The 55,642-nt window shown below is 68.2% G+C and carries 60 protein-coding genes and 1 tRNA gene (2 of these 61 only partly in view); 25 read left to right on the forward strand and 36 right to left on the reverse strand.

Annotated elements, in window-relative coordinates:
• Positions 1-56 carry the 5' end (the start) of an LLM class F420-dependent oxidoreductase gene (locus tag BN976_RS30055; RefSeq protein ID WP_036377023.1) on the reverse strand. 769 nt of this gene lie to the left of the window's left edge, so only the first 56 of its 825 coding nucleotides appear in the window; the start codon lies at positions 54-56; its stop codon lies beyond the left edge, outside the window.
• A 190-nt stretch (positions 57-246) separates the two neighbouring features.
• Between BN976_RS30055 and BN976_RS30060 the strand changes: the two genes are divergently transcribed.
• The gene (locus tag BN976_RS30060; protein ID WP_036377026.1) at positions 247-717 is read left to right on the forward strand and encodes a hypothetical protein; all 471 of its coding nucleotides are present in this window, start codon (positions 247-249) and stop codon (positions 715-717) included.
• Between the two features lie 78 nt (positions 718-795).
• On the opposite strand, the gene BN976_RS30065 is transcribed toward BN976_RS30060, so the two are convergent.
• Positions 796-2,157, reverse strand: a complete 1,362-nt coding sequence (locus BN976_RS30065) for a hypothetical protein (protein ID WP_011782937.1) — start codon at positions 2,155-2,157, stop codon at positions 796-798.
• A gap of 246 nt (positions 2,158-2,403) precedes the next feature.
• Between BN976_RS30065 and BN976_RS30070 the strand changes: the two genes are divergently transcribed.
• Positions 2,404-3,873: an amidase gene (locus BN976_RS30070; protein WP_036377029.1), complete on the forward strand. Its 1,470-nt coding sequence runs from the start codon at positions 2,404-2,406 to the stop codon at positions 3,871-3,873.
• A gap of 1 nt (position 3,874) precedes the next feature.
• Here the strand turns inward: BN976_RS30070 and BN976_RS30075 are convergent, their stop codons facing one another.
• From BN976_RS30075 to BN976_RS30095, 5 genes are read right to left on the reverse strand one after another with little or no spacing between them, the layout of a single operon-like run.
• Positions 3,875-4,552 carry an energy-coupling factor ABC transporter permease gene (locus BN976_RS30075; protein ID WP_036377032.1) on the reverse strand — a complete coding sequence of 226 codons (678 nt, stop codon included), beginning with the start codon at positions 4,550-4,552 and terminating at the stop codon, positions 3,875-3,877.
• Positions 4,553-4,575: 23 nt separating this feature from the next.
• Positions 4,576-4,884, reverse strand: a complete 309-nt coding sequence (locus BN976_RS30080; protein ID WP_011782940.1) for a nitrile hydratase accessory protein — start codon at positions 4,882-4,884, stop codon at positions 4,576-4,578.
• Entirely contained in the window at positions 4,881-5,501 is a 621-nt protein-coding gene (nthA, locus tag BN976_RS30085) for a nitrile hydratase subunit alpha (protein ID WP_011782941.1), read from the reverse strand. Before nthA ends, BN976_RS30080 begins: the two co-directional genes overlap by 4 nt.
• On the reverse strand, positions 5,498-6,232 hold the full coding sequence (gene nthB, locus BN976_RS30090) for a nitrile hydratase subunit beta (RefSeq protein ID WP_011782942.1): 735 nt from the start codon (positions 6,230-6,232) through the stop codon (positions 5,498-5,500). The genes nthA and nthB overlap by 4 nt, the downstream gene beginning before the upstream one ends.
• Complete coding sequence (locus BN976_RS30095) at positions 6,229-6,753, reverse strand: DUF1097 domain-containing protein (protein WP_011782943.1); 525 nt, start codon at positions 6,751-6,753, stop codon at positions 6,229-6,231. The genes nthB and BN976_RS30095 overlap by 4 nt, the downstream gene beginning before the upstream one ends.
• A gap of 200 nt (positions 6,754-6,953) precedes the next feature.
• Here BN976_RS30095 and BN976_RS30100 point away from each other — a divergent pair, with 200 nt between their 5' ends.
• On the forward strand, positions 6,954-7,892 hold the full coding sequence (locus BN976_RS30100) for a GlxA family transcriptional regulator (RefSeq protein WP_011782944.1): 939 nt from the start codon (positions 6,954-6,956) through the stop codon (positions 7,890-7,892).
• A gap of 2 nt (positions 7,893-7,894) precedes the next feature.
• On the opposite strand, the gene BN976_RS30105 is transcribed toward BN976_RS30100, so the two are convergent.
• Positions 7,895-8,911 carry a GlxA family transcriptional regulator gene (locus BN976_RS30105; protein ID WP_036377035.1) on the reverse strand — a complete coding sequence of 339 codons (1,017 nt, stop codon included), beginning with the start codon at positions 8,909-8,911 and terminating at the stop codon, positions 7,895-7,897.
• A 102-nt stretch (positions 8,912-9,013) separates the two neighbouring features.
• On the opposite strand from BN976_RS30105, the gene BN976_RS30110 reads away from it, so the two are divergent.
• From BN976_RS30110 to BN976_RS30130, 6 genes are all read left to right on the forward strand, one after another.
• Positions 9,014-9,811: a TspO-related membrane protein gene (locus tag BN976_RS30110; RefSeq protein WP_036377038.1), complete on the forward strand. Its 798-nt coding sequence runs from the start codon at positions 9,014-9,016 to the stop codon at positions 9,809-9,811.
• A gap of 94 nt (positions 9,812-9,905) precedes the next feature.
• Complete coding sequence (locus BN976_RS30115) at positions 9,906-10,508, forward strand: TetR/AcrR family transcriptional regulator (RefSeq protein WP_036377041.1); 603 nt, start codon at positions 9,906-9,908, stop codon at positions 10,506-10,508.
• Between the two features lie 12 nt (positions 10,509-10,520).
• A complete protein-coding gene (locus tag BN976_RS30120) occupies positions 10,521-11,003 on the forward strand; it encodes a hotdog fold domain-containing protein (RefSeq protein ID WP_036377044.1) in 483 nt (160 codons plus the stop codon).
• A 173-nt stretch (positions 11,004-11,176) separates the two neighbouring features.
• Positions 11,177-11,341 carry a DUF8730 family Cys-rich protein gene (locus BN976_RS34145; protein ID WP_011782949.1) on the forward strand — a complete coding sequence of 55 codons (165 nt, stop codon included), beginning with the start codon at positions 11,177-11,179 and terminating at the stop codon, positions 11,339-11,341.
• Positions 11,342-11,360: 19 nt separating this feature from the next.
• Positions 11,361-12,134 carry a sulfite exporter TauE/SafE family protein gene (locus BN976_RS30125; RefSeq protein WP_011782950.1) on the forward strand — a complete coding sequence of 258 codons (774 nt, stop codon included), beginning with the start codon at positions 11,361-11,363 and terminating at the stop codon, positions 12,132-12,134.
• Between the two features lie 16 nt (positions 12,135-12,150).
• Positions 12,151-13,503: an MBL fold metallo-hydrolase gene (locus tag BN976_RS30130; protein WP_036377048.1), complete on the forward strand. Its 1,353-nt coding sequence runs from the start codon at positions 12,151-12,153 to the stop codon at positions 13,501-13,503.
• Here BN976_RS30130 and BN976_RS30135 read toward each other — a convergent pair.
• The gene (locus tag BN976_RS30135) at positions 13,493-14,341 is read right to left on the reverse strand and encodes a class I SAM-dependent methyltransferase (RefSeq protein ID WP_036377051.1); all 849 of its coding nucleotides are present in this window, start codon (positions 14,339-14,341) and stop codon (positions 13,493-13,495) included. The genes BN976_RS30130 and BN976_RS30135 overlap by 11 nt on opposite strands.
• A gap of 12 nt (positions 14,342-14,353) precedes the next feature.
• On the reverse strand, positions 14,354-15,349 hold the full coding sequence (locus BN976_RS30140; RefSeq protein WP_084182471.1) for a glycoside hydrolase family 6 protein: 996 nt from the start codon (positions 15,347-15,349) through the stop codon (positions 14,354-14,356).
• A gap of 172 nt (positions 15,350-15,521) precedes the next feature.
• On the opposite strand from BN976_RS30140, the gene BN976_RS30145 reads away from it, so the two are divergent.
• Genes BN976_RS30145 through BN976_RS30155 form a run of 3 tightly spaced genes read left to right on the forward strand, consistent with a single transcriptional unit; the run spans position 15,522 to position 18,984 of the window.
• A complete protein-coding gene (locus BN976_RS30145; protein WP_036377053.1) occupies positions 15,522-17,111 on the forward strand; it encodes a threonine/serine exporter family protein in 1,590 nt (529 codons plus the stop codon).
• A 46-nt stretch (positions 17,112-17,157) separates the two neighbouring features.
• Positions 17,158-18,513 carry an MFS transporter gene (locus tag BN976_RS30150; RefSeq protein ID WP_049778170.1) on the forward strand — a complete coding sequence of 452 codons (1,356 nt, stop codon included), beginning with the start codon at positions 17,158-17,160 and terminating at the stop codon, positions 18,511-18,513.
• A gap of 39 nt (positions 18,514-18,552) precedes the next feature.
• A complete protein-coding gene (locus BN976_RS30155; protein WP_036377058.1) occupies positions 18,553-18,984 on the forward strand; it encodes a nitroreductase family deazaflavin-dependent oxidoreductase in 432 nt (143 codons plus the stop codon).
• Between the two features lie 95 nt (positions 18,985-19,079).
• Here the strand turns inward: BN976_RS30155 and BN976_RS30160 are convergent, their stop codons facing one another.
• Both BN976_RS30160 and BN976_RS30165 read right to left on the reverse strand, forming a co-directional pair.
• Positions 19,080-20,726 (reverse strand): ABC-F family ATP-binding cassette domain-containing protein, encoded by a 1,647-nt coding sequence (locus BN976_RS30160; protein ID WP_036377060.1) that lies wholly within the window; start codon positions 20,724-20,726, stop codon positions 19,080-19,082.
• A gap of 9 nt (positions 20,727-20,735) precedes the next feature.
• Complete coding sequence (locus tag BN976_RS30165; protein ID WP_036377063.1) at positions 20,736-21,302, reverse strand: TetR/AcrR family transcriptional regulator; 567 nt, start codon at positions 21,300-21,302, stop codon at positions 20,736-20,738.
• A 116-nt stretch (positions 21,303-21,418) separates the two neighbouring features.
• On the opposite strand from BN976_RS30165, the gene BN976_RS30170 reads away from it, so the two are divergent.
• Complete coding sequence (locus tag BN976_RS30170) at positions 21,419-22,165, forward strand: 3-oxoacyl-ACP reductase family protein (RefSeq protein ID WP_011782959.1); 747 nt, start codon at positions 21,419-21,421, stop codon at positions 22,163-22,165.
• Between the two features lie 105 nt (positions 22,166-22,270).
• Positions 22,271-23,302 carry a fused (3R)-hydroxyacyl-ACP dehydratase subunits HadA/HadB gene (locus tag BN976_RS30175; protein WP_036377065.1) on the forward strand — a complete coding sequence of 344 codons (1,032 nt, stop codon included), beginning with the start codon at positions 22,271-22,273 and terminating at the stop codon, positions 23,300-23,302.
• Between the two features lie 20 nt (positions 23,303-23,322).
• Here the strand turns inward: BN976_RS30175 and BN976_RS30180 are convergent, their stop codons facing one another.
• The 4 genes from BN976_RS30180 to BN976_RS30195 form a co-directional block, all read right to left on the reverse strand.
• Positions 23,323-23,661, reverse strand: a complete 339-nt coding sequence (locus BN976_RS30180) for a DUF202 domain-containing protein (protein WP_011782961.1) — start codon at positions 23,659-23,661, stop codon at positions 23,323-23,325.
• 1 nt (position 23,662) lies between these two features.
• Positions 23,663-24,016 carry a YidH family protein gene (locus BN976_RS30185; protein WP_011782962.1) on the reverse strand — a complete coding sequence of 118 codons (354 nt, stop codon included), beginning with the start codon at positions 24,014-24,016 and terminating at the stop codon, positions 23,663-23,665.
• Positions 24,017-24,029: 13 nt separating this feature from the next.
• Positions 24,030-25,634: an FMN-binding glutamate synthase family protein gene (locus BN976_RS30190; protein WP_036377068.1), complete on the reverse strand. Its 1,605-nt coding sequence runs from the start codon at positions 25,632-25,634 to the stop codon at positions 24,030-24,032.
• A 90-nt stretch (positions 25,635-25,724) separates the two neighbouring features.
• Positions 25,725-26,399 (reverse strand): helix-turn-helix transcriptional regulator, encoded by a 675-nt coding sequence (locus BN976_RS30195; RefSeq protein ID WP_036377071.1) that lies wholly within the window; start codon positions 26,397-26,399, stop codon positions 25,725-25,727.
• A gap of 201 nt (positions 26,400-26,600) precedes the next feature.
• Between BN976_RS30195 and BN976_RS30200 the strand changes: the two genes are divergently transcribed.
• Entirely contained in the window at positions 26,601-26,783 is a 183-nt protein-coding gene (locus BN976_RS30200; RefSeq protein WP_036377073.1) for a ferredoxin, read from the forward strand.
• Positions 26,784-26,796: 13 nt separating this feature from the next.
• Here the strand turns inward: BN976_RS30200 and BN976_RS30205 are convergent, their stop codons facing one another.
• Entirely contained in the window at positions 26,797-27,288 is a 492-nt protein-coding gene (locus tag BN976_RS30205; protein ID WP_011782966.1) for a DUF309 domain-containing protein, read from the reverse strand.
• A gap of 106 nt (positions 27,289-27,394) precedes the next feature.
• Here BN976_RS30205 and BN976_RS30210 point away from each other — a divergent pair, with 106 nt between their 5' ends.
• Positions 27,395-28,165, forward strand: coding sequence for a hypothetical protein (locus BN976_RS30210; RefSeq protein WP_235622181.1), 771 nt, complete (start codon positions 27,395-27,397; stop codon positions 28,163-28,165).
• A gap of 29 nt (positions 28,166-28,194) precedes the next feature.
• Here BN976_RS30210 and BN976_RS30215 read toward each other — a convergent pair whose 3' ends face one another.
• Together BN976_RS30215 and BN976_RS30220 are read right to left on the reverse strand one after the other, a co-directional pair.
• Positions 28,195-28,437 carry an SHOCT domain-containing protein gene (locus tag BN976_RS30215; protein ID WP_036377078.1) on the reverse strand — a complete coding sequence of 81 codons (243 nt, stop codon included), beginning with the start codon at positions 28,435-28,437 and terminating at the stop codon, positions 28,195-28,197.
• A gap of 88 nt (positions 28,438-28,525) precedes the next feature.
• Complete coding sequence (locus BN976_RS30220; protein WP_036377081.1) at positions 28,526-30,829, reverse strand: heavy metal translocating P-type ATPase; 2,304 nt, start codon at positions 30,827-30,829, stop codon at positions 28,526-28,528.
• Between the two features lie 253 nt (positions 30,830-31,082).
• Here BN976_RS30220 and BN976_RS30225 point away from each other — a divergent pair, with 253 nt between their 5' ends.
• Both BN976_RS30225 and BN976_RS30230 read left to right on the forward strand, forming a co-directional pair.
• Positions 31,083-32,306, forward strand: coding sequence for a L,D-transpeptidase (locus BN976_RS30225; protein ID WP_036377084.1), 1,224 nt, complete (start codon positions 31,083-31,085; stop codon positions 32,304-32,306).
• 134 nt (positions 32,307-32,440) lie between these two features.
• Complete coding sequence (locus BN976_RS30230) at positions 32,441-33,115, forward strand: DUF305 domain-containing protein (RefSeq protein ID WP_036377087.1); 675 nt, start codon at positions 32,441-32,443, stop codon at positions 33,113-33,115.
• Between the two features lie 87 nt (positions 33,116-33,202).
• Here BN976_RS30230 and BN976_RS30235 read toward each other — a convergent pair whose 3' ends face one another.
• On the reverse strand, positions 33,203-34,027 hold the full coding sequence (locus BN976_RS30235) for an alpha/beta fold hydrolase (RefSeq protein ID WP_036377090.1): 825 nt from the start codon (positions 34,025-34,027) through the stop codon (positions 33,203-33,205).
• A gap of 75 nt (positions 34,028-34,102) precedes the next feature.
• Between BN976_RS30235 and BN976_RS30240 the strand changes: the two genes are divergently transcribed.
• Positions 34,103-34,687, forward strand: a complete 585-nt coding sequence (locus BN976_RS30240) for a TetR/AcrR family transcriptional regulator (RefSeq protein WP_011782976.1) — start codon at positions 34,103-34,105, stop codon at positions 34,685-34,687.
• Between the two features lies 1 nt (position 34,688).
• Here the strand turns inward: BN976_RS30240 and BN976_RS30245 are convergent, their stop codons facing one another.
• A complete protein-coding gene (locus tag BN976_RS30245; RefSeq protein WP_036377093.1) occupies positions 34,689-35,447 on the reverse strand; it encodes an SCO6745 family protein in 759 nt (252 codons plus the stop codon).
• 193 nt (positions 35,448-35,640) lie between these two features.
• Between BN976_RS30245 and BN976_RS30250 the strand changes: the two genes are divergently transcribed.
• From BN976_RS30250 to BN976_RS30270, 5 genes are all read left to right on the forward strand, one after another.
• On the forward strand, positions 35,641-36,918 hold the full coding sequence (locus BN976_RS30250; RefSeq protein ID WP_036377096.1) for an MFS transporter: 1,278 nt from the start codon (positions 35,641-35,643) through the stop codon (positions 36,916-36,918).
• A gap of 48 nt (positions 36,919-36,966) precedes the next feature.
• Positions 36,967-39,792, forward strand: a complete 2,826-nt coding sequence (locus BN976_RS30255) for a cation-translocating P-type ATPase (protein WP_036377099.1) — start codon at positions 36,967-36,969, stop codon at positions 39,790-39,792.
• Positions 39,789-40,691, forward strand: coding sequence for a cation diffusion facilitator family transporter (locus tag BN976_RS30260; protein WP_036377102.1), 903 nt, complete (start codon positions 39,789-39,791; stop codon positions 40,689-40,691). Before BN976_RS30255 ends, BN976_RS30260 begins: the two co-directional genes overlap by 4 nt.
• Positions 40,687-40,766 (forward strand) — tRNA-Ile (locus tag BN976_RS30265). Before BN976_RS30260 ends, BN976_RS30265 begins: the two co-directional genes overlap by 5 nt.
• Before the next feature lie 148 nt (positions 40,767-40,914).
• A complete protein-coding gene (locus tag BN976_RS30270; RefSeq protein WP_036377106.1) occupies positions 40,915-42,468 on the forward strand; it encodes an HNH endonuclease signature motif containing protein in 1,554 nt (517 codons plus the stop codon).
• Positions 42,469-42,758: 290 nt separating this feature from the next.
• Here BN976_RS30270 and BN976_RS30275 read toward each other — a convergent pair whose 3' ends face one another.
• From BN976_RS30275 to BN976_RS30340, 15 genes are all read right to left on the reverse strand, one after another.
• Positions 42,759-43,946 carry an alpha-D-ribose 1-methylphosphonate 5-triphosphate diphosphatase gene (locus BN976_RS30275; RefSeq protein WP_036377109.1) on the reverse strand — a complete coding sequence of 396 codons (1,188 nt, stop codon included), beginning with the start codon at positions 43,944-43,946 and terminating at the stop codon, positions 42,759-42,761.
• Positions 43,931-44,590: an ATP-binding cassette domain-containing protein gene (locus tag BN976_RS30280; RefSeq protein WP_011782984.1), complete on the reverse strand. Its 660-nt coding sequence runs from the start codon at positions 44,588-44,590 to the stop codon at positions 43,931-43,933. The genes BN976_RS30275 and BN976_RS30280 overlap by 16 nt, the downstream gene beginning before the upstream one ends.
• Positions 44,587-45,462, reverse strand: a complete 876-nt coding sequence (locus BN976_RS30285) for an ATP-binding cassette domain-containing protein (RefSeq protein ID WP_011782985.1) — start codon at positions 45,460-45,462, stop codon at positions 44,587-44,589. Before BN976_RS30285 ends, BN976_RS30280 begins: the two co-directional genes overlap by 4 nt.
• Positions 45,459-46,340 carry an alpha-D-ribose 1-methylphosphonate 5-phosphate C-P-lyase PhnJ gene (locus BN976_RS30290; protein ID WP_051558660.1) on the reverse strand — a complete coding sequence of 294 codons (882 nt, stop codon included), beginning with the start codon at positions 46,338-46,340 and terminating at the stop codon, positions 45,459-45,461. The genes BN976_RS30285 and BN976_RS30290 overlap by 4 nt, the downstream gene beginning before the upstream one ends.
• Positions 46,337-47,365 (reverse strand): carbon-phosphorus lyase complex subunit PhnI, encoded by a 1,029-nt coding sequence (locus tag BN976_RS30295; RefSeq protein WP_036377114.1) that lies wholly within the window; start codon positions 47,363-47,365, stop codon positions 46,337-46,339. The genes BN976_RS30290 and BN976_RS30295 overlap by 4 nt, the downstream gene beginning before the upstream one ends.
• Complete coding sequence (locus BN976_RS30300; protein ID WP_036377117.1) at positions 47,365-47,928, reverse strand: phosphonate C-P lyase system protein PhnH; 564 nt, start codon at positions 47,926-47,928, stop codon at positions 47,365-47,367. Before BN976_RS30300 ends, BN976_RS30295 begins: the two co-directional genes overlap by 1 nt.
• Entirely contained in the window at positions 47,925-48,341 is a 417-nt protein-coding gene (locus BN976_RS30305) for a phosphonate C-P lyase system protein PhnG (RefSeq protein ID WP_011782989.1), read from the reverse strand. The genes BN976_RS30300 and BN976_RS30305 overlap by 4 nt, the downstream gene beginning before the upstream one ends.
• Positions 48,338-49,054, reverse strand: a complete 717-nt coding sequence (locus BN976_RS30310) for a GntR family transcriptional regulator (RefSeq protein WP_235622184.1) — start codon at positions 49,052-49,054, stop codon at positions 48,338-48,340. The genes BN976_RS30305 and BN976_RS30310 overlap by 4 nt, the downstream gene beginning before the upstream one ends.
• A 17-nt stretch (positions 49,055-49,071) precedes the next feature.
• Entirely contained in the window at positions 49,072-49,905 is an 834-nt protein-coding gene (phnE, locus tag BN976_RS30315; protein ID WP_011782991.1) for a phosphonate ABC transporter, permease protein PhnE, read from the reverse strand.
• Positions 49,902-50,705, reverse strand: coding sequence for a phosphonate ABC transporter ATP-binding protein (gene phnC, locus BN976_RS30320; RefSeq protein ID WP_036377123.1), 804 nt, complete (start codon positions 50,703-50,705; stop codon positions 49,902-49,904). The genes phnE and phnC overlap by 4 nt, the downstream gene beginning before the upstream one ends.
• Position 50,706: 1 nt before the next feature.
• Complete coding sequence (locus tag BN976_RS30325; protein WP_308212979.1) at positions 50,707-51,609, reverse strand: phosphate/phosphite/phosphonate ABC transporter substrate-binding protein; 903 nt, start codon at positions 51,607-51,609, stop codon at positions 50,707-50,709.
• A 111-nt stretch (positions 51,610-51,720) separates the two neighbouring features.
• Positions 51,721-53,520: a metallophosphoesterase family protein gene (locus BN976_RS30330; RefSeq protein ID WP_051558665.1), complete on the reverse strand. Its 1,800-nt coding sequence runs from the start codon at positions 53,518-53,520 to the stop codon at positions 51,721-51,723.
• A gap of 31 nt (positions 53,521-53,551) precedes the next feature.
• Positions 53,552-53,806, reverse strand: coding sequence for a hemerythrin domain-containing protein (locus tag BN976_RS33055; RefSeq protein ID WP_375167668.1), 255 nt, complete (start codon positions 53,804-53,806; stop codon positions 53,552-53,554).
• A gap of 126 nt (positions 53,807-53,932) precedes the next feature.
• Positions 53,933-54,895 (reverse strand): esterase family protein, encoded by a 963-nt coding sequence (locus BN976_RS30335; RefSeq protein ID WP_036377126.1) that lies wholly within the window; start codon positions 54,893-54,895, stop codon positions 53,933-53,935.
• Positions 54,896-54,930: 35 nt separating this feature from the next.
• Entirely contained in the window at positions 54,931-55,524 is a 594-nt protein-coding gene (locus tag BN976_RS30340; protein ID WP_011782997.1) for a TetR/AcrR family transcriptional regulator, read from the reverse strand.
• Between the two features lie 73 nt (positions 55,525-55,597).
• Between BN976_RS30340 and BN976_RS30345 the strand changes: the two genes are divergently transcribed.
• Positions 55,598-55,642, forward strand: the beginning of a protein-coding gene (locus BN976_RS30345; protein ID WP_036377128.1) for an alpha/beta fold hydrolase. The gene runs 777 nt beyond the window's last position; only the first 45 of its 822 coding nucleotides appear in the window; its start codon is at positions 55,598-55,600; its stop codon lies beyond the right edge, outside the window.

The raw sequence follows: 55,642 nt of genomic DNA on the forward strand, positions 1-55,642 counted from the left end.
AGCGAAACCGGGTCGATGGTGGTGTCGTTGACGAACGTGGCGATACCGAATTTCATCTGCGCTCCTCCGGTGGTTCAGGCGCGGGCGACGTCCCGCCGAAAGAAGGCTATTCCCCGGCGGTCAAACCACCTGTATCCGGATCGATATCCAAGTTTGCCTCCTCAGTCACATGGGTAACTTCAGTCACAGCGCTCAGACGTCGGCGCTCTCCACAACATCAGAGAAAGAAACGAATGGACCATCGCCATGAACACCGTCCTGTATTTCAGCGCCAACGGCGCCGTGTATGAGACCCGCGCGTACACCAAGGCCGACATCGACCACCTCATCCAGGACCAGGGCCTGCACTGCCTGACCAGTGCCGACAACCAGTTCGACTTCTGGTTCAGCCCGTCCGCCCGCGGATGTCAACGCCGCACCAACCAGTTCGCCACCGAATTGCTCTTGGCGACAACCGACTTCACCGCAAAGACCGTTCCGCTGCTGCGCGGGGGCGTCGTCGTCGCCACCCATGACGGCGACGGAGATCTCGACGGTCTCAGCTGGCAGCAACTCGACATGCTGGCCCGGCACGCCCGCTCGGTGTCCAGGCGCGATGAGCGGGTGCTGCGCCGGCGAGTGGTCCGCGAGGACCACCGGCTGCGGCACGAAGCCGCCACCCCTGCGCCCACTTTCGTCAGCTGCGCGCGTCCGCGCACGCCGGTCCGGCTGGGTTGACGTCCGCCGCGACGGGGTACCTGCCCGGCCGACGAGAATCGGCCCCCCGCTGACGCAGGGGGCCGATAACTCACCTCGTCACTCGGAGTCGGTGTCAGAACCCGCATCCGAGTCGGCGGACGTGTCCGCGGCGCTCGACTCGCCGTCAGCGCCCGCATCGTCCGCGTCGTCGGCGGCGTCCTCATCCGCTGCGCCCGCGTCCACTCCCTCGGTCTCGGTGGTGTCCTCGATCTCGTCGGCGATCTCGTCATCGACAACGTCGTCAGTGGTCTCGTCCACCACCGGATCGGTGGGGTCCTCGACCTCCGGCGTTGCCTCGGACTCGGCGGGAACCTCGGTCTCCTCGTCGGCCACCGCACCGGCCGCGGGGTCGGTCTCCGGCGTCTGCTCGGTGGTGGACGACACCGGAGTCACCTCTACGGGCGTTGCGCCCGGCACATCCAGGGTCACCAGCGCGGAGGTTGCCGGCGTGGACGTGGACGTGACGGCGGGAACGACCGGCTTCTTCAGCGCGGCGGCGATGGTCTGCGGGAGCTTGACGAACAGCGCGTCGAGCGTGCCACCGGCGGAGAACAGACCGGGGAAGTTCTCCGGGCTGTAGATCGGGTTGCCTTCCTCGTCGTGGCCGAAGTACGGCTTGTACCCGTTGAGGAAGGCGCCGGTGATCAAACCCGGAGCGTTGACCAGCGCGGTGAACGCATCCTTGAGGTTGCCCTCCTTCACCGACGCGAACACGGTGTCGGCCACGTTCATCGCCGCGAAGAACGCGGTGATCGGCGGCGACATCAGGCCCTTGGAGATCGTGATGATGTTGCCGCGGGTGATCAGCGAGTCGTAGACCCGACCGACGGCGTCGAACATCGCCTTGGGGATGGTCAGGAGCGACGTCAGCGGGAAGGCCAGATTCTCCATGGCGACCAGCGCCCAGGTGTTGAGCTCGACCAGCGCCTCGGTGAACTGCCCGGCGGCGAGGAACTCGCCGGCTGCCTGCAGTCGCACCGGAAGGTTGGTCAGCGAGCGCTGCACGCCCTCTGCGGCGCCCACGAGGCCGGTGCCGCGACGGGTGCCCGCCTCCGCCGCCGTCATACCCCAGATCGTCTTGAGATGGCCGACCTGGTTCTCGCCGATCTGGTTCAGGATCGGGAACGGGTTGTTCCACAGCGCGGTGCCGATGGCGCCGGCCTGCGTGAACGAGTTGGTGAAGACGTTCTGCCACACCAGCAGCGGGTTCTCCAACACCGGGTTCGTCGAGGCGGTGAGCTGCACCGCGGCCTGCCGGATGTCCGGCATGGAGTTCGTCGGCGCGACGGGGTTCACCGCGATGGCGCCGGCGCACACCATGGCGGCGCCTGCCACCAGGTACTTGTTCACTCGCGAAGCCGACTTCACGTCAAGCGACCGAGTGGCTGCACCGAACGCGACCGGAAGTGCTTGTTGCACGAATACTCCTTAGGACTGGTCATGGGCCCCCTTGGGCTGCTCGAAACTTAGCTGAGGGTTTCCTAAGTATCAATAGGGTTGCCTACCCTCAGTTAGGTTCGCTTGTTAGCTGACTTTTGCTGTAGCGGGCCTTGTGTCGGCATACGCAATGTTCAGCACCGGTGACATGCGAGGGGTGATTTTGCGCGATGGTCAAAAAAGCGCCGTAGAGGTCTGCGCGACCCCGAACGGCGCTACGGTCGGGGCGTGGATTTCCAGGAGTACCGCTCTCACGACGCAACCGGACTGGCCCGGCTGGTGGCCGAGAAACAGGTGACCGCCGACGAACTGCTGGCCCTGGCGCAGGCGCGGGCCGCGCAGGTGAACCCGCGGATCAACGCCATCGTGCGCGACGTCCCCGCCGCACCCGCCGGTACCGCCGACGGCCCGTTCGCCGGGGTGCCGTTCCTGATCAAGGACCTGGCACAGGATTACGCGGGACTACCGAGTTCGCGAGGGTCGCGCGCGCTGATGTCGCTGCCTGCGGCCGAGCACTCGACGATCGTGCAGCGCTGGATCGACGCGGGAGTGGTCATCTTCGGCAAGACCAACACCCCCGAGTTCGGCGCCAAGGGAATCACCGAACCGGTCGCCTGGGGGCCGACGCGCAACCCCTGGGATGTGACCCGGACTCCTGGCGGCTCCTCCGGCGGGTCCGCGGCCGCCGTCGCAGCCGGCATCGTGCCCTGTGCCGGAGCGAATGACGGTGGCGGGTCGATCCGTATCCCGGCGGCGTGTTGCGGGTTGGTCGGGTTGAAGCCCGGCCGCGGACTCACTCCGATGGGACCGGAACTCGGTGAGTCGATGCACGGCTCGGCGGTGCAGGGCGTCGTGTCGCGCACCGTCCGTGACACCGCCGCGATGCTCGACGTCATCAGCGGCGGGGAACCCTGGGGGCCCTTCACCCCCGGAATGCCCAACGCGCCGTTCGCTTCCTGCGTCGGACAGGACCCCGGCCGGTTGCGCATCGGGGTCCGGGTTCCGACCGCGATCACCCCGGTGCCGCACCGCGAGGCGTTCGCCGCCGTCGAGGCGACCGTGCACACACTCACCGATCTCGGACACCACGTCGATGAGCTGCCGAAGGCCCCGTTCGACGACGCCGCACTGGCCCGTGAGTTCCTGCTCACCTGGTTCGTCTACACGGCGTGGGAGCTCGCCGACGCCAAGCGGCTGACGGGTGCGGGCGACGACGCCTTCGAACGCGACACGCTGATCCTGGCCGCCATCGGCCGGGCGACGAGCAGCGTGGACTATCTCGATGCCGTGCAGCGCCGTCATGACCACACCCGTCGGCTGACGAGGTTCTTCGACTCGTACGACCTGTTGCTGACGCCCTCGCTCGCCACTCCCCCGCCGGCCATCGGCGAGTTCGACCTTCCGGTCGCGCTGCAGAAGGCCTCGGACGTACTGCTCAAGACCCGCACCGCGCATCTGTTGCGGTTCACCAAGATCGTCGACGACATCGTGGACAAGAACCTCGGTTGGGTGCCCTACACGCAACTGGCGAACATCACTGGGCGCCCAGCGATTTCACTTCCTCTGCACTGGACCGAGGAAGGTCTGCCGCTGGGCGTCCAGTTCGTCGCGCCGTTGGGTGGCGAATCGCTGCTCGTCCGGTTGGCCGCCCAACTCGAGCAGGCGATGCCGTGGCGGGACCGCGTCGCGCCGGTCTGAGTCAGGCCGGATTGAACAGCCGCGGCTCCCACCAGGCGCCGCTCTTGAACCGCTCCAAGCTCTTCGCCGCGGCCAGCACGCCGAGGTCGGCGAGGGGTTCGACGACGATCACCAGCAGGTAGGCCGCCCCGAAGAGCGCGACGCTGCTGACGGCTTCGGCGGTGAACCCTTCGCCGTAGAGCGCCCAGAACGTCACCCAGGACACGATGCCGGCCTGGTAGGTGGCCGAGAGTGTCAGCGCCTGACGGTATTTCAGGTCGACGTAGCGGGTTTTCGGCGCGATGGTCCTGTTCGCCACGTACTGCAGCGCGAACAGCGGCACCAACAGGGTGGTGATGTTCATGCCGTACTGCGGCAGGTCGAAGGGGGCGAAGGCCATGCCCTGGACGAGGAGACCCAGCGCGAGTCCGACGGCCGCGGGTGCCGCCCCGAACAGAAGGAACAGCGTGGAGCCCAGGATCAGGTGGACCTCGGACACTCCGACCGGGTAGTGCGGGAACACCTGGAAGAACACCAGCACCAGGGCGGTGGTCGCCGCGGATCCCAGCATCAGCGATCCCGCGCCGCGCTCCTTGATGTGCTTCCACGCCGCGTTCAGTGCGTAGGCACCGGTGCCGGCGGCTGTGGCATAACTGAGGACGATCTTCGCGCCGTCGACGACTCCTGGCTCGATGTGCATCGTCGTACCTTTCTGTTCGGGGGTCAGTGGTGGTCGTCGGCGACGGCGTGGTCGCCGTCGTCGGTGGCAAGGGGCTTGGTCAACAGTTCCCGCTGTTTCACAACGTGTTCCAGTGCCGAGACCCAGTGGTCGTAATACTGCCATTCGCCGCGGCCGGGGTCGGTCGAGGTCTCCCAGGCGCCGATCGTGTCGATCAGGCTCTGCTGGAATTCACTCCACGGGTAGTGCCCGAACTCCGACAGTGCCAGCGCGAGGCCGAACGCCCTGCGTTGCCACTCGTGGTCGAAGGACGGGGCAGCCTGGTCGGTGGTGCAGGTGCTGTGGAGTGTCATGCCGGCTGCCCTGCCAGCGCCACACCGATCATCGATTCGGTGGTGACCAGGTCCATCAGTTCGGCGTCGGTGAGATCTTCGGTACCCGAGGGTCTTTCCGGGATGACGAACCACCGTGAGTGTCCGCTGGAGTCCCACACCTTGATCTCGGTGTCTTCCGGCAGGGCGACACCGACCTCGGCGAGCACCGTCCGGGGTTCGCGGGCGGCCCGCGCGCGGAACACCGGATCCTTGTACCAGTAGGGCGGAAGCCCGAGCACCGGCCACGGGAAGCACGAGCACAACGTGCAGATGACGACGTTGTGCACGCCGGGAACGTTGGCGACGGCCTGCAGGTGTTCCCCCTCGGCCCCGGCCATGCCCTCCGGCAGGTCCAGTTCGGCCAGCGCGGCCGGGGTGTCGTCGACCACCCGCGCCGCGAAGTCCGGATCGGTCCACGCCTTCACCACGATCTTCTTGCCGTTCAACGGTGTCATCTCGGATTCGAAGTAGGACAACACCTTTTCGACGGTCGCAGCGGTGATGACGCCCTTTTCGATCAGCAGATGCTCGAGCGCGGCGACGCGGTCGGCGCTGGACTTCTCCCGATCGGCCGGGTACGCGAACTGGTCTGTCACTGGTTCTCCTCGACGGGTTGCAGGTATGCCTCGAAAAGCTCGGCGTAGAGGGTGTTGGCGCCCGGTTCGGCGCGCACACCCCAGAGTTCGTGCGGCGTGAACTCCACGATGTAGATCGGCATCGGGTCTCCGATGCCGTCTCCGGTTTCGACGAAGTAGCCGTAGTCTCCTTCGAAGATGCGTTGCACCGTCCCGGTCCTGGCGCGCAGATAGCCGGGCAGCCGGGTGTGCGCACCGGCGGGCACATCGGTGATGCGCACCTTCTGCCCGACGGCGAACCGCGGATGCGCGACGTCTCGGCGTGGGCTGTCGCCGCGACGTAGGTAGTCGATCACCTGGTCGTCGATGGCGTCGCCCGCGCCGTCCGGCGAAGGGGCGGCGGCGCCGACCGCGGCGGCGAGCTCGTCCTCGGACACATAGCCCTTGTCGATGAAGAACTGCGTGATGCCGCCGAGCCACTTCTCGTAATAGCGGAACTTGAAGTAGTCGAACGGGTTCATGGCTTCCGCGCCGGTCCGCAGATCCGCCCAGGTCCATTCGTCGCGGAACGCGGTCGGCACCTCGGCGATCGGGTACTCCGGCAGCGCGGACCCCAGATGGTTGCTCAGCCCCATCATCGCGACATGGATGCCGAAAATCCGCTTCTCCCACTCCTCGACGAAGACCCTCTTCTCCAGGGTGAGCGGCTGCGGCAGCCCTTCGAGGCCACCGAGATTGTGCTGCAGTTTCATGCGGTCGCACCTTCCGTGTCGGGACGCTCCGCCGGCGCCGTTCTCGTCATCACGTTCGCGAGGTACTCGGAGACGATGCCGAACGTCGCGCCCAGCACGCAGGCGCACGCCGCCACCAGGCCGGGGTGGGAGATGCTGGTCGCGGTGACCAGCTGCCCCGTCCCGGCGACCGTAGACACCGTCGACGCGAACCCGACCACCACCGCGGGCGTGGTGGACAGCAGCCCCACCCAGGAGGCCTGAACCATCAGCGCGCTGCCGACACCGACGGCGATGGCGGTGAACGTGAGTCCGCCACCCAACAGATGAGCCACATACAGGCTCGCACAGGCGATCACGACGCCCGTGAGGTTGGAGCACACCGAACGCACCCAGCCGGCGGGGCCGCCTCCGACGAAGAAGAACGACGCCCATGCCAGGAACACCACCCAGATGGGGACGGTGACGACGGTGGCGGTGAACGCCACCGCCACCCCGCCGAGCACACCGATGCTCAGCGTCAGCGCAGACCGCGAATCCATAGATTTCCACCTTGTTTGATCGACCTGTTCGCGAATAACCCTGATCTGACGGTGTTTCCAGCACGTAACGCGGGTTTTTCGGCCGGCGACCGACATGGACATCCTTGCTCCGGAACAGGACATCCGACCGACCCGGACATGTAGTGGACAAATTCGGACATCGCCACGCACGCCGCCCCCGCACCGGCCACGCTGACGCGATGAGCATCCCCACCGACGGCCGGTCACGGCACATCGCGATGGTGGTGTTCGACGGTGTCCGGACGCTCGACCTGACCGGACCTCTGGAGGTTTTCGACGTGGCGCAGGCACTCGGCTGCCGCTACTCGATCGGCCTTTACTCGAGTTCGGGCGCCACGTCCGTGCGGTGTTCCTCGGGGCTGTCCATCGATGCGGCACCGGCCTCGGTGGCAGCCTCGGAGGTGGACACCCTGCTGGTGCCGGGCGGCGAATGTCTGGTCGCCGGCGGGGTTCCCGCGCATCTGCGCCGCGCGATCCGCGCGCTGGCCCCGGGCGCGCGCCGGATCGCCTCGATCTGCGCAGGTTCGTTCGCACTGGCCGCGGCCGGTGTGCTCGACGGACGGCGCGCCACCACCCACTGGCGGCACCTGGACACGTTCGCCCGCCGGTATCCGTCGACACGCGTCGAACGCGAGTCGGTCTACACCCGTGACGGTGAGACCTGGACATCGTCCGGCGGTACAGCGGGCATCGACCTCGCCCTGGCACTGGTCGGTGACGACTTCGGAGCCGCTGTGGCGCAGGAGATCTCGAAGGAAATGGTGGTGCTCGGCAGACGAATGGAAGGCCACCCGCAGATCTCAGCCGCGGCACGCACACCGCGCCCGAAGCATCCCGAACTCGAACGGCTGATGGCCACGGTCGTCGTCAACCCGGCCGGACACTACGAACTCGAGACGGTCGCCGCGCAGCTCGGGCTCAGCCCGCGCCACCTTGCCCGGCTGTTCAAGGCCCAGGTCGGTGTGACGTTGCGGGAATACGTCAACGAGGTCCGCCTGGAGAACGCTGTCGCTCTGGTGCTTGCGGGCGAGTCCTTCCACGCCGCGGCGCAGCGCAGCGGCTTACGGTCCGGCGCGCGGGTCCGCGACCACCTCATCGCGCGGCGGACACCCGCGTAGCTCTACCGGTCGATGCCGGTGGTGCGGAACCGGCTCCGGTACGTGCTCGGCGAGATCCCGAGATTGCGGCGGAAGGTGCGCCGCATCGTGTCCGGTGTCCCGAACCCCGCCCGCCGCGCCACCGCGTCCTGACCCTTGTCCCCCGTGGCCAGAAGGACTTTGGCGGCTTCCAGCCGGGCCTGCTCGACGAACCGGGCCGGCGTCATCCCGACCTGTTCCCGGAACATGCGCACCAGGTGCCGTTCACTGACGGCGGCGCGCGCAGCCATGGCCGCGATGGAATGGTCGGCGCCGGGGTCGGCGACCACCGAGTCCACCACCGCGCGCAGACCTCCCGTCGCCGGCAGTGTCGCTTCGGCCCAGACGCTGAACTGGGCCTGTCCGCCCGGCCGCTGGAGAAACACAACCATCCAGCGCGCGACCCGTCGCGCCACAGCAGGGCCGTAGTCGCTCTCGACGAGCGCAAGCGCCAGGTCGATACCGGCAGTGATACCCGCACCGGTGATGAACGGACCGTCCTGCACGAACAGCGAGTCCGGATCGACCATCACCTTCGGATAGGTGCGGGCCAGCGTCTGGCAGTGCGCCCAGTGCGTGGTCGCCCGGCGGTTGTCGAGCAGCCCGAGCGCGGCGAGCACGAACGCGCCGGTACACACCGACGCCACCCTGCGGGCCCGCGGCGCGAGCTCACGCACCATGGCCATTGCATCGGGTACCGAATCCGGCGTCGGCTCTTCGGGGATGTCATGGATGCCGGGCGTGAAGTTGAAGTCGGCGGGCACTCCGCCGGGGACGAGAAGCGTGTCGATCGACTCGGGAACCTCGGACAGCGGCAGGTCCGCGTTCAGCTGCGCGTACGCGGTGGTGCCCACGGTCCCGCCCGTGGGTGAGGCCAGGAGCACGGTGTAGCGGGCGCCGAAATCGTTGGCCCGGGCGAAGATCTCCAGCGGCGCGGCGACGTCCTGCAGCGTCACCTTGTTGTAGAGAGCGAACACCACCGTCCGGGAGTTCTCGGCCACGTCCTGCTGCCCTTTCCCTGACCCCCTGAGCGCGGGTTCAATGTAGTGGGTTTCTGTTACCGCAGGATTGCAAGTTGGCGCCCCGAGCAGGAGGAGCACCTGATGGCCGGCCCCGCGGTCGACCGCCGATCGATCCCGACGTTGCTGCTTCCGCTCGCCGTCAGCCTGGGAACCGCGGCCACCCTGATGGTCAACTATCTGGCCAACGGGTTACCGATCAACGGGCAGACCACCGGCGATGTCACCCGCCGCTTCGAGGTCTACTTCGTCCCGGCCGGCTACGTCTTCGCGATCTGGAGCGTCATCTACGCCGGGTTGATCGCCTACAGCGTCTATCTGAGCCTGGCGCTGGCCCGGGGACGCCGGGACAGCGGCGCGGCCCGAGCGATCGCTCCCCTCTATCTGCTGACCGCGCTGGCGAACTGCTCCTGGCTGTTCGCCTGGCACTACAACCTCTTCCCGCTGAGCATGCTGCTGATGGTCGTGCTGCTGGGCACACTGATCGTGATCTACCGCGTGCAGGCGGCGCGGCCGGCGCTGTCGACCGTGGAGCGCTGGACCGTGCATATCCCGTTCCGGGTCTACCTGGGCTGGATCTCGGTGGCGACCATCGCCAACGCGACGATCACCCTCGACGACGCCGGTTGGTCCGGATTCGGTCTGTCCGAGCCGACCTGGGGCGTGATCATGGTGGTGGTGGCTACAGCCCTCGGATTGACGATGGGTCTCGGTCACCGAGACATCGCGTATGCGGTGGTGCTCATCTGGGCGTTGGTCGGCATCGCGGTACGCCTGCACGACACCGCGCCGATCCTGATCGCAGCGCTGGCGGGGGCGGCGGCACTGGGGTTGTCGCTGATTTTCGTCGCACGACGACCACGGCTGCGCGACGTCGTCTGAGTCCCCCGGCCGGGTGGGCCCAGCAATTACAGAGCGAGCGCTCTGTTACCGTTGCCCGGTGCCCCGACCTCGAGTCATCGACCTCGATCACCTGATGGACGCGGTTGAACAGCTGGCCGCGGACGCCGGGCCCCGCGCCGTCACGACCCGCGCGCTCTCGCAGCGCACGGCGATCTCCAACGGGGCGATCTATCACGCGTTCGGATCACGCGGTGGCCTGCTCGGCCAGGTGTGGCTGCGTGCGGCCCGACGCTTCCTCAGCGAGCAGCGGTCCGCCGTGGCGCGGGCGCTCGCCGACGGCGTCACACCGGAGACTGCGGTCGAGGCGGTGGTCGCCGCAGCCCAATGCCCGGCGACGTTCCTGGACGGCCATCCCGCCACCGCGATGTATCTGCTCGCGCTACCCCGCAACGAGCTTCTCGGCGCGCGCGACGTTTCCGATGAACTCGCCGACGACCTGCGCGGCCTCGACGGTGAACTCGCCGGCCTCTTCATCGAACTCGCCGAGCACATGTGGCGCCGTCGCGACCGGCACGCGGTCGCCGCGATCCGCGCCTGCGTGGTCGATCTGCCCACCGCACTGCTGCTTCGTGGGCAGCATCCACCGGACCCGGCGGCCCGAGACCGACTGACCGCCGCCGTGCGTGCGGTCCTGGCACTCACGCCGCCGACCTCGAGAAACACACCCGCTCACTGAAGGAACATCATCATGCAAACGGAGACCACCCCCAGCGCCAACCTCAAGATCTGGAACCGACTGCAGCACCTGCCGCTCGGCACATGGATGTTCAGCCGGGCCGTGTGCCTCAAGGCTCCGTACTTCCGCACCATCCACCCCGCCATCGAGGAGCTGCGTCCGGGCTACTGCCGCGTCACGGCCCCCAACCGGCGCGGCGTACACAACCACCTCGGTACCTTCCACGCCATCGCATCGTGCAACATGGCCGAGCTGGCCGGCGGGATGATGACCGACGCCACCATCCCCTCCACCCATCGCTGGATCCCCGTCGGGATGACCGTCGAGTACAAGGCCCAGGCCAGGACCGCCGTCACTGCGATCGCGCACCTCGACTCGATCCCCGAATTCGGTTCTGAGCCAATCGATCTGACCGTGCCCGTCGATGTCAGCGACGAGAGCGGCAACATCTTCGTCACCGCGCGCATCACGATGCGGATCACACCGCGCCGCTAGGCCACCGCCGCCCCACAGATACTGCAGTTCTCGAACTGCCGCCGCCTCCACCGCGCGACCCACCAGGCTTACCCCAGAGCAGAGTCGGCGAACCGCGACGGAATAAATACCCCCTGGGGTACTGTAGAAAGATACCGAGTGGGGTATCCGAATCGGTATGGAGGGAGATTCACATGTGTTACGCCGTCCAATGCCCGTCCTGCGGCAAGACCACCTGGGACGGGTGCGGCCAGCACGTCGACGACGTGATGCGGTCGGTGCCTGCCGCGCAGCGGTGCAGCTGCGCGCGCGAGACCGAGGCGCCCCGCAAGACCGCAGGTCGGTTCTGGCGCCGCTAGAAGCGGGTAGAGGAGGCCGATGGCGGTGCCGCTAGGGCTGGCTCTCGGTGCGCTGATCGGCGTGCTGCTGGGGCTGCTCGGCGGCGGAGGGTCGATCCTCGCGGTCCCGGCGCTGGTGTACGGGACTGGACTGAGCATCGGTCAGGCGATTCCGATCTCGCTGATCGTCGTCGCCGCCGCCTCGGCCGTCGGGGCGCTGCCCAGGATCCGCGCCGGTCAGGTGCGGTGGCGGATGGCGGGCATCTTCGCCGCCGCCGGCATCCCGGCGACCGTCGCAGGCAGCGCCGTCAGCAGGCACCTGCCCGAACCGGTGCTGATGATCGGGTTCGCGGTGGTGATGGTGGTCGCCGGCATCCGCATGCTGGCAGACCAGGGTCACACCGGCACCGCGTGCGAGATCCGCGGCGGGCAGGTCGACTGGCGGCGCTGCGCACCCCGGTCGATCGGCGCGGGCCTGCTGGTCGGCGTGCTGACCGGGCTGTTCGGTGTGGGCGGCGGATTCCTCATCATCCCGGCGCTCGTCGTGGTACTCGGGATCGAAATGTCCACGGCGATAGGCACTTCGCTGCTGATCATCGTCGCCAACTCACTCGCCGGCCTCGTCTCGCATCTCGACGCGGTCGGCGGCAACTGGAGCATCACCGCGGCATTCGTGGGCGCCGCGATGGCCACCTCACTGGTGGCCGGGCACTTCGGCACCAAGGTCGACACCGACCGCCTGCAGCGCTGGTTCGCCTACCTCGTCTTCGCCGTCGCCGCGTACGTGCTCGTCGACACCATCATCTTCCGCTGACAGCAAAGGAGCAGACATGGACATCTCGATCATCGAAACCTCAGGACTCGGAGACCGCAGCTATCTGATCAGCCACGGTGGCAGCGCCGTGGTGATCGACCCGCAGCGCGACATCGACCGCGTGCTCGCACTGGCCGACGAGCGCGCCACCCGGATCACCCATGTGTTGGAGACCCACCTGCACAACGACTACGTCACCGGCGGACTGGAGTTGTCCCGCACCGTCGGTGCCGAATACGTGGTACCCGCCGTCGACGGCATCGGCTACCCCCACCGGGCGGTGACCGACGGTGATGTCATCGACGCCGGGCCGATGCGGTTCGAGGTGCTGCACACCCCCGGCCACACCCACCACCACGTCAGCTACGTGCTGCGCGACGACACCGGCGCCGTGCACGGCGTGTTCACCGGCGGCTCGATGCTGTTCGGCACCACCGGCCGCACCGACCTCGTCGCGGCCGAGGACACCGAGGAACTCACCCACGCGCAATTCCACTCGGTACGCCGACTCGCCGATACGCTGCCCACCGACACGCCGGTCTATCCGACACACGGTTTCGGCAGCTTCTGTTCGGCCACACCGGCTTCCGGTGACGAATCGACCATCGGCGAACAGCGGCAATCCAATCCGGCGCTCACCCAGGACGAGCAGAGCTACGTCGACGAACTTCTGGCGGGCCTGTCGGCGTATCCGACCTACTACGCGCACATGGGCGTCATCAACCGCGAAGGACCGGCCCCGGTGGACCTGACGCCGCCCGCGCCGATCGACCCCGCCGAGCTGCGCCGCCGGATCGAGGCCGGTGAGTGGGTCGTCGACCTGCGCAACCGCACCGCGTTCGCCGCGGGGCATCTGCAGGGCACCCTGGGGTTCGAACTGTCCGGATCCTTCGTCAGCTATTTCGGTTGGCTCTACGAGTGGGGTGCACCGGTGACACTGATCGGCGAGTCGCCCGACCAGATCGCGGAGGCCAAGCGGGAACTGGTGCGGATCGGGGTGGACCGACTCACCGGTTCGGCGACCGGAGACGTCGACACGCTGCGCGCCGAAGCACCCCTGGGAAGTTACGAGGTCGGCGACTTCGCCCGGTTGGCCCGAGAGCGCAAGACCACGGCGGTGGCCGTCCTCGACGTGCGGCAGACCAACGAGTTTGACCAGGAGCACATTCCGGGCGCGGTCAGCATCCCGTTGCACGAGCTACCGCAGCGCCTTGACGATGTGCCGGCCAGTCCGGTGTGGGTGCACTGTGCATCCGGTTACCGCTCGTCGATCGCGGCGTCCTACCTCGACCGCGCCGGAATCTCCGTCGTTCTGATCGATGACGACTTCGACAACGCCGTGAAGCTGGGACTCACCGTCAGCGGGTGAGACGTACGACCGCACTCCACGGCCTGTCCGCGGGTGGCCGATGCGGGTCGGGCTGCGGCAGCCACGCGACCAATCGGAGCAGCCACGGCAACCGACGCAGTCGGCGGGCGACGACGAAGACGGATTCGATCTCGCATGTGCGCCAACCGAGATGCTCGAAATAGCCGACGCCGTCGGCCGGTGCGAACTTGAACGGTGCGTTGCGCAGCAGGCCGCCGGTGTTGTCGTTCATCCACTTCTTCAGCCCCGGCCCGGCCAGGTCCAGCATCCACCACGCGACCTCGGGACGGACCAGTGCCCGCGACAGGTCGTCCACGTCGGAGGGGTCGAGGTACATCAGCAGACCCTCGGTCAGCACGAGGGCTTTGACAGCCCCCGACAGTGCTTCGTCCAGGAACCGGTCCCGGGCGACCGGGTCGGAGAGGTCGACGGGGTGTCTCGTCAACTGGCACCGCGGTGACTCGCCGGCGAGTAGTTGCTCCTTCTCGGCGATCAATGCCGGCAGATCCGCTTCCACCCAACTGAACTCGGCGGGCAGTGGCAGCCTGTACGGCCGGGTGTCGAGCCCAGCCGCCAGGTTGAGGACCCGGTCGCAGCCGGCACCGATGGCGTCCATCAGGATGTCGTCGATGGTTCTGGTGCGTGCGACCATCCACCAGCCCGAACGCATCATCCGGGGGACGGTCGCCACGATCTCACGTCCGCGCTCACCGGCGAGCCGATCGGCGAACGGGTCGTCGAAAACTGCGTCAGCCCTTGCTGATTCGATGGCCCGGTACACCGCCACCCAGCGCGCGGTGTCCGAGACGTTCGACACCGGGGTGGCGGGTTCTTCCATCGGTTCGCGCGCCTACCAGCCGGCGTTGCGGGCCAGGTCGATGGCGTTCTGGCTCATGAAGGTGCCCGCACTCGGGAAACCGCGGCAGGCGCCGTCGGACTCACCGGGACGCTTCACCCACAGGAACGCGTCGACCTGCGGGTTGCCGGTGTCGGTGGTGGGCCGTGCACCCAGCGCCCGCCCGCTCGGGTTGCACCAGTAGAGGTCGTCACCCTCGACCGGTCCGGCGCCGTTGCGCGACGTGTCGATTACGAAGGGCTTGCCGCCGGTCATCCCGGAGATCGCGGCGCCGTAGCCCGTCGACTCCTCGGTGGTGAAGAAGTTCGCGGTGTTGAGGCTGAACCCGCGGGCCTTGGCGACACCGACCTGGTTGAGCCGGTTGGCCATCACGTCGGCGGCCACCCAACGTGGGTGTCCGGCGTCGACGTAGACCGCCGTGCCCGGGTTGCGGCTCAGCGTGTCGACGGCGTAGCCGATCAGCTCGAGGCGTTCCTGCTGCTGGCCGGGCGACAGGCAGTCGATCATGGCCAGCGCGTCGGGTTCGAGGATGACCGCGGCGCGGCCGGGGCCGATCGCGGCGGCGACGCCGTCGATCCAGGCCCGGTAAGCGCCTGCCGACCCGAATCCGCCCGCGGCGTAGCTGCCGCAGTCGCGGTTGGGGATGCCGTAGAGCGCCAGCACCGGGATGGTGCCCGCGGCCTGCGCGGTCTGGATGTACTTCGTGTCCACGGCCGGGGTGGAGATGTGGTCCATCCAGTACGCGGTCGGCGTGTTCACCACGGCGGACAGCAGCGGATCCGGGTTGCCCTGCGCGGCCCGCATGCCCTTCGACTGCGGGTTCACGTAGAACGGCAGCCCGACCAGCGGGTTCGCCTCGCCGGCCAGCCGCACGACGGGAGCGGTCGGGACGGGCCCGGGTTCGGCGACCACCCCGGTGGCGGCCACCGCCGCCACGGCCAGACACGGGGTGATCCAGCGCGCGATTACACCTGCAGCTGAGAACGTCACCTGAGGAAACTTAGCGGTGCTGCCGAACAAGTGCCAGTCACCGATTCCGGACCACCGCCGCGGCCCAAGCTGTACACCGAATCATGCTGCCCTGCATGCGATCTCCTGCTGCGGGTGACCGACGGCCGAGGAGCGGCCGATTGCGCGGGGTGACTCAGTATCGTGTGCAGTGATGGGTTCGGATCGGTCAGACGGCATGGCTCGACGCCGGCGCGCGTTGCACTTCGCGCTGAAGGGGCGCCGCGATCCCGCGTCGGGCGCCGGGCAGCGCCGGCGCACTTCCGGCGGGCTGAGCGAACGGCACACCCGCAAGGTTCTCGATCTGACCATCCGGCTCGCCGAGGTGATGCTGTCATCCGGCTCGGGCACCGCGGACGTCGTCGCGACCGCTCAGGACGTGGCGCAGGCCTACCAGCTCACCGACTGCGTGGTCGACGTCTTCGTCACCACCATCTTCGTGTCGGCGCTGCCCACGGCGGACAGCCCTCCGGTCACCATCGTGCGGGCAGTGCAGGCGCGCTCGACCGACTACACGCGGCTCGCCGACCTTGACCGGTTGGTCCGGCGGATCACCTCCGGCGGGGTGTCGGTGGACGAGGCGCACGAGGCGATGGACGAGTTGAGCGAACAACCGCACCCCTACCCGCGCTGGATCGCGACCGCAGGATGGGCCGGCTTCGCCCTCGGCATCGCGATGTTGCTCGGTGGCACCTGGCTGACCTGCATCCTGGCCGCGGGAACCTCAGTCCTGATCGACCGCAGCGGCCGGTTGTTGAACCGCGTCGGCACACCATTGTTCTTTCAGCAGGCGGCGGGGGCTTCGATCGCGACGCTGGTCGCCGTCGCCGCCTTTCTGTTCGCCGGGCAGGGGCCGACCACGCTGGTCGCCACCGGGATCGTGATGCTGCTGGCCGGGATGACCCTGGTGGGCTCGGTGCAGGACGCGCTGACCGGCTACATGCTCACCGCGGTGGCCCGGCTCGGTGACGTGCTGTTCCTGACGCTTGGCATCGTGGTGGGTATCCTGGCCGGCCTGCAGATCGCCGCCCTGGCCGGGATCCAGATCCAGCTGCGCGTCGACGCGACGGAGTATTTCGTGGTGCCCACCACGCCCAGACAGATCGTCGTCGCTGTCTCCGGCGCGGCGCTGGCGGGTGCCTGCCTTGTCATCGCCAGCTACGCCAAATGGCGATCCGTGCTCACCGCCGGAGTCGCTGCCGGCCTGGCCGAAGCCGTGTTGATCGGCCTCGGCCGCGCCGGGGTCGGCCAGGTCGTCGCGACCGGCACCGCAGCGGTGGGTGTGGGCCTGCTGGCCACCTTGATCTCGATCCGGCGACAGGCGCCCGCGCTGGTCACGGCGACCGCGGGGATCACCCCGATGCTGCCGGGCATGGCCGTCTTCCGTGCGGTCTTCTACTTCGCCGTGGAGCGGGATTTCGCCGCGGGCATGGCACAGGCGCTGGCCGCCGCGGCCACCGCGCTCGCGATCGGGGCCGGCGTCGTCATGGGCGAGCTGGCCGGCTCGCCACTCCGATACCGCGCCGGCCGGATCAGCGACTTCCTGCGGGTGGAAGGCCCGCCCGGGCTGCGACGAGCCGTGGGAAACGTGGTGGCACTCCGGCCCGCCGCAGATCAGCAATCGAGCCGCAGCCCACATCAGCGGTCGTGGAGCGTCGCGCTGGAACCGGAGTTGTCCGAGGTCGCGACCGAGGCCAACGGGGAAGATCCCGCCCCGGAAAGAGACGCCACCGGCGAGCGATGACATCCGGGACGTTTAGATCCCGCAAATAGTGAGCAGAAACGTGGGTATGCCCACCACCCACGAAGACCCACCGCCGGGAGTCCTGAAGAAAGCCATCTCCGCATCGGCGATCGGCAACGCGACCGAATGGTTCGACTACGGGATCTACGCCTACGGGGTCTCCTACATCTCCGCGGCGATCTTCCCCGGGGACGCCGCGAACGCGACGCTGCTGGCCTTGATGACGTTCGCCGTCTCGTTCCTGGTCCGTCCGCTCGGCGGATTCGTCTGGGGGCCGCTCGGTGACCGTCTGGGCCGCAAGCGGGTGCTGGCCATCACCATCGTGCTGATGGCCGGCGCCACGTTCTGCGTGGCCCTGGTGCCCACCTACGACATGATCGGCATGTGGGCGCCGTTCCTGCTGGTGCTGCTCCGGATGATCCAGGGCTTCTCGACCGGCGGTGAGTACGGCGGCGCCGCGACGTTCATGGCCGAGTACGCGCCGAACAGGCGCCGCGGGCTGCTCGGCAGTTTCCTCGAGTTCGGCACCCTCGGCGGGTTCTCGCTGGGCGCGTTGCTGATGCTGGGTTGCTCGCTGGTTCTGGGCGACGAGCAGATGCACGCGTGGGGCTGGCGGCTGCCGTTCCTGGTGGCCGCGCCGCTCGGCCTGATCGGTCTCTATCTGCGATCGCGGCTGGAGGACACCCCGGTGTTCCGGGAGCTCGAAGCGAAGGGTGGGACGGAACCGGAGACCACCACCCAGTTCCGCGACCTGCTGGGCCGGTACTGGCGACCGATCCTGCAGCTCGGCGGACTGGTGGTCGCGCTGAACGTCGTGAACTACACCCTGCTGTCCTACATGCCGACGTACCTGGAGAACAGGATCGGGCTGTCACCGGACCAGTCGCTGATCGTGCCCGTGATCGGCATGCTGTCGATGATGGTCTTCGTCCCGTTCGCCGGGCTGCTCAGCGATCGGGTGGGACGGAAACCGCTGTGGTGGTTCTCGTTGATCGGCCTGTTCGTCGCCGGCGTGCCGATGTTCCTGTTGATGGGCACCAACCTGTGGGGTGCGGTGATCGGCTTCGCCGTCCTCGGCCTGCTTTACGTGCCACAGCTGGCGACGATCTCGGCGACGTTCCCGGCGATGTTCCCCACCCAGGTGCGCTACGCCGGATTCGCCATCGCCTACAACGTGTCGACGTCGCTGTTCGGCGGCACCGCGCCGGCGATCAATCAGTGGCTCACCGGCGAAACCGGCGACCTGCTGTTCCCGGCGTACTACATGATGGGCGCGTGCGTCATCGGCGCCATCGCGCTGATCAAGGTGCCCGAGACCGCACGTTGTCCGATCGGCGGCACCGTCACGCCCGGCACGGAGGAGGCGGCGGATCCGGTGCCGTTCGAGAAGCAGAACGCCTGACCTGGAATACCTGGTCGGCTCGTAACAGTTGGAGGCAGGGTGAGCGAGCAAGCAGAGTTGAGTCCCACCGACTGGGTCCGCGACCAGACCCAACGCATCCTGGAGCAGGGCACCACCGACGGCGTCGAGATACTCGACCGGCCGGTCGTCCTGTTCACCACGACGGGTGCGCAGTCCGGCAAGAAGCGGTACGTGCCGCTGATGCGCGTCGAGGAGAACGGCCGCTACGCGATGGTCGCGTCCAAGGGCGGCGACCCGAGGCACCCGAGTTGGTACTTCAACGTCAAGGCCAACCCGGCGGTGACCGTGCAGGACGGCGACGAGGTCACCGAGGGTGTGGCCCGCGAGCTCGACGGTGACGAACGGCAGCACTGGTGGGAGCTGGCGGTCGCGGCGTACCCGCCGTACGCCGAGTACCAGACCAAGACCTCGCGACAGATCCCCGTCTTCCTCGTCGAAAAAGCCGAGTAGGCCCGGGGTCGTACCCGCGAGCGTGAAGCCACGGCTGTGCCGAGGGGTTGAGTCGCAGCCAGGAATGCTGTTCCGCGGGAAAGCCGGGCCCGCGGCTACAGCTCGGTGACCTGACCGTTTTCGACCCGCCACGACCGGTCCAACCGGACGTTCTGCAACATCCTGCGGTCATGGGTCACCAGCAGCAGCGCACCGTCATAGCTTTCGAGGGCCTGTTCGAGTTGCTCGATGGCGGGCAGGTCGAGGTGGTTGGTCGGCTCGTCGAGCACCAGCACATTGGTGCCGCAGGCCTGCAGCAGCGCCAGCCCGGCGCGCGTGCGCTCGCCGGGCGAGAGCTCGTCGACGGCACGCTCCACATGGTCGGCACCGAGACCGAACTTCGCCAACAGCGTTCGCACGTCGGCGGTCGGCCATTCCGGCACCCGCTGCTCAAAGCGGTCGAGAAGCCGTTCGGGGCCGGTGAAATAGGCACGGGCCTGGTCGATTTCACCGATCTCGACGCTCGCCCCCATGCTCGCACGGCCCTCGTCGGGCAGCAGGCGACCCAACAGCAACCGCAACAGGGTCGATTTCCCCGCGCCGTTGGGCCCGGTGATTCCGATCCGCTCGCCGGCGTCCACCTGTAACGCCACCGGGCCCAACACGAAATCGCCTTGGCGCACAACGGCGTTGTCGAGCGTCGCGACCACCGCACTCGACCGCGGCGCCTCCCCGATGGTGAACTGCAGCGTCCACTCCTTTCGGGGCTCCTCGACTTCCTCCAGCCGCGCGATCCGGCTCTCCATCTGGCGCACCTTCTGCGCCTGCTTCTCGCTGGACTCGGTGGCCGCCCGCCGACGGATCTTGTCGTTGTCGGGAGCCTTGCGGATCGCGTTGCGAGTCCCCTGGCTGGACCATTCCCGTTGCACGCGAGCGCGTGCCACCAGGTCGGCCTTCTTGTCGGCGAACTCCTCGTACTGCTCGCGCCGATGCCGGCGGTTGACCGCGCGTTCTTCGAGATAGCTCTCATACCCGCCGCCGAACACGGTGGTGGTGTTCTGCGCCAAGTCCAGTTCCAGCACGCGAGTCACGGTGCGGGCCAGGAACTCCCGGTCGTGGCTGACCAGCACCACCCCACCGCGAAGCTCGGAGACGAAGCGCTCCAACCGGGCCAGCCCGTCGAGGTCGAGGTCGTTGGTCGGCTCGTCGAGCAGGACGATGTCGAACCGCGACAGCAGCAGGGCGGCCAGCCCCACCCGCGCGGCCTGCCCGCCCGATAGCGCCGTCATCGGCGTCGAATCCGGCCGCACCGCATCGGAGTCCAAGCCGAGGTCGGCGAGCACGGCCGGCAACCGCTCGTCGAGGTCCGCGGCGCCGGTGGCCAGCCAGTGGTCCAGGGCGGCGGAGTAGGCGTCGGCCCCGTAACCCGCGTCGTCCAGGGTCGCGGCGGCAGCGTCCATGGCGCGGGTGGCTTCGGCGCACCCGGTACGGCGGGCGACGTAGGCGGCGACCGTCTCCCCGGGGACGCGTTCGTGCTCCTGGGGCAACCACCCGACGAACGCGTCGGCCGGTGCCACGGCGACCGATCCGTCGAGGGGCTCCAGCTCGCCGGCCAGGATCCGCAGCAGCGTGCTCTTGCCCGCGCCGTTGGCGCCGACGACACCGACCACGTCGCCCGGGGCGACGGTCAGGTCGACACCTTCGAAGAGCGTGCGATGGGCGAACCCGCCTGCCACGTTCTTCGCGACGAGCGTTGCAGTCATGCCTCCATCTCACACCACCGCTCGGTGGGGTGGCTTCGGCCAACCCGCCAGGGCGAGATCCGCCACGGCGTGCAGCTCGGCGCGGCCGGCCCCGCTGCGGGCCTGGACGGCGAGGCCCTGGCAGACGGCGGCGATCCAGCGCGCCAGCACCATGGTGTCCACGGCCGGCAGTTCGCCGTCGGCCACCGCCGCATCGAACCGTTCGGCGATCCGCTGCACGGTGGATTCACGTAACTCGGACAGCCCCGGGGCATTCCCGACCGTCAGGCAACCGTGCGGATCCCCGCTCACCGTGTCCGCCGCGCCGTGCACCATCGCCTCGGCGGCGGCGCGGGCCGTCGGTTGGGTCAGCGCTTCGGTGAGGTAGCCGCCCGGTCCGGCGAGGTAGCGCAGCGTGGCCCGTTCGAAGAGCTTCTCCTTGGACCCGAACTCGGCATAGATGCTGCGCCGGTTGACGCCCGTCGCCGCCGTGATGTCCGAGATGGACACGCCGTCGAAGCCGCGTTCCCAGAACAGCTTCATCGCTTCCTGCTCGACGGACTCGGGGTCGAATTCGCGCGGCCTCCCGACTGCCATGTGCCACGCCTCCTTTCTGTGATGCCGGTCACGTCGGGAATGCCGCCGGCGATCCGCCGCTTGAGCTGAGCATACTAAGTAACACTCCGGTTCGAAATTATGTGGGAGGTCCACTGATGAGCACAGCACCACTTGCCGGAAAACGAGCACTGGTCACCGGAGGGTCGCGCGGAATCGGCGCGGAGATCGTGCGGCGACTCGCCGCCGACGGCGCCGCCGTGGCCTTCACCTACGCCGCGTCGGCGGCGCACGCGGAGAAGGTCGTCGCCGAAGTGGCCGCGAGCGGAGGTGAAGCGGTGGCGATCAGGGCCGATTCCGCCGACCCGACACAGGTTGCGGACGCCGTCGAGCAGACCGTCGCCGAACTCGGCGGCCTGGACATCCTGGTGAACAACTCGGCCGTCGCGCACATCGCACCGATCGACGACTTCCCGGCTGAGGAGTTCGATCGGCTTGTCGCGATCAACATCGGCGGCGTGTACTGGGCGGTGCGCAGCGCGATCAGGTACCTGAGCGAGGGCGCGCGGATCATCAACATCGGCAGCATCAACGCCGACCGGATACCCGGCCCCGGACTGTCGGTGTACGGCATGACCAAGGGCGCGGTGTCCTCGTTCACACGGGGACTGGCCCGCGACCTCGGACCCCGCGGCATCACCGTCAACAACGTTCAACCGGGCCCGATCGACACCGATGCCAATCCCGACGACGGTGCCTTCGCCGAGAGCCTGAAGCAGGTGGTCGCGCAGGGCCGCTACGGACACACCAGCGATGTCGCCTCCCTGGTGAGCTTCCTTGCGGGCCCGGAGTCGGGGTACATCACCGGTGCGCACCTGAACGTCGACGGCGGTTTCACCGTCTGAGGGCCGCAAGGGGTGCCCGCTTCGGCTTGTGGCCGCCCGACCTCCGCGCGTTAGTGTGCTGTGGTCGGCCTCCATGACCAGCCGGCGGAAGAGTTGAGCTCACCTATGACTGCAACAGCACAGACGTCGCCCCTCGAAGCACGGGTCGGCCACCACTACCAGATGGCAGGCACCTACCTCGTCGGCCGTGAGAAGGTCCGTGAGTACGCCCGCGCGGTGCAGGACTATCACCCCGCGCACTGGGACGTTGCCGCCGCGGCCGAGCTGGGGTATTCGGACGTGGTCGCGCCGCTGACGTTCACGTCCGCGCCGGGTATGCAGTGCAATCGCCGCATGTTCGAAGAGATCGTCGTCGGCTACGACACCTATCTGCAGACCGAGGAGGTGTTCGAGCAGCACCGCCCGATCGTCGCCGGCGACGAGTTGGTCATCGACGTCGAACTGACCTCGGTGCGCCGGACCGCCGGCCGGGACTTCATCACCGTCACCAACACCTTCACCGACACCCACGGCGAGCGGGTGCACACCCTGCACACCACCGTCGTCGGTGTCACCGCCGAGGACATCGACGCGGGCGTCAAGGTGGCCGTGCAGAACGCGATGATGCACGACATGAACATCCTCGACATCGGAGGATCCGACGCCGACTACGAGAAGACGGTGCGTCCCGGGCACGAGATCCGGATCTCCGAGGGCACGCTGACCCGCACGCCCGGTACCGCGTCCTTCGACGATGTGAAGGTCGGCGACGCACTGCCGGCCCATCACACCCGGTTGTCCCGCGGCGATCTGGTGAACTACGCCGGGGTCGCCGGCGACGCCAACCCGATCCACTGGGACGAGGACATCGCCAAGCTTGCGGGGCTGCCCGACGTGATCGCCCACGGGATGCTCACGATGGGCCTGGGTGCAGGGTTCGTCTCGGCGTGGTCGGGTGACCCCGGCGCGGTCACCCGCTACACGGTGCGGCTCTCCCAGCCCGCGGTCGTGTCGGCCAAGGAAGGCGCCGACATCGAGTACAGCGGCAAGATCAAGTCCCTGGATCCCGAGACCCGCTCCGGCGTGGTCATCGTCGGGGCGAAGTCGGCAGGCAAGAAGATCTTCGGCCTGGCGACGGTGAACCTCCGCTTCCGCTGACAGGACTCAGCAGCCCAACGTCACAGGGCGAACAGCAGTGCCGCGACGACCACTGTCGCGAAGCCCAGCGTCGCGGCGCCGATCACCAGTACCTCCGTGTGCGGGGCTGATGTGATTATCCGGCCCGCGATGACCGGGCTGTCCGTGATCTGCCGCGAGCGTCGGTAGCCCAGCGCGAGGACCAGCAGCGCGAGCAGCGCCGCGGTGATCGCCAACACTGCCCGCCATTGCCCGAGTGGTCCGTGTTGCCGCAGCAGCACCAGCGCACCGCCTACCAGGAAGCCGAAAGAGCTTCTCTCCCAGGACAACAGGGTGCGCTCTGCGGGCAGACCCGGCTTGGTGGGTTCGCGGCGTGGCATCTCACTGCCCGGACGGCGGCCAGACGAGCAGCACCACCAGCACCACCATGGTGACCACGAAGATCGCGCCGCCGAGCAGCAACGGAACGTGAGTGGGAGGCAGATCCTCGTCGCGGCGCATCGCGGCCTGGACGCGCTGCCAGCGCCGCACTGCCAACGCGGCAAGCACCCCGCCGCCGGCGGTCAGCGCCACGCTGAGGCCGTGCCGCACACCGGGAATGCCGAAGGACGGCACGAACTGCACGACGGCGATCCCACCGGCGATCAGCGCCAGCGCTGTGCGGATCCACGCCAGGAAGGTCCGCTCGTTGGCCAACGTGAAGCGATAGTCCGGTTCTTCCTCGCCTGCACTCATCGTCGACGACCTCTCATTCCGTCGCCTGGTTCGGCTCCGCCGCCACCTTCAGCGGTTCATGCTCGACGACCTCGTGCGTGCCGGGTAGGTCGTCGTAACGGCGCATGTACGCGTCGATCTCGTCGACGATCTCCGGGCCCGGGGTGCCCCACCATTCCTGGTAGCCGTACACATCGGCGAGCGGCCGGTGACCGCGGTCGCCATCGAGAATCTCCACGTGCTTCGGGCTCAGCATGGCCGGGTGGCGCACGCCGGCCGCCTCCGAAACCTTCAACAGGTCGCGCCGCAGGGTCATGACGTAGTTGGCCAGTCGGTGTGACTTCTGTTCCGGATCCAGCCCGCGCGCGAGCCACTCGTTCTGTGTGGCGACGCCGGTCGGGCAGCGATCGGTGTGGCACTTCTGGGCCTGGATGCAGCCGATCGCGAACATCGCCTCCCGCGCCACGTTGATCAGGTCCACCCCTAGAGCGAAGGCCACGATCGCGTTGGCGGGCAGGCCGAGCTTGGCCGACCCGATCCACGTGACACGGTCGGTCAGGCCGCGCTCGGCGAACAGCCCGTAGACCCGGGCGAAGCCCATCCGGAACGGGAACGACACGTGGTCGGCGAAGACCAGCGGCGCAGCACCTGTGCCGCCCTCTCCTCCGTCGATCGTGATGAAGTCCACCCCGCGCTGACCGTCGTCGTCCATCCGGTCGGCCAGCGTCTGCCAGAAGTCCAACTCCCCCACCGCGGACTTGATGCCGACGGGCAGGCCGGTGGCGTCCGCGATCCGTTCCACCAGGTCGAGCATCTCGTCGACGTCGCGGAACGCGGTGTGCCGGGAGGGGCTCGCGACGTCCTTGCCCTGCTCGACGCCGCGGATGCGGGCGATCTCCGCGTTCACCTTCGCGCCCGGAAGGTGCCCGCCCAGACCCGGTTTGGCGCCCTGGCTCAGCTTGATCTCGATGGCGCGCACCGGGCCGGAGCCGACGACGTCGACCAGGCGGTCCAGGTCGAAGTTGCCGTGCTCGTCGCGGCAGCCGAAGTAGCCGGTGCCGATCTGGTACACCAGGTCGCCGCCCTGACGGTGGTGGTCCGACAGGCCGCCCTCGCCGGTGTTGTGCCAGAAGTCGGCGATCTTGGCGCCCTTGTTGATCGCCTCGATCGCCTGGGGGCTGAGCGAGCCGAACGACATCGCCGACACGTTGACCACAGATGCCGGACGGAAGGCGTGCCGGCGTCCGCGGGGTCCGCCGAGCACCTTCGCGCCCGGCACCTCGATGTCGCGGCCGTGGATCGGGGAGGCGGGCACCACGTCGGAGAATGTCGCCTGCTTGATGATCGGGTACGCGGCGTTCTCGGTGTCATTGTCGGTGCCGAACGAGAAGTAGTTGTTCTCCTTCTTCGCCGAGGTGTACACCCAGCGCCTCTGGTCGCGGCTGAACGGCCGCTCGGAATCGTTGCTGGTGATGATGTACTGGCGCAACTCGGGGCCGATCGACTCCAGCAGGTACCTCATCCGCGCGATGACCGGGAAGTTGTGGCGGAGGGCGTGCTCCTTCTGCAGCAGGTCCTGCAGCGCCATGCCGGCGAGCGCGGCGGTGGGAGCCAGCGCGGCGAGCGTCCGCTTCTTCATGCGGCCCACACTGCCATATCCGGCCCGGCCCGGCCGACGATCGTCGGGAAGATCACCGATGTCGTGACAGGTGCGGCACCCCAAGCACTTTCATGCCTGGGGCGGTCTGCCCCGCAGTGTCAGGTGAGCCAGGCACAGGTCCGGTTGAGCGAAGGGCTCCAGTCGGTCGACAGTGACCGGCGCCCCTTGGCGTTCGAGGACTCCCTGCATCAGCCCGAGGTGAATACCGCACACGACCTTGCTCTGTGTCTCGGCGAGCTCGAGGAACGGGCAGTGTCTCAGGCCGATCTGTTGCTTATCCCCCGCACCGAGGCGCTCCGGAACGAACCCGACGTCGTCGAGTACCTCGACGAGCCGATCGACCGCTTCCTCGGCGACCGACTGTTTCCTGCGTGGCGCCCTTACGTTCAACTCGCGCCCCCAGGCGCGGCCCCCCGCCTGTGCCCTGGTGGGGGGATCGCCGTCGGCGGCGAGACTCATCGCCAGCATCTCCGCCAGCAGCCGGTAGTGGCGGGGTCCGGCGCGGTCCATCTGCGGCATCGCGCGGAACATCAGCGGCGGGCGGCCCGGTCGTCGGCGATCCGGCTCGACGCGCTCCACCTGCCCCTGGCTGACCAGCCTGTCCAGATGGAAGCGGACCGTGTTGGGATGTATGTCGAGCGCATCGGCGATCGCGCCGATACTCATGGGGCCGGACGCAGCCTTCAAGGTTCGCAGCACATCACGCCGGCGACCCGGCGGCTCGCCGGGGGAAGGTGCGCTCACCGTTCGACTCCGGTCATGCCGGTTCTCCTTCGAACCCGAATGCCACCTTCGTTTCGGGTAGGCGAAAGTGGTTGTGACACAACACCTGATTCGATCGCGCCGCTGGGATCGCCGTTCTGGCCAACACACCGACAACGGGCTAGAGTTTACACAAGTGCGGTTGTATAAACAGTGCGACGGCACCGAGCAAAGGAGAGGTCCTTGCGCGTACGAGTCGATCGTGATCGCTGCGAAGGCAACGCGTTCTGCGTGAAAATCGCACCGGAGGTCTTCCAACTCGACGACGACGAATACGCCGTCGTCATCGCCGATCCCGTTCCCGTCGAGCAGGAGATGCTTGCCGACCAGGCCATCGCCGACTGCCCGCGGGCGGCCCTGTCGTAGCAAAATCGGCCACTCATCCCCGCCCCGCTGAAGATCGTGTGAGTGTCGGACGCAGGCGTGACGGCGAAATGTCGGCGGCGGGGCCGAGGTCGCCGACCAGTCCGGCTGCCCAGCCGATCAGACCGTCGATGTCGACCGAATGCGGTGCCGGACGACCGACCTCAGACAGGCGGCCGGAGCCGCGCTGGAGCAGATTGGACGCACCGACGAGGTTGCCGCGCTGAATGTGCGTGATGCCGACGGCGAGCTGGGCCAGCCCCTGCCACAGCGACCTCTCCTCTGCGGGGCGGCTCTTCCAGGCGGCCTCGAGCACCTCGTGGGCGTTGAACGCCAAGCCCCTGTCGAGCAGGTCCTGCGCGTAGGCGAGGGAGTCGGACGGCGGCAACGCGAGGTCGTCCGGGATGCGGGGCACCCCCTCACTGCCCGGCGCGAGGAGTCGGCCCAGCGCGTCACGGGGACGGGCGTTGCGAGGCCGTCCGGCATCGTCGCGGGTGCGTTCGACCATGCATCCATCATGCGCTTCATGCCGGTGGTGACGGCGGAATCTCGGTCGGGTTGAGATCTGATGTCACCCGGTGGTTGTCCCTGCCGGTGCTGTCATCATCGGACGAGTGAGCTCCAGGGCAGCGACGAAAACCGACAGCAAGCTGGCGGCTCGGCTTGCCGCGCTGGCCTCACTCGGCGCGGCCGTCATCCACTTCGCCGTCGTGCCGGCGCACTGGCAGGAGTGGATGCTCGCAGGCGTCTTCTTCGCCGGAATAGCTCTGTTCCAACTGATCTGGGCGGGCCTGGTGCTGACAAGGCCGACCACGCAGGTGCTCGCCGCCGGAATCCTGCTGAACATCGGAGCTGTCGCGCTGTGGGCCGTGTCCCGGACTGCGGGCGCGCCGTTCGGCCCACACGCGGGAGAAGCCGAACTGGTGCAGGCCGCGGACCTCTGCGCTCTGCTGCTCCAGGTCTATGTCGTGATGGGGGCCGGCTGGGTCTGGCACCGACGCCACCAGGGAGAGCCCATACCGGCGTTCGCGAACGCGATGGTCCTTCTCGGCGTCGGTGCTGTCGTCGCGCTGGCGTCCACTGTGGGAGCGGCTTCGGGGCTACGGCACGGCGATCACGGGCCTGCCGGCGCAGAAGCCGGACACCACGGGCCCAGCGGGGGACATGAAGGCGGCCATCACGCGCCGGCCGGCGTGGAAGCCGAGCACGAGCGGCCCAGTGTCGTGCATGAAGGCGGACATCACGAGCTTCCGGCGCCGGCCGCGGAGCCGTTGCACCACGGCTCGACCGGCACACCCGCGCCACCGGTTCCGGTACAGGCCCCGCCTCCGGCCGCCGAACCGTTGCACCACCAGGCCGGCGACGCGGACCACCACGACCATTGACGCAGCCCTGCAACGGTGAGGTTCAGGGATCAACCACGCAGGGCCGCGAGGCGGTCGCGGTACTCCGCCTCGTCGATCTCACCTCTGGCGAATCTCGCAGCGAGAATCTGCTCGGCGGTCGCCGGCGGCTGCGCCGGCGCTGTCGTGCCGCCGATCGACAGGCGTACCAGGACGACGATTCCGCCGATGATCAACGCCCAGAAGACGACCATCCCGATTCCCATGGCGGCGTATCCCCACCAACCCATATGCCCGCCATACCAAACCATCATGGCGACACCTCCTCGTGAAGGCAGGCTGCGCTTGCAGCCTCTGTGACAACGACTGGACTCATCGCACTCCAGGTGGGGGCGTCGGCACTCATCGGCCGGGTCCTTCGTCCCCAGCGGGTGTACCCGGCAGCTTGAGCCGCTTGAGCGTCAGGGCGTTCACGGCAACGATGAAGCTGGACCCGGACATGGACAGCGCGGCGATCTCCGGGCGCAGCACGAGCCCGAACGCCGGCTGGAAGACCCCCGCTGCGATGGGAAGCGCGATCACGTTGTAGCCGACGGCCCAGGCGAGGTTCTGCCGCATTTTTCGCAGGGTGCCGCGCCCGATCCTGAGCGCGATCGGCACGTCGAGCGGGTCGGACCGCATCAGCACCAGGTCGGCGGTCTCGATGGCGACGTCGGTGCCCGCCCCGATGGCCACCCCGAGATCGGCCTGCGCCAGCGCAGGTGCGTCGTTGACGCCGTCGCCGACCATCGCGACCCTGCGGCCGTCACGCTGCAGCGCCGCGATGTTGGCAGCCTTGTCCCCGGGCAGCACCTCCGCGATGACGGTATCGATACCGAGTTGTGCCGCAATACGTTTGGCGGTCGCCTCGTTGTCGCCGCTGAGCATCACCACCTCGACTCCGAGGTCATGCAGGGCCGCCACCGCGGCGGCCGAGGTCTCCCGTGCCGCGTCGGCGAGGGCGACGACACCCACGCCGCGACCGTCGACGGCCACGAGCACGGCGGTACGACCGGACGCGGCCAGTTCGTCCCGTCGGTCCATCAACTCGCCGAAGTCGACACGCCTGTCCACCATGAGCTTGCGGTTGCCGACGGCGACGTGACGTCCGTCCACCTCGGCGGTCGCTCCCTGGCCCGGCACGTTCTGGAATGCGCTCAGCGGCAATGGCGTAACCCCGTGCTCGGCGGCGTACCGCACGATCGCGGCGGCCAGCGGGTGTTCGGATTCCGTCTCCACCGCAGCGACCAGCGCCAGAAACTCCTCCTCGGATATTCCCTCGACAACGACGTCGGTGACTTCGGGTTCGCCCTTGGTCAACGTCCCCGTCTTGTCCATCACGACGGTGTCGATGCGTGCCGAGATCTCCAGCGCGGTGGCGTTCTTGAACAGGACACCCCGCTTGGCGCCCAGCCCGGTGCCCACCATGATCGCGGTGGGCGTGGCGAGGCCGAGCGCATCAGGACAGGTGATCACCACGACGGTGATGGCGAACAACAGCGCGCTCTGGACGCCGGCGCCGACCGCCCACCACACCAGAAAGGTCGCGGTGCCACCCAGCAGTGCGACGAGGACGAGCCAGAACGCGGCCCGGTCGGCCAGACGCTGACCGGGCGCCTTCGAGTTCTGCGCCTCCTGCACCATCTGCACGATCTGAGCCAGCGCCGTGTCGGATCCGACTTTGGTGGCGCGCACCCGCAGCGTGCCGGTGGTGTTGATCGACGCACCGATCACGGTGGAGCCGGGATCCTTGGCCACCGGCAGGCTTTCGCCGGTCACCATCGACTCGTCCACCTCGGAGTGCCCCTGCTCGACGGAACCGTCGACCGGGATCTTCGCGCCCGGGCGGATCAGCAGCAGATCACCGGTCGCGACCTCGGCGGTGGGGACCTCCACCGGTTCACCGTCACGCTGGACCACCGCCAACGGCGGGGCCAGTTCGAGCAGGGCGCGGATGGCGTCGTTGGCGCCGCCACGGGCGCGCATCTCGAACCAGTGCCCCAGGAGTACGAAAGTGGTCAGCACCGAGGCGGCTTCGTAGAACACCTCGCCGCCACCGGTGAGCGTGACGCCGACGCTGTAGAGCCACCCGGCGCCGACCGCGACGGCGACCAGCACCATCATGTCCAGGGTGCGCGCCCTCAGCGCACGGTAGGCGCCGTCGAAGAAGATCCAGGCCGAGTAGAACACCACCGGCAGACTCAGGATCAGGGCGAAGACGTCGTCGCGCAGCCCGAACGGTGCCGGCACCCCGAATCCGAACATGTCGCGCCCCATCGGGGACCACAGCATGATCGGGATCGACAGGAGCAGCGCGACGAGGAACCGGTTGCGCATGTCGCGGACCATGGCATCCATGGACATCGCGCCGTGCCCGCCGTGCCCCATCATGTCGTGCGGGGACGGCGCGGCGTCGGGCATCGGTATCGGTTCACAGATGTGGTCGGGCACCGCGCGGCCCTGGCAGTGGAATCCGCAGTCCCTGACCCACTCCGTCAGTTGTGCCAGCGTGGTCTGGGCAGGGTCGAAGGTGACGGTGGCGGTCTGATTCGCCGCGTTCGCGTTCACCGCGACCACGCCCGGCCGCCGCCGCAGCGTGGATTCGATGATCGCTTCCGAGCTCGCCCAGTGCAGCCCACGCACGTCGAGCACCGTGGTTTCGGCCATGCGCTCTCCTTACGTGTCGAGGCAGCGGAGACCGTCGATATGTATGTTTCCCGCCGCTGGTATGGCTGCGCTAGCTGCTTGACGAAGATTCGGTAAAGGCGTCCCCGAGTCCCGGCGTCGGTGCACCTTTACCGAATCTTCATGAAAGGGCTAGGGAAGCCAGATCGGCGCCGACGATAATTCGGGTAAACCCCTCGAAAGCGGTCTACTTACCGCAGGATTCGGCGACGACCCGAGACGGAGTGACGCACTGATGCCGCAGGCACCCTGTCCCCCATCCCTTCGCGTCACGGCGGACCGGCTCCGGACGACGGCGGTCGCCGTGGCGGTGCTGTTGATCGCCGCTGCGTGCTCCTCGACCCCGGCCGCTGCGCCCGCACCCGACGTCATCACGGACAAGGGGACCCCGTACGCGGATCTACTGGTCCCGAAACTGCAGGCGTCGGTGACCGATGGGGCGATTGGTGTCCCGGTGGATTCGCCGGTGACCGTGACCGCCGGCGACGGAGTTCTCGGGCAGGTCTCGCTGACCAACGAGGCCGGCGTAGTGGTCGACGGACAATTGAGCCCCGACGGCACCTCCTGGTCGTCGGCCGAACCGCTGGGCTACAACAAGCAATACACGCTTCAGGCCGAAGCCCTCGGGCTGGGCGGGGTGACCAGCACCAGCGCCACCTTCGAAACCCATTCGCCCGACAACCTGACCATGCCGTACGTGGCGCCCAACGACGGAGAAACCGTCGGCGTCGGTCAGCCGATCACCATCCGCTTCGACGAGAACATCACAAACCGGCTGGCGGCCCAGCAGGCCGTCACCGTGACCACGGACCCGCCCGTCGAGGGCGCCTTCTACTGGCTCAACAACCGGGAAGTCCGTTGGCGCCCAGCGCAATACTGGAAGCCAGGCACCACCGTCGAAGTCCAGGTCAAGGCCTATGGTGTCGAGTTCGGCGACGGACTGTTCGGCCAGGACGACGCGTCCACCCGCTTCACCATCGGCGACGAGGTCATCGCGACCGCCGACGACGCCACCAAGATGCTGACCGTTCGACGCAACGGAGAGGTTGTCAAGACCATGCCCATCTCGATGGGCAAGGCCAAGACACCGACGGACAACGGCACCTACATCGTCGGCGACCGCTACTCCTTCCTCGTGATGGACTCGTCCACCTACGGTGTTCCCGTCAACTCACCCGACGGGTATCGCACCGAGGTGGAATGGGCCACGCAGATGTCCTACAGCGGCATCTACGTGCATTCGGCGCCGTGGTCGGTGGGCAGCCAGGGCGTCGCCAACGTCAGCCACGGATGCCTCAACGTGAGCCCGGCCAACGCCCGCTGGTTCTACGACAACACCAGGCGCGGCGACATCGTCGAAGTCGTCAACACGACCGGCCCCACCCTGTCGGGCACCGACGGACTCGGGGACTGGAACATCCCGTGGGACCGGTGGAAAGCCGGAAACGCCAACGACTGACCGACGCGCCGGTCGGCGTCACCCGGCTCGGCGGTTTCTATACCGAATCTTCACCGAACGACTAGTAGTGCTCTAAGCGCTCCGGGAATGCTTGACGTCGGATCGAACGCCCGAGAACGACGAAGGGAAGCGCTGTGAGACAGAAGAGAACCGTGGCGGTCGGAGCGGCCGCAGTGGCGGTCGCGGCCGTGATCGCGTCGTGTAGCAACACTGCCGGCAACGAGGCAAGCTCGACGGCCTCGCCCGCCCCCGTTCAGACCTCGGCCGCGACCCCCGCGGCGTCGCACAACCAGGCCGACATGATGTTCACCCGCCACATGATTCCGCACCACCAGCAGGCGATCGAGATGAGCGACATGATCATCGCCAAGCAGGGGATCGATCCGCGGGTGGTCGACCTGGCGGAGCAGATCAAAGCCGCGCAGGGCCCGGAGATCGCACAGATGCAGGGATGGCTCGACGAATGGGGCATGCCCGGCAACATGCCGCCGGGCCATGGAGACATGCCCGGCGGGCCGATGATGCCCGGAATGCCCGGCATGGACGGTATGCCCGGCATGGAGGGAATGCCCGGCATGGAGGGAATGATGTCGCCCGCCGACATGCAGGCGTTGCAGAACGCCCAGGGCGTGGAGGCCAGCAAGCTGTTCCTGTCCCAGATGATCCGGCATCACGAGGGTGCGATCACCATGGCCGAGAACGAAATAGAGAACGGCCAGTCCCCCGACGTGGTCGAGCTGGCCAAGACAATCGCCAGCAGCCAGCGGACGGAGATCGACACCATGAACCAGATCCTCAAGTCGCTGTAGCACCCCGGTTGGCGGGAAGCTTGCCGAGCAGACACAGAATCGCGTGAAAGGCACCTCTCCAGTGCGATTTTGTGTCTGCTCGCGGCATCAGCCCACGAAGTCGCGCAGCAGCTGCGCCATGATCTCGGGTTGGTCCTCGGGGATCAGCGTCCAGGAATCGTCGACGACAACCTTCCTGGCGTCGGAGAAGAGTTCGACCAGCCGGTCGGCATGCTGCAACGGCATCATCCGGTCCTCGCGCGCCCACACGACGAGCACCGGCCGATCGAAAGTCGCCAGATTTTCCGACAATTCGAGCAATCGACGGCGCGACGGCGAGCCGGTGGCGAACTTGACCAGATCGCGGCGTATCGCGGCGTTCTCCACGGCAGGACGGAACCACTCGTCGAACATCGCGTCCGGAATCCCGGATTTGGCCAGTGCTCCGTAGGCGCGCCGGCTGTGACGGAAGAGCCGGGTCCCGAGCATCCTGCTCAGCACCCATCCGCCGCCGGGGAATCGACACAGCAGCGCGGCAGGGCGGGCGGGCTTGGGCGGGAAGTTGTCGAATGCCTCGCAGGATACGAGCACCAGTCTCCCGATACGCTTGTCCCGGCCTTCGCTGATCACGAATTGCCCTCCGCCCCAATCGTTGAGGACCAGGGTCACGTCGTCGAGATCGAGGGCGTCGAGAAAGTCGGCGAGAATGCCGGCGACACCGGTCTGGGTGAGGTCCGCATCGTCGTGCATCGGCACGGTGTGCGCACCCAACGGCAGGGTCGGTGTGATGCAGCGGTAGCCGGGCAGCAGCGGTAAAACCTTGCGCCACTGCCGCCCGTCCATGAGCAGGCCGTGACCGAACACCAGGACCGGCCCGTCCCCTCCGGTGTCGTCGTAGGCGATCGGTCCGGCGGGCACGTCGACGGTGAACATTTCGCCTCCTAGATAGATCGTTCTACTGGGACGAACGATATGCTGTCGACGCACGACGCGCAAGAAGGAGATGTCATGGCCGATCCGTCCACTCGAAGCCGAATCCTGGACGCGACGGCCGAGCTGTACCGGCGTCAGGGCATGCCCGCCACCGGCCTCAAGCAGATATCGGCCGCGGCGCAGGCGCCGTTCGGCTCGATCTACCACCACTTCCCCGGCGGCAAGGAAGCCATCAGCGTGGAAGTCATTCGGCGCGAGGGCATTCGGTACGCCGAACTCGTCGGCGCACAGCTCGCGGACACAGACCCGCTCACCGGCATCCCGCAGTTGTTCGAGAAGGCGGGCCGGGACCTGGAGGCGCAGGACTACAGCGAGGCCTGTTCGATCGAGACGATCGCGCTGGAGGTGGCGAGCACCAACGAACGACTCCGCGTCGAAGCCGCCGAAGTGTTCCAGAGTTGGCTCACGGGTCTCGCGGCGTGGTTCGGCCGGCTCGCCCTCACCGAGCCGGAGTGCCGCAGGTTGGCGATGATCACGCTCACCGCACTCGAAGGCGCCTTCGTACTGTGTCGCACGTTGCGGTCGATCGACCCGATCATCGCCGCCGGGCACGGAGTGCAGGCGGCCGTGCGCGCGGCGGCGACGACCCGGCGGAGTTAGCTCAAGCCGGGACGTTGGCCTTCAGGGACGCCAGCGCGGCGGTGCTCAGTCGGGCCAGTTCCTCGGCCTCCGCGGGATCCAACGCGGCCGAGAAGATGTCCGCGATGCGCCGGTTGGTCGCCTGCTCGATCTCTGCGTAGCCGTCCTTCTTGTCCGCGCCGTCGGCGAACGGCTCTGGCCAGCCGAACATCGCGGTGTACCCCGGTCCCTTGTTGAGCATGTGCGCCTCGACCGGAGTGAGGCCCGAGAGGGACAACGCATTGAAGTGCAGCCCGGCGCGCAACTCCCGCAGCACGAACATCACCTGCAGCGCGCGGGCAGGGGCATCCTCGGCCAACGGCATCGCCCGCCAGCCCGCGAACAACGGCAGGGCCGTGATCGGCGTCGACGCAATGAGCTTCTCCCCCAGGCCAGCGATCCGATCCAGCCCCTCGGCGCCGGACAGGTACTTGCGGCCGAACTCGGCGGTCTGGTCCCAGTAGATCTCCGATGCCCGGGCGGCACCGTGTACCGCGACGCCCTCGTCCCACATTGCCGCCAAGCCCACCGGCTCGAACACCGCGAACACCGCGCTGACCGTGGCGCCGGTGGCCTCACCCAGAACCCCGCCCCGGCCGGCGACATACCCGGCCAACGGGTTCTGGTAGCCGGCGGCGATGCTTCCGCCATAGGTTTCCGGATGCAGCATGAATACCGCAACAGCCTGCTCGATGGCCGCTCCCGCGGTCGCGACGGTGTCAATCAGGTCGGCATTGCTCATGTCCAGCTCTCCACACGTAGGGCTTCGCACCGGCCGGCGGTCGGGCGTCCAACCGGAAGGGTAGCGACCCGCCCATTCCCGGCTCCGGCAAACCGCGGACTCCGCTGTTCTCGGGCCATTCCGAACGTACGGGCGATACCCATGGGGGTATAGTGGTCCGGCAGGGCACGAACCGACAGGTCGGGGACGGGAGGTGGATGTGGGCCGCTCGACGGATGGTCGTCCGATCCAGTTGGGCCTGGGGTACAACGCCGCACAGTTCACCTTGCTGGTGGTGGTCAACGCTCTCGTCGGCGGCATGCTGGGCCAGGAGCGCACGGTGCTGCCACTTCTCGGTGAGCAGGAGTTCGGTCTGCGCGCCTACACCGCCGGGCTGTCGTTCATCCTGGTGTTCGGCCTGGCCAAGGCGGCCACCAACTATTTCGCAGGCACGTTGTCGGATCGTTTCGGTCGCAAACCGGTGCTGGTGGCCGGCTGGGTGGTTGCGGTTCCGGTGCCGCTGCTGCTGATCTGGGCGCCGTCATGGTCCTGGGTGCTCGCCGCCAATGTGCTTCTCGGCGTCAGCCAGGGATTGACGTGGTCGACCACCGTGGTGATGAAGATCGATCTGGTGGGTCCGGCCCGCAGGGGCTTCGCGATGGGCCTCAACGAGGCCGCCGGCTACGGAGCCGTCGCGGTCACCGCCCTCGCCACCGGCTACCTCGCCGAGGCCTACGGCCTGCGACCCGCACCCTTTCTCCTGGGTCTCGCCTTCGCAGCCCTCGGGCTGGGCCTGTCGGCGGTGTTCGTGCGCGAGACCCACGGACACGCCCGACTGGAGGCGGCCACCCACGTCGCCAGGGCCGACGGTCGCCACGATCACCTGCACGATCAACTCACCAACCGGGAAGTGTTCCTTCAGAACAGCTTTCGTGAACGGGCGCTGTCCGCGGCCAGCCAGGCCGGCCTGGTGAACAACCTCAACGACGGTCTGGCGTGGGGCCTGTTCCCGATCCTGTTCGCGAGTGCCGGGCTGTCGGTGGGGCGCATCGGGGTGCTCGCCGCGCTGTATCCCGCGGTGTGGGGTGTCGGCCAGCTGGTCACCGGGGCATTGTCGGACCGATGGGGCCGCAAGTGGATGATCGCCGGTGGAATGTGGCTGCAGGCAATCGCTTTGGCGATGATCGCCTACGGCGACGACTTCGCCGTGTGGGCTGTCGCCGCAGTCGCGCTGGGGGCCGGGACCGCCCTGGTCTATCCGACTCTGCTGGCTGCGATCGGCGACGTTGCGCATCCGGCGTGGCGCGCCCGTGCGGTGGGGACGTACCGGTTGTGGCGCGACGGCGGCTTCGCGGTCGGCGCGCTGGTTGCCGGCGTCGTCGCCGACGTCCTCGGTGTCCGCGCCGCCGTCTGGACGGTCGCCGCACTGACCGCTGCTTCCGGCCTCGTCGTCGCGTTGCGGATGTACGAGACGCACCCCGCTCCACGGTGATCATGTCGGTGTTGGCTCGGTGCCGTCGCCCGGAGCATCATCGGTCGGGTGGAAGTGACTGTTGACGCGGCGCGCGATCCGTCGACACGGGACGGCGCCGAGGTCGCCCGCCATCTGGCGGTCGATCCTGCGACGGGCCTCTTGTCCGCGGAGGCGGAACGTCGCCTACAGCGCGACGGCCCCAACGAATTGCGGGCCAAGGCGCCGGTGCCGATGTGGCGGAAGGTCGTTCGTCAATTCCAGGATCCGCTGATCTACCTGTTGCTCGTCGCGGTCGCGATCTCCACGGCGGCCTGGCTGGCCGAGGGGGCGACCGGCGCACCGATCGACGCACTGGTCATCTCCGCGATCGTCGCGCTCAACGGCGCCCTCGGGTTCGTCCAGGAGAGTAGGGCCGAAGCGGCTGTCAAAGCGCTGCAGTCGATGACCGCTGCGACCTCGACGGTGCTGCGGGAGGGTCAACTGCGTACGGTGCCGTCGCGCGAACTGGTGTGCGGCGACATCCTGGTGCTGAACGAGGGCGACGCCGTCGGTGCCGATGCCCGGCTGCTGACGGCGGCCGCGCTGCGCCTGTCCGAGGCGTCACTGACCGGCGAGAGCGAGCCGGTGACGAAGACCGCCGCCACGTTGCCGGACCACCTTCCGCTCGGCGACCGCAAGGACATGGTGTTCCGCGGCACCTCGGTGGTCCAGGGAGTGGGCCGCGCGGTTGTCACCGCCACCGGGATGGACACCGAGGTCGGTTCGATCGCCGAGATGCTGGAGGCCACCAGGGAGGACCCCAGCCCCCTGCAGAAGGAGATCGCGGCCGTCAGCAGGCTGCTGGGCCTCACGGTCATCGTCATTGCCGTGGTGGTCATGATCGTCACGGCGCTGGTCAACGAGATCTCCACATTCGGTCATCTGGTCACCGTCTTGCTGCTGGGCGTGTCGCTCGCGGTCGCGGCGGTCCCCGAGGGGCTGCCCGCCATCTTGTCCGTCGTCCTGGCCATCGGGGTGCAGCAGCTGGCCCGGCGCAACGCTGTGGTCAAGAAGCTGCACTCGGTGGAGACCCTGGGTTCGGCCACCGTCATCGCGTCGGACAAGACCGGCACACTGACCAAGAACGAGATGACGATCCAGTGCATCCGCACCGCCTCGGGCGAGGTCGAGCTGACCGGCGCCGGGTACCGCCCCGAGGGCACCGTGCTGGCCGGAGGTCGGGAGCTGTCCGATCCGGCGCTGACGCGTGAGGCGGGGATGGTGCTCGCCGGCGGTTGCCTGGCCAACAACGCACAGCTGACATCGCGCGACGGGGAGTGGCAGATTCAGGGCGACCCGACCGAGGCGGCGTTCCTGGTGGCCGCCCACAAGCTCGCGGGCACCGTCGACCGTGCCCGGCAGTTCGAGCGGCGGGGCGAGATCCCGTTCACGTCCGAGCGAAAGATGATGTCCACGTTGGTCTCCGGCGGCGACGCGGGCACCGCGGTGGTGGTCAAGGGTGCTCCCGACGTGCTGCTGTCGCGCTGCGTCGCGGTGCAGGTCGGCGACGAGGTGGTTCCGCTCGATCCCGTTCGGCGGGCGGCCGCGTCCGCCGACGTCGAAGAGCTGTCCGCGCAGGCGTTCCGCACCCTCGGCGTCGCCTACCGCTGGGTCGACGACCCGGACACCTGCGGCCCGCTCGACGTGGCTGACGAACAGAACCTCGTCTACGTGGGCGTCGCCGGGATCATCGACCCACCCCGCCCCGAGGTGGCCCAGGCCGTCGCCGAGGCCCGCCGGGCGGGGGTGCGGGTCATGATGATCACCGGCGATCACCCCACCACCGCGGCGCGCATCGCCGAGGACCTCGGCATCGTCGGGCGCGGGGCCCCGGCGGTCACCGGGGCCGAACTCGACACCCTCTCCCCCGGCCAGCTTCAAGACGTGACCGCCACGACGTCCGTCTACGCCCGCGTCGCCCCGCGCAACAAACTCCAGATCGTCGACGCGCTCCAGGCCCGCGGCGAGGTAGTGGCGATGACCGGCGACGGCGTCAACGACGCCCCCGCGCTGAAGTCCGCCGACATCGGTGTGGCGATGGGGATCACCGGGACACAGGTGACCAAGGAAGCCGCGAAGATGATCCTCGCCGACGACAACTTCGCCACCATCGTCGCGGCGGTCCGCCAGGGCCGGGCCATCTTCGACAACATCAAGAAGTTCCTGCGCTACCTGCTGTCGTCGAACATGGGCGAGGTCTTCACCGTGTTCTTCGGCGTGGTGTTCGCCGGCTTCATCGGGATCACCACCACATCGGGGGAGGCCATCGTCGTGCCACTGCTGGCCACCCAGATCCTGTGGATCAATCTCGTCACCGACTCCGGTCCCGCCCTCGCGATGGGCGTGGACCCTGAGATCGACGACGTGATGTCCCGGCCTCCTCGGCGGCCGACCGATCGACTCATCGATCGCGAAATGTGGCGGGGCATCGTGTTCATCGGCCTGGTCATGGGTTTCGCCACGCTGTTGACGATGGACATCTTCCTGCCGGGCGGTCTGGTCGAGGGATCGGACTCGCTGGACGTGGCGCGCACCGCCGGGTTCACCACGCTGGTGTTCGCCCAGTTCTTCAACGCCTTCAACTCCCGGTCGGAGACCACCAGCGCATTCCGCCACCTGTTCAGCAACGGCTGGCTGTGGGCGTCCGTGGGCCTGGGTGTGGCGCTGCAGATCGCGGTGGTCCAATTACCGCTGTTACAAACCGCTTTCGGCACGGTGTCGATGGACCTGGCGCATTGGGCGGTGGCGGTCGCGATGGCCTCGACGGTGCTGTGGTTCGATGAGCTCCGCAAGCTGGCGCTGCGGGCGCTCCGGCGTGGAAGCGCCCCGACAGATCGGACGAGCCGGTCATGACGACTCCATTGTCCAGGCAGCAGGAGCATCGTCTGCTGTCACGGTTCATGCTGTTGAGCCTGGCCGCGGCGATCGTGACCATGGCGCTGAAAGCCGGCGCCGCCGTGATCACCGGTTCGGTCGGGTTCCTCTCCGACGCCCTGGAATCCGGGGTCAATCTGGTCGCGGCCGTGGTGGCGCTGTGGGCGCTGCGGGTGGCGGCCCGCCCGCGCGACGCCGACCACCACTTCGGTCACGGCAAGGCGGAGTACCTCTCGGCCCTTGTCGAGGGAGCGATGATCTTCGTGGCCGCCACGGCGATCATCTGGAGCGCGGTCGAACGCCTGATGAGCCCCGCTCCGCTCGTCCAGCCCGGCGTCGGTCTGGCCCTGTCCACCGCCGCGGCAGGGGTCAACCTCGTCGTCGGGGTCACACTACTGCGGATGGGCCGACGGCACCGCTCGGTCACCCTCGTCGCCGACGGCAAGCACCTGATGACCGACGTGTGGACTTCTGCCGGCGTGATCGTCGGCATCTCCCTTGTCGCACTGACGGATTGGTATCCACTCGATCCCATCGTGGCGCTGGCGGTCGGGGTCAACATTCTCTGGACCGGGTACCGGTTGTTGCGCGGATCGATGAGCAGTCTGCTCAGCGCCGCCCTTCCCGAGCAGGATCACGCCGCGGTGAACGCCGTCCTCGACCGGTACCGCAGTGAGTACCCGATCGAGTTCGCACCGCTGCGCACGGTCGAATCCGGCCGGCAGCGCCTGGTTTTCGTGGTCGTCACCGTCCCCGGGGAATGGACCGTGCAGGCGGCACACGACCTGGCCGACCGGCTCGAGGATGACATCGACGCCGCGCTGCCACACACCGAGACATTCATCCACGTGGAGCCTGCGGGCACATCGGCCCGATAGCGGCAGGCTCGGCTAGAGCCCCGGACTGATAATCCGGTGGTGGCGGGTTCGAGCCCCGCCGCCCCGCAATCACCATCTGTCACAGCTATCCACGTTTCGCGGTGGAAGTTCGAGTGCGCCGCCGCAGAACGTGGATACCTGGTACCCCAGGGACACCGCGAGCAGCAGCACCCATGTCCTGAGACATGACGAGCGCCAGCGGGCAATTCTTGTCGGTTGTCGAATGTATGTTCGAGTCATGTCGAGGGATGCCCTGCACGCCGCGGTCACCGCGTTGCGGGCCACGGTGGACGAGGTGGCCGCCTGCGAGGCCGACCTGTGCACCCGTACGGAGTTGGTGGCGGCTCTTGATGAGCTCGAAACTGTGGGGTGTCGACTGCCCGCGTTGAGTTACCGGTTGTTGGCGCGGTTGCAGGCCGAGACGACCCCGCCCCAGATGGGTGCCAAATCCTGGAAAGAGGTCCTGGCAGTCCGTTGGCGGATCTCGACCAGCGAGGCGCATCGCCGGCTCACCGAGGCCGCGGTGTTGGCGCCACGCCAAGCCATGACCGGAGAAGCGTTGCCGCCGGTGCTGCCCGCGACTGCGGCCGCCCAAGCCCACGGGCTGATCAACGCCGAGCATGTCGAGGTGATCCGCAAAGCCATGGCCAAGTTGCCCGGCTTCGTGGACACCGCGACGCGGGAGCGCATCGAGGTCGACCTGGTCCGCACCGCCGTCGGCAACGGCCCCAAAGAACTCAAAGACTCCGCGGACCGGACCTTGTTCCTGCTCGATCAGGACGGACCCGAACCCGACGAGCGCGAACGCGCCCGCAAGCGCGCGGTCACCAAACACAAACAGCGCGAGGACGGCATGGTCGACGTGTCGGCGACGCTGACCCCGGAAGCCTGGGCGGTGTGGGAGCCGATCTTCGCCAAGTTCGCCGCCCCCGGGATGTGTAATCCCGACGATCCTGAGCCGTGTACCTCAGGCACGCCGTCACAGGCCCAGATCCACCACGATCAGCGCAGCCTGGCCCAGCGCCAACACGACGCGCTCCTCGCCGGCGGGCGTATCGCACTGATGAGCGGACAGTTGGGGCAGCTCAACGGGTTGCCGGTGTCGGTGATCATCCGCACCACCCTCCAAGACCTGGAATCGCGCGCCGGGGTCGGTGTCACCGGTGGCGGCACCGTGGTTCCGATCGCCGAGGTGATCCGGATGGCCGGGCACGCGAACCACTACCTGGCCGTGTTCGACCGGGCCACCGGATCAGCGTTGGATCTGTTCCGCACCAAGCGGGTCGCGTCGGCGGCGCAGCGGATCATGCTGATCGCCCGCGACGGTGGGTGCACCAAACCGGGCTGCACTGTGGGGGCTTACGGTTGTCAGGGTCATCATGTGGAGGCCGACTTCGCCAAGGGTGGTAACACCAACGTCGACGAACTCGGCCTCGCGTGCGGGCCCGACAACCGCGATGTCAATGACCACGGTGGCTGGACCACCCAGATGAACGACCACTGCGAAGTCGAATGGACCCCACCACCGCCACTGGACACCGGCCAAGCCCGAATCAACAACTACCACCGACCCGAACGACTCCTGCGCCCACCAGACGACCCAGAACCACCGGGCGTCCCAGAACCACCGGGCGACAACACGATTGCCGCCGAGGCGGCATCAGCTGAGACCGATCAGGCGGATCCCCGCGGCGACGCCGAATCGGACGTCCCACAACCCACCGACGACCCCGGTGAACCCGGCGGACCCGCACCACCAGGAGATCAGGCGGCCTGACTGCCGCCGATGGCGCCGTTTGTCGGGTGGAATCGGTGGACCTGGCGTTTTGAGCGGGGGTGATGCCTGCGTTGACGTCCAAGTCACCCCATGCGCTGGGCACGTTGTCTTCCAGATGTTCAGCAGCGTCGAAGAACTGGGTCGCTCTGGCCAGTCGCCCGGAGGTGACGACGGAGTCGCAGTCGTGTTGTCTCGCCGTCAAGGCCTGCTCGTGGGGCCGACGCCCGTGTGCCCTGCGACCGTCAGCCCCTGTGTAGCTAAGCCAACGCGCAACAGGAAATGGACATCACCTAGTGCGCCAGCGCGGGTGCCCCTGAGGCGTTCCGGCTGAACACCAGCTGCCCGTCGCGCCACAGTGCCACACCCACATGTGCCCCCTTCTCCGAGGTTCCGGCCGCGAACTGCCGCACGCGCCGCAGCGACGCGGTCAGCGGCCGACCGACCTCGATGGCCACCGACGCCAACCCGAGGGCGGTGGCCGGGTTGGTCGACACCAGATCGATCGCATGGGTCAGCGGGACGTTGTGCTCACCCGCCAGCACGTGCGGTGCGGAGTGCATCGCCGACGGCAGGTAGTCCGAGCACAGCACGTCGCACACTCCGGCGGCGACGGCGTCCGAAGCCAGCACGTTGCCCGAGGAGGTCGACCGGCCGCGCAGGGCGTTCGGGGCGCCGAGCACCACCGTCATCCCCAATGCGTGGGCGCGTTGCGCGGCCGCCATCGACAGCGGGAACTCCGCGACCCGGGCTCCGTATTCGAACGCCTCCTCGATATGCTCCTCGGTCCGGTCGTCGTGGGTGGCGAGGACGATGCCGCGGCTCAATGCCAGTGCAGCGACGGACTTTCGGCGATCGACGATCCTGCTGAGCTGCTGGGCGTCGACCGTGAAGATCTCTTCGACCTCGGCCTCCGACACTCCCCAGTCCTGGGCGTAAAAGGCCTGCGTCTCGGCCAGCGACGAGAACCTGCTTCGCTGAATCGAGGTCTCCATCATGGAGATCAACGCCACCCGCGACGACACCGCCAGCACGGCGTGCAGCGCATCGACGGCGCCTTCGTCGGTGAGCTCGACCCGGGCGTGGATTCGCCAGTCGCAGCACAGCATTGGCGCCAACTCTTCGAGCACACCGGCCAGCACGGCGGCATCGCCGATCGCGATACCCTTGCGTGGCGAGTCCTCGCAGCGTGCGGCGATGCACACGGTGGAGATCCCGGCGGCCGCACACTCTGCGTCGAGCACCGAGATGACCCCGGCGTGGTCGAGGGACACGGTGGCACGGGGACGGCGACGCTGCAGCAGGTTGTCCAGGTGCAGGTCGACGGCGCCGGGGACGAGGAAGAGGTCCCCGGCGGCAGCCGCGTCCGGGACGATGCCCTCGACACGACCCTGATCGTCGAGGGCGACGACGGCGTCGCGGATCGCGTCGCGTCCGCCGCCCGGTATGACGGTGACGCCCTCGATCACACTGTGTGCCATGCGATTTCTCCTTTTCGCAGTTCGCCGACCGCGGTTGCGATCGATTCGAGTGGACTGTGCGCTGCGACGGTGACGATCACCGCCGCACCGGCCGCGACCGCCTCGGCCAGCCAGGTGGTGAGTGCCTGAAGCGGGGCGTACTCATCGGGGCCGTCGAGCACGATGAAGGGGCGTTCGGCCAGCAGCGTGGCGGCCAGCGCGACCGCGTGTCGTTGCGCGGCGCGCAGACGTCCCAGCGGCGTGCGTGCGGCGTCGGCGACACCGAGCCGGGTCAGTCCGGCGAGGGCGCCGGCCTGCGTGCAACCCGCCGCGCGCGCGACCGCGGCCTGGGCGGTCAGTATCGGCGCGGCCGCCAGTGGACCGTCGAAGGCCGCCACGTGGTGGGCCCGCAGCCACGCCACTGTCCGCGGGTCCGCCGTGGTGAGGTCGACGTCTCCGCGGCCACCGAGTCGCAGCGTCACCGCGCCCGCATCGGGTCGGTACACCCCGGTGAGGCATCGCGCCAGGGTGGTGCGCCCGGAGCCGGCTCTGCCGTGGATCAGCGTGAGCTGTCCGCCGGTTGCCGTGACCTGTGCGCCGTCGAGCACGTCGACCCCGTTGGCGAACCGCTTCGAGAGCCGGGTGGTGGCGATGGTGGGAGTCATGTCAGCCTCGAAGACACCAGGAGTTGGGTGTAGGGATGCTGAGGATCCTCGAGCACCTGCTCGGTGATCCCCTGCTCGACGATGCGGCCGTGATGCAGCACCACGACACGGGACGCCAAGATCCGTACCGCGGCCAGGTCGTGGGACACCACGACGGTCGCCGATCCCAGCGATTCCGCCACGCGGGCAACGACTTCGAGCAGGTCGGCCTGCACCGACGGGTCGAGCCCGGTGGTCGGCTCGTCGAGCAGCAGCAGTTGGGGCGGATCGACGAGTGCGCGGGCGAGCTGTACTCGCTGCTGCATCCCGCCGGAGAAGGTCATCAGCGCGTCGTTGTGTCGTTCCGGTCGCAACCCCAGTTCGCCGAGGAGTTCGCCGGCTCTGGCGTTGATGTCGGCGAAGCGGCGTGCCCCTCCGCCCAGCAGTCGTTCGGCGACATTGGAGGCGGCACCCAAGCGTGGGTAGAGCCCGGCCGCCAGTGCGTTCTGATGCACCATCACCACCGTCGACCGCTTGAGTTCGGACGTCTGGCCGGTGTGCCGGAACAGGTCGCCGTGTCCGTCGACGACCATGGAGCCGGAGTCGGGCACCAGGTCGAGATGCAGGCAACGCAGCAGCGTCGTCTTGCCGGATCCGGATTCGCCGACCACGCCGAGCACCTCGTGCGGGCCGACCTCGAACGACGCCTGGTGCACGGCGACCACCGTTCCGCAGTCGCGGCAGCGGTTGGTGCCTGCCGCTTCCCCGGTGAGCTCGACGCACCGGTCGCAGCCGGGACCGAAGCGATGGGACACCCCGGTCACGGACACCACCGGCGGCGGTGGGTGCAGGCCGGGGCCGGCGGTGCGGTCGGTGAGAGCGTCGGCGGTCACGGCGCGATCTCCTCACGGCGACTGTGACACGCGTCGGCGTCGCTGCAGCACCACACCTGAGTCGCCGAGGGACCGTCGGTGGGCACCCGGTAGGAGGTGGTGCTGCCGCACAGCCAGCACGGAGCTTCCGCGTCTTCCGGATCCAGGGCGATGTCGTCGAATGCCAACGGCTGCACCGTGGTGTAGGGCGGCAGCGCGGTGAGCCGGGCTCGCCGTCCCGCGCCGAGCAGGATGGGGTGCGGGCGCCGGTCGAGTCGCAGGACGTCGTAGCGCGGGATGGGGCTGGGGCTCATCAGGCGCGCGCCGGCGACCAGCACGGGATGGTCTGCCCCGGTGCGCGGACCGCCGAGGCGGGCCTGGGCGTCGTAGAGATCCAGCCAGGCCGCGGTGTAGTCGCGTTCGGCGTGGGCGGCCAGTGCCGCGATGTCGTCGGGCACGACGCGCCGCAGTGGTTCGGGGTGAGGGACCTGCAGCACGAGGAGTTGGTCGGGGCGCAGATCGATCTCCGGTATGCGGTGGCGGCTCTGGATGATGGTGGCGGCCGCTGTGCTGGTGGTGGACTCGCACCGGGCCGATGTGCTGATGAGTTTGCGCATGCCGGCCGCGTTGACCGACATGTCGTCGCCCTGGTCGATCACCTTGACGGTGTCGGCGGGTCCGACCAGCGACAGGGTCACCTGCAGGCCGCCGCTGCCCCATCCGCGCGCGACCGGCATCTCCCGGGAGGCGAAAGGCACCTGCCATCCCGGAATGGCGAGGGCTTTCAGGATCGCCCGGCGCACATTGCGTTTGGTGTCCTCGTCGAGGTAGGCATAGGCCTCGCGCCGTCCGTGTGCGGCGGCCAGCGCGGCCACCGTCGTGGGCGGTTCCGGCGTCATCGTTGCTCCTTGCTGGCGGCTTGCGAGAGATAGGCCGTGAATCCTGCGTAGTGCGGCAGGCGGAGATGCTCGACGAAACCGTTGGTGGCCGGGCCGTCGGTGGCCGCGATGATGGTCTGCTCGTCGAGCGTCAGCGGTTCGGCCAGGTCACCGTCGGCCAGGATCGCCGCATCCAGGAGTGCCAGGGCGATCGCCCGCCGCTCGACGGTGCCCAGCGTCGCGCCCCAGCCCAGCGCGAGCCCTGGGCGTCCCTCCACTTCGGCGTCCAGGACGACTTCGACCTCGGTGATCGGCAGTTCGACGACGGCGACCGGAATACCGCTGCGCGGGTGGTGGATTCGCACGGAGGCCACCGCCACGCTCAGCTCGACCAGCACCGCCTCCTGCCGTCGCCCCAGGATCATCGCGGCGAGCGCCACCAGGGCGCCGGTCTCTCCGCGGGTGAGCAGGGCCAGACGGTTGGGTCTGCTGTGCGGCGGCACCAGCACCGCGCGGGCGGGGTCGTCACCGGCCCCGTCAGCGGGAGGGGTCACCGTCGGGGCACCCTGGATGAGGTCACGCACCCGCAGGGTCTCCACCCGCCGCGGGGCGTCGGCCGCCGGGGCGTCCGCCGTCAGGGGATCCTGGTCCGCGGCCGCCGGAGGGCTGTCACTCACCTCGGGTGTGGGAGTCCAATCGAGCTGGCGGGCAATCAGTTCCGGCGCGAACCCGAGCCACTGGCCGCCGGGGATCTGCGGGTAGGCCGACGACAGTCGCCGCGTCAGCACCACATCCTCCGGCTGCACGGTCAGCGCGTGCAGGTGCGGCTGGGTGGCCGCCCACACCCGCAGGATGGACACGGCATGGGCCGGGTCGCCGTGCGCCTGATCGAGGGCGCGGCGCGCGGCGGCGGGCTCCCACAGCCCGGCCTCGGCGCAGATCTGTTCTTCGAGGACGGCGGTGCTGATGTCGTTTCCGCGGCGCGTGGACTGGGCGATCGCCCGGGCGGCGTCCAGCGCTTCGTTCTCGTGCATGCTGGCGTACATCAGGGCACCGCCTGGATCGCGACGCTGCGCGGCAGTCCGATCAGACACTCGGGCGTGACGATCAGCAGGTCCACCCCGGCCGGCGGGTCCGCGTTCGCCGCCGACAACGCGTGCAGCGCCAGCGCGTCGAGCGGGACGAAGGCCGTGGTGGGCTCCGGTAGACCAGGACCCGACAGCAGCAGCGGTCGCGCCTCGCCTGCGGTGGCGATCACCACCGTCGCACCGGTTTCCGGCGTGCGGCGGGTGCCGCGCCGGGCCTGCGAGATCGGTGTGGCGGCCGGTCCGTGCACCAGCACCCAGTCGGCCGCACCGACCTCGGCAGAGTCGGCCCCGGTAAGGGCACACACCATGTCCGCCACGCGGTGTACGGCATCACCGCCGTGAGTCCCCAGCCCCAGGCCGCGGTCGAGCAGCGCGAGCAGCACAGCAGCTCCGCGGTCAAGCTCGGGGTGCTCGCAGATCTGCGGTGTGCCGGACAACTCGATGGGCGTTCCCGGTGAACACAGCGCCCGCATGCAGGCCAGGAACGTGGTCCTGCTGTCGTGCACCGCATCCCATCTCATGACTGCTCCAATCGCGTCGTCGCCACCAGTTCGGCGCGGGCACGTCCGCGATCGGCGCGCGCATCGAGCGCGGCCCGGCAGAGCTCCTCCACCCGCAGGGCATGCGGTCCGCGGCGCTCACACTCGGCGTCGCAGATCGCCGCGGCGACCGCTCCGGCGGGGTCGTACCCGGCGCGCACGCCGTCCCCACGAACACCTGCCAGCTCGACGGTGCACCGGGTGAGCGCCGCGTGGCCGAGAACCACCGTGGTGTCACCGGCCCCCGGCACGGGCACCCGGACCGGGGCGCTGACCGATTCCGGCCCGGAGGTGACCGACACCGGCACCGCGGTGGCCAGGATCTCGTCGGCCAGTCGTTCCAGCGCTGCGGCGTCGGCCTCGCACAGCGCCTCGAACCGCAGTTCAGGCCTCACGTGAGGTCCACCGTGAACTGCACATGGTCGCCGCGGAACCGGTGCCGCACGGCGGCCACCGGGATGCCGTCCTCGTCGATGTTCAGCCCCCTCATCTCCAGGATCGCGGCACCCACCCTGATCCGAAGGTGTTCTGCTTCAGCGGGTTCGGCCAGACTGGCGGCGAACGTGCGGGATGCCCGTTGCATGCGCACGCCGTGGTTGTCGTGCAGGTAGTCGAACAACGAGGTGTCCCCTGCCCACTGCTGAGCCAGCCGCGGGAATCTCGCGGTGGGGATCGACGTCATCGTCACCGACCAGGGCTCGTCGTCGACGAGCCGCAGCGTGGTGCACACGAACAGTTCCCCGTCGGTGCGCAATTCCGCTGCCAGCTCCGATGACTCGGTGATCTCCGACCCCAGCACGGTGATACCGACGCGGTGTCCGAGCTCGAGCATGGTGCGGGTGAAGCTGGCGTCCCGGCCGGCCGAGATGTCGTAACGCATCCGCGGCGTCGCGACGAATGAGCCCTTGCCGCGGACGGTTTCGATCAGGCCACGCTGGTTGAGTTCGTCGAGCGCCCGCCGCACGGTCAACCGGTTGACCTCGAATTCCTGCGACAGCTCGGCTTCGCTCGGCAGCTTGTCGCCTGGTTTGGCCCGCTGCGCCAGACGCGTCTCGAGGACGTCGCTGAGTTGCCGGTACAGCGGCTGGCCGGCATACCTGTTGATCATCTCCAGATGGTGGTTCATCATCGACCCGCGCTTCCCAGGACGCGCCGACGGATTGCCGCGGACACCCTCTCGAACGCCACGACGACCACCAGGATCGCCAGAATGATCGTGGCCGCTTCGTCGTAGCGGAGCAACGTCATCGACGTGGCCAGTTCGATGCCGATGCCACCCGCCCCGACCAGACCGAGGACCACCGACGATCGCGCCGAGGATTCCAGCGCGAACATCGACGTCGTGACGAACGACGGCATGCACGCCGGCAGCACGCCGCCGGCCAGCACGCCGAAGCGCGGAGCGCCGAGTGCCTGCAACCCTTCGATGCGCCCCGGGTCGATGTCCTCGATGCTCTCGGCGAAGAACCGCCCGCAGAAGCCCATCACGTCCACGGCGATGGCCAGCACCCCGGCCTCGGGCCCGAGACCGACGGCGATGACGAAGATCAGGCCCCAGACCAGGTCGGGAATGGTTCTGCTGATCGTGATGATCCCGCGGCTGATGCCGTACAGCGACCAGTGCGGCGAGGTGTTGTGTGCGGCGAGGACGGCCAGCGGCACGCTCAGGATCACCCCGATAATCGTTCCGAGCAGCGCCATCTCGACGGTGACCAGTAGCGCCTTGAGGATCGGCCCGAGCCGGTGGGTGTCCGGCGGGACCGCGTCGGAGAGGAACTCGCCGAGCCGGAACACCCCGGCCGCCAGCGAGTCGGGACGCACGGCAGCGCCTTGAGTCCATCCGTGCGCCAACAGGCCGCCCACGACGAGGACGATGACCAGTGTGAGCAGGCTGGGGCGCCGGAACCGCGGCGGAGTCGCGGGAGCGCCCGTCGCCGACGACGTACCGATCCGATTCACGAGACCCCGTCCGCGAAGATCGGCTCCAACTGCGCCGCATCACATTCGGCGGCCGGCTTGTCGAAGTCGACGGTTCCACCCCGTAATCCGACGACGCGGTCGGCATAGCTCATCGCCAGGTCCATCTGATGCAGCGCCATGACCACGGTGACGTGTCGTTCGGCGGCGATCCCGGACAGCAGTTCCATGACCGCGGTCGCGGACGCGGGGTCGAGGCTGGCGACCGGCTCGTCGGCCAGGATGATCGTCGGCCGCTGCATCAGCATCCGGGCGATCGCCACCCGCTGCTGTTGACCGCCGGACAACGTGTCCACCCGGCGCTCGGCGAGGCTCGCCAGGCCCACCCGATCCAAGCTCGCCATCGCTTCGCGGCGGACCTCGGCGGGACTGGTCAGCGGCCAGGCACACCGGGTGCCGTGGCGGCCCATCGCGCCGTGGACCACATTGTGGAGCACGGTGAGCCGTGGGATCAGATGGAATCGCTGGAAGACGAACCCGATGTCACGGCGGATCCCGCGCAGCGCGCGTCGCGGTGCCGCCGTGACATCGGTTCCGGCCAGAGTCACCGTGCCACTGGTGGGCTCCGCCAACCGCACCAGGCAGCGCAGCAGCGTCGATTTTCCTGCCCCGTTGGTGCCGATAAGCGCCACCGTCTCACCGTGCTCCACCCGAAGGTTCACCCCGGCAAGGACATTCGTCGATGCGCCGCGATAGCGCAGCCGGAGGTCGTCGACCTCGATCGCCGTAGCGCGGCTGGTGCGCGCCGGTGTCGGACCGGCCACCTGGTCGGGCACGACCATGTCAATCACCGAGGAACTGGGAGAAGTCGTTGACGCCGACGGCCTGGTACATCGACCGGACCCTGTCGTAGTCCTGGTCGGTCACCTCGACCAGCTTGGCGTTCGCATATTTAGCGTTGTCCTTGCCCTCGAGCATGGCGGTCAGCAACTCGTCGAAATGCTCCTCGAACGTGGTCTGGATGGTCGCGACCGTCTCCGGGTCAAGGCCTTTCCTTCCGACCAGCAGGTCGGGCGGAAGGATGGGACCTTCCTCGATCAGCAGGTACCGGCCGGCGTCGTCGGCCGCCATGAACTCCTCGTAGTCGTGACATCCGATGCCGACCGCGTCGACATCGCCACGCTTGAGTGCCTCGTGCACCGCATCACCGACGGTCAGCACCTCGAGCTCGGTCGTCGGTTCCACCCCTGCGTCCTTGAGCATCTGGGACGGGCCGAGATGCCCGCTGGTCGAGCCGACGTCCGACATTGCGATCTTCTTCCCGCGCAGCTGATCGAGGCTGCTGATGCCGCTGTCGGCGCGGGTGTAGATGCAGGAATGGTAGCCGTCGCGCTCGATCGCCACGATGGGTTCGGCCCCGGTCCTCTCGTGGATGACCACGTACTCGGCCGGCCCGGTGAACACGACGTCGACACGGTCGGCCTGCATCGCGGCCGCCGCGGCCGTGCGGTCGTTGACGGCGAAGAACTCGACGTCGAGCCCGGAGGTTTCTTCGAATACCGTTTCAAACGCCCCGTATTCGCGTTGCAGCTCCTCCAGCCCCTGCAGGTCGGTGACGGCGAACCGCACGGTGCCCGCTTGCTCTTCTTCGGATGGCTGGCTGCTACAGCCGACGGCGACAGCCGCTGCAGACAGTAACGCAACAGCACCTGTGACGATCCTGCGTCCGGACATCTGATTTCCCATCTGTTGCTCTCCGGCAGTTGCTGTCTACATGTCTAGATAACCGGGGAGAACTGCGGGTTAACGCCGGACGACGGTCGCCGCAACGTCATGCGGCCAGCAGAACGGGCTCTCTTACAACCGAAACTCGTCGAACTTGACGGCTCCGGCTGTGGTGTCCGCCATGTCGACGTACCAGCTGGTGACGGTGCCTGTGCCGGTGTATATCGCCTGGAACACGACGGTGTTGTTGTCCGCGATGTAGGGCAGCGGCCGGCCGCCGCCGTCGCGCCGCGGCGCGATGGTCGGCACCGTGGGGCTCAGGCCGCCCGGATTGCCCTGTGCCGCCGTGTCTTCGCTGTTCCAGGGTGAGGGCGGCACAGGTCGGCGACGACCGGAGCCGTCGGGAAAGGCGCCGAAGCTGTTCCCGGTGTTGGATCCCTCGAGGTAGTGCACGCCCGCCGGTGAGGTGAACCGGTTCCACAGGTGGTTGTGCCCGTTGCACACCAGGTCGACGCCTGTGTGCTCGATCAGCGGCAGCACGTCACGCAGCAGTAGGTTCTCGGCTGCCGGATAGTCGTACCTGATCCCGACAACTCGGTCGTGGTCGTCGCGCTCCTCGTCCCGGCACGGAGGAGTGAACGCCGGAACCACGTTCTCCCCCAGGCTGTGCGGGCCTTCGTGGAGCATCACCACGGTGAACCTCGCGTCCCGGAATTCCGGCGACTCCAGTTCCCGCCGCAGCCACTCGTACTGTCGCGAGCCGACCGCGAGGTCGTCGAAGATGAACTCGCCGTGCCCCTGGGCCAGCGGATCGGTCAGGTGCTCGCGCGATTCCTGGAAGCGGGTCCCTGTGGTGCGGGCGGCAGGATCCGCGTCGGCGCGATCGGACCGCCAGACCCGGGTGGCGAACAGCGTGATCAGCCGGACGTCACCCACCGTGGCGGCGTAGTACCGCTTTCCGCCGGGCCCGGAGCGGGGCGGCGAGAAGATCTCCTCATACGTCGTCACCGAGAACGAATTATCCTCGACCCATTGGCTTTTCACTGCCGGATCACCGGTCGGGTTGACGCTGTCGGCGACCTTGGCGTACTCCGCTTCGGCTACGGCGCGGGGCACCGCATTGTGAAGGGAGTCGTCGAGCGACGTGTGCCCGGCGCGGCGGCCCTGCACCTCGTGGTTCCCGATGGCCGGATAGAGGGGTGCGTGCTGGAGGATCTGCGCGCCCCGGTAGGCCTTACCGTCCGAGGTCACCCGCCCGCCGCGGCCCTGCATCACCGCGAAGAACGCCGATCCACGCTCGTCGTCGAACCACTCCGAAGCGCGGTCGGGGACGTTGACCAGATCACCGGGCATGAACACCGCATCGATCTTGCCGAGCTGCTCGGTGATGGTCCGGGCGGCGAACTCGATGTTCGCCGCCGTGTTCACCAGCAGCTGGTGGTCGGAGGTCAGCATGATCACCGCGGGCATCCCCGGTGCGAGCGGTCCACCGACAGAGAAGGTTTCGGAGACCACGAACCGGTCGCCGAGCACGCTGATGACGCGATAAGGCTCTCGATCGCCGGCAGGAACGACGACCGCGGCGTGGTGCCGGTAGACCGCGCGTGCGGCGATGCCTCTCGTCGGCCTGCGGTCGGCGGGCAGATGCGAGTCCGGGTCCTCGGCGACCCGGGACAGCCGGACGGTCTGGGCGGCGACCACCCGCACACCGTGGGCCGCGCCTACGGCTGCCGTGGCAGCAAGTTCGGTGTCGGTCATCGCGCCGACGCCGTCGCCGATCAGGACGTGGTGGGCGTCGCCGCAGAATTCGGTGAACCAGGCCACCTCGGTGGAGTCGGGTTCGGGACGTTGGAGGAAGGGGTCGGTGAGCAGCGCGGGGCGGTGGTCACGCGGGTGCGCTCCGACTGCCCCCGCGCGCGGTAGCGTCGCCACGCCGGTCACTCTATCGCCGCGGCGGAAGGTGTCAGCCGGCCTCAATCATGTGCTTACCTGGGTGCGCTGCCTGCCAGCCGGATATCGCCTGGTCCCACTGCTCGCCGTCCAGAGAGGTCAGCGAGGCCGGAAACAACCCGTCCTCCTCCTTGGCGATGTGCTCATACAGGTCGTCGACCGCCGTACGGATCTGCTCGCGGTCATCCGCATTAGACAGGTCAACGGATTCAAGCAGCGCACCGAGTTCCCGGTGTTCGCGTACCAGCGGGGCGATGTGGGCCGCAATTCATCACCCGCTCGTGCTCCGCGATGTAGTCGCGCAGCAACGGCATGTCCCGACATCCGCAGTATTGGCACATCCCCAGCCCCATCAGAAGTCCGTCGCCTCCGACAGTAGGCCGTGTCGGCTCGGTCAGACCAGCACGCGCTGTAGATCGGGTTTCATCTGTCGGAGTTGTTGTCCCCAGTAGTTCCAGCTATGGGTGCCGTCGGAGGGGAAGTTGAACGCACCGTTGCGCCCGCCTGCGGCCAGGTATTTCTCTTGAAAGGTTCTGCTGGTGCGGGCAAGGAACTTCTCCAGGAACTGTGCGGCGGCGAGGTTGCCCACGGTGGCATCGGAGTCGAAGTCGGATGCCTTGCCGGTGCCCGAGTAGATCCAGATGCGGGTGTTGTTGGCCACGAGCTTGCCGAGGTTCTCGGTGGGATCGTTGCGTTTCCATACGGGGTCGCTGCTGGGACCCCACATGCTTTCGGCGTCGAAGCGGCCGGCGTCGTTCATGGCGATCCCGACCAGGGTGGGCCACCACCCCTCGGAGGGGTTGAGCGCCCCGGAAAGGGCTGCAGCATAGACGAATTGCCCGGGATGCCAGATCGCCAGCGTGAGCGCCGAGGAAGCGGCCATGGACAGTCCGACCGCAGCGTGCCCGGTCGGGGAGATGTTTCGGTGGGACGCCAGCCACTGCGGAAGTTCCTGAGTGAGAAACGTCTCCCACTTGTATGTGTAGGTTTGGCCGTTGCTCCGGGACGGGCGGTACCAGTCGGTGTAGAAGCTGGACTGGCCGCCGACGGGCATGATGACCGAGATCCCCGACTGGTCGTACCACTCGAAGGCCGCGGTGTTGATGTCCCATCCGTTGAAGTCGTCTTGGGCGCGCAGTCCGTCGAGCAGGAACACCGCGTGCGGTCCGCCGTACTGGAACTGGATGCGGACGTCTCGGCCCATCGACGGAGACGGAATATCCAGGTATTCGACGGGCAGCCCGGGCCGGGAGAACGCCTGCGCCGTGGCCGGCGCCGCGAGCACCGCCGCGGTCAGGGCGGCGACGGCGACGATCATCTGCCCGGCGATGCGCAACCTTGAGTGCGTGGACAACATCGGGGGTCCTTTCAGGAGTCCCGGGAGAGGGGAGGTCAGTTGCCGAGCAGGGCGGGGTCGGCGTCGATGTAGCGCGCCAGGCTGGCCCGCAGATCGGTGAGCTTGTGGCCGGCGTCGAATTCGAGCAGCGCGGCTTCGGCGGTCATCCCGATCCAGAGTTGGGCAGCGCGGCGCGGATGCGGCCATCCCATGGCGGTGAAGTCGGGTTCGATGAGATCGGCTGTGTCACTGTTGCGTTGGCGTACCGCGTCGTTGATGGCGGGCTCGGCACGGGCTTCCAGCAGCAGCGCGCGCACGGCCCGGTTGGTCAGGCAGCTGTCGAGGTAGGCGCGGCTGGCGATCGCGAGTCGCCGGGCACCGGGCGCGGATCCGTCGATGATGGCCAGCGCCTCGGTGAGGATCCGGTCATGGAAGTCGCGGTGCAACGCCACCAGGTAGCTTGCGCGGTCGCCGAAATGGTGAAAGAAGCTCCCCTTGGAGACGGCGGCGTCTTCGACGATGCGGTTGACGCTCAATCCGACCAGCCCTCCGGATGCGGCGAGGCGAAACCCGGCGTCGATCAACGCGTTACGGGTGCGAGCGGCGCCCTGCTGGCGTGTGGTGGGCGGCTTGGTCGGCGGGCTGGTCACGGTGTCCCCTTTACGACGGAAGAACCCCAGCCTATAGTTTGACCGACCAGTCGGTCAATGAAGGAGGTGCCGGATGCCGCTCGTGCCCACTCGCGCCGGGACACTCGCCTACCACGTG

Source organism: Mycolicibacterium austroafricanum (genome assembly GCF_000612725.1).
Classification (GTDB): domain Bacteria; phylum Actinomycetota; class Actinomycetes; order Mycobacteriales; family Mycobacteriaceae; genus Mycobacterium; species Mycobacterium austroafricanum.

Coding starts and splice junctions, on each gene's coding strand:
- BN976_RS30060 (WP_036377026.1), top strand. CDS start 247: ATGAACACCGTCCTGTATTTCAGCGCCAACGGCGCCGTGTATGAGACC.
- BN976_RS30075 (WP_036377032.1), bottom strand. CDS start 4,552: ATGCACATCGAGCCAGGAGTCGTCGACGGCGCGAAGATCGTCCTCAGT.
- BN976_RS30080 (WP_011782940.1), bottom strand. CDS start 4,884: ATGACACTCCACAGCACCTGCACCACCGACCAGGCTGCCCCGTCCTTC.
- nthB (WP_011782942.1), bottom strand. CDS start 6,232: ATGAAACTGCAGCACAATCTCGGTGGCCTCGAAGGGCTGCCGCAGCCG.
- BN976_RS30095 (WP_011782943.1), bottom strand. CDS start 6,753: ATGGATTCGCGGTCTGCGCTGACGCTGAGCATCGGTGTGCTCGGCGGG.
- BN976_RS30100 (WP_011782944.1), top strand. CDS start 6,954: ATGAGCATCCCCACCGACGGCCGGTCACGGCACATCGCGATGGTGGTG.
- BN976_RS30110 (WP_036377038.1), top strand. CDS start 9,014: ATGGCCGGCCCCGCGGTCGACCGCCGATCGATCCCGACGTTGCTGCTT.
- BN976_RS30115 (WP_036377041.1), top strand. CDS start 9,906: ATGGACGCGGTTGAACAGCTGGCCGCGGACGCCGGGCCCCGCGCCGTC.
- BN976_RS30120 (WP_036377044.1), top strand. CDS start 10,521: ATGCAAACGGAGACCACCCCCAGCGCCAACCTCAAGATCTGGAACCGA.
- BN976_RS34145 (WP_011782949.1), top strand. CDS start 11,177: ATGTGTTACGCCGTCCAATGCCCGTCCTGCGGCAAGACCACCTGGGAC.
- BN976_RS30125 (WP_011782950.1), top strand. CDS start 11,361: ATGGCGGTGCCGCTAGGGCTGGCTCTCGGTGCGCTGATCGGCGTGCTG.
- BN976_RS30130 (WP_036377048.1), top strand. CDS start 12,151: ATGGACATCTCGATCATCGAAACCTCAGGACTCGGAGACCGCAGCTAT.
- BN976_RS30135 (WP_036377051.1), bottom strand. CDS start 14,341: ATGGAAGAACCCGCCACCCCGGTGTCGAACGTCTCGGACACCGCGCGC.
- BN976_RS30145 (WP_036377053.1), top strand. CDS start 15,522: ATGGGTTCGGATCGGTCAGACGGCATGGCTCGACGCCGGCGCGCGTTG.
- BN976_RS30150 (WP_049778170.1), top strand. CDS start 17,158: ATGCCCACCACCCACGAAGACCCACCGCCGGGAGTCCTGAAGAAAGCC.
- BN976_RS30160 (WP_036377060.1), bottom strand. CDS start 20,726: ATGACTGCAACGCTCGTCGCGAAGAACGTGGCAGGCGGGTTCGCCCAT.
- BN976_RS30165 (WP_036377063.1), bottom strand. CDS start 21,302: ATGGCAGTCGGGAGGCCGCGCGAATTCGACCCCGAGTCCGTCGAGCAG.
- BN976_RS30170 (WP_011782959.1), top strand. CDS start 21,419: ATGAGCACAGCACCACTTGCCGGAAAACGAGCACTGGTCACCGGAGGG.
- BN976_RS30175 (WP_036377065.1), top strand. CDS start 22,271: ATGACTGCAACAGCACAGACGTCGCCCCTCGAAGCACGGGTCGGCCAC.
- BN976_RS30180 (WP_011782961.1), bottom strand. CDS start 23,661: ATGCCACGCCGCGAACCCACCAAGCCGGGTCTGCCCGCAGAGCGCACC.
- BN976_RS30185 (WP_011782962.1), bottom strand. CDS start 24,016: ATGAGTGCAGGCGAGGAAGAACCGGACTATCGCTTCACGTTGGCCAAC.
- BN976_RS30190 (WP_036377068.1), bottom strand. CDS start 25,634: ATGAAGAAGCGGACGCTCGCCGCGCTGGCTCCCACCGCCGCGCTCGCC.
- BN976_RS30205 (WP_011782966.1), bottom strand. CDS start 27,288: ATGGTCGAACGCACCCGCGACGATGCCGGACGGCCTCGCAACGCCCGT.
- BN976_RS30215 (WP_036377078.1), bottom strand. CDS start 28,437: ATGATGGTTTGGTATGGCGGGCATATGGGTTGGTGGGGATACGCCGCC.
- BN976_RS30220 (WP_036377081.1), bottom strand. CDS start 30,829: ATGGCCGAAACCACGGTGCTCGACGTGCGTGGGCTGCACTGGGCGAGC.
- BN976_RS30225 (WP_036377084.1), top strand. CDS start 31,083: ATGCCGCAGGCACCCTGTCCCCCATCCCTTCGCGTCACGGCGGACCGG.
- BN976_RS30235 (WP_036377090.1), bottom strand. CDS start 34,027: ATGTTCACCGTCGACGTGCCCGCCGGACCGATCGCCTACGACGACACC.
- BN976_RS30240 (WP_011782976.1), top strand. CDS start 34,103: ATGGCCGATCCGTCCACTCGAAGCCGAATCCTGGACGCGACGGCCGAG.
- BN976_RS30245 (WP_036377093.1), bottom strand. CDS start 35,447: ATGAGCAATGCCGACCTGATTGACACCGTCGCGACCGCGGGAGCGGCC.
- BN976_RS30260 (WP_036377102.1), top strand. CDS start 39,789: ATGACGACTCCATTGTCCAGGCAGCAGGAGCATCGTCTGCTGTCACGG.
- BN976_RS30270 (WP_036377106.1), top strand. CDS start 40,915: ATGTATGTTCGAGTCATGTCGAGGGATGCCCTGCACGCCGCGGTCACC.
- BN976_RS30275 (WP_036377109.1), bottom strand. CDS start 43,946: ATGGCACACAGTGTGATCGAGGGCGTCACCGTCATACCGGGCGGCGGA.
- BN976_RS30280 (WP_011782984.1), bottom strand. CDS start 44,590: ATGACTCCCACCATCGCCACCACCCGGCTCTCGAAGCGGTTCGCCAAC.
- BN976_RS30290 (WP_051558660.1), bottom strand. CDS start 46,340: ATGACGCCGGAACCGCCCACGACGGTGGCCGCGCTGGCCGCCGCACAC.
- BN976_RS30295 (WP_036377114.1), bottom strand. CDS start 47,365: ATGTACGCCAGCATGCACGAGAACGAAGCGCTGGACGCCGCCCGGGCG.
- BN976_RS30300 (WP_036377117.1), bottom strand. CDS start 47,928: ATGAGATGGGATGCGGTGCACGACAGCAGGACCACGTTCCTGGCCTGC.
- BN976_RS30310 (WP_235622184.1), bottom strand. CDS start 49,054: ATGATCAACAGGTATGCCGGCCAGCCGCTGTACCGGCAACTCAGCGAC.
- phnC (WP_036377123.1), bottom strand. CDS start 50,705: ATGGTCGTGCCCGACCAGGTGGCCGGTCCGACACCGGCGCGCACCAGC.
- BN976_RS30325 (WP_308212979.1), bottom strand. CDS start 51,609: ATGGGAAATCAGATGTCCGGACGCAGGATCGTCACAGGTGCTGTTGCG.
- BN976_RS30335 (WP_036377126.1), bottom strand. CDS start 54,895: ATGTTGTCCACGCACTCAAGGTTGCGCATCGCCGGGCAGATGATCGTC.